The sequence below is a fragment of the Hydrogenophaga flava NBRC 102514 genome (genome assembly GCF_001571145.1).
Lineage (GTDB): Bacteria > Pseudomonadota > Gammaproteobacteria > Burkholderiales > Burkholderiaceae_C > Hydrogenophaga > Hydrogenophaga flava.
Genome location: NZ_BCTF01000036.1, coordinates 1 through 49,232, shown reverse-complemented (window position 1 = coordinate 49,232; position 49,232 = coordinate 1). Strand labels below are relative to the sequence as shown.

General features: G+C 65.5%; 47 protein-coding genes and 2 pseudogenes. 31 read left to right on the top strand and 18 right to left on the bottom strand.

The annotated features are described in order from the left end of the window. From HFL01S_RS22835 to HFL01S_RS22820, 5 genes are all read right to left on the bottom strand, one after another. A partial coding sequence (locus tag HFL01S_RS22835) for a recombinase family protein (RefSeq protein ID WP_169802369.1) occupies positions 1 to 1,025 on the bottom strand: 1,025 nt, incomplete at its 3' end. Then, positions 1,025 to 1,420, bottom strand: a complete 396-nt coding sequence (locus tag HFL01S_RS22830; RefSeq protein ID WP_066263204.1) for a DUF2924 domain-containing protein — start codon at positions 1,418 to 1,420, stop codon at positions 1,025 to 1,027. The genes HFL01S_RS22830 and HFL01S_RS22835, both read right to left, overlap by 1 nt. After that, positions 1,417 to 1,770 carry a DUF3489 domain-containing protein gene (locus tag HFL01S_RS22825; RefSeq protein ID WP_066263203.1) on the bottom strand — a complete coding sequence of 118 codons (354 nt, stop codon included), beginning with the start codon at positions 1,768 to 1,770 and terminating at the stop codon, positions 1,417 to 1,419. Before HFL01S_RS22825 ends, HFL01S_RS22830 begins: the two co-directional genes overlap by 4 nt. A gap of 152 nt (positions 1,771 to 1,922) precedes the next feature. Further along, entirely contained in the window at positions 1,923 to 2,135 is a 213-nt protein-coding gene (locus tag HFL01S_RS25255; RefSeq protein ID WP_133157146.1) for a hypothetical protein, read from the bottom strand. Positions 2,136 to 2,184: 49 nt separating this feature from the next. Further along, a complete protein-coding gene (locus HFL01S_RS22820; RefSeq protein WP_066263199.1) occupies positions 2,185 to 2,517 on the bottom strand; it encodes a helix-turn-helix domain-containing protein in 333 nt (110 codons plus the stop codon). Positions 2,518 to 2,633: 116 nt separating this feature from the next. On the opposite strand from HFL01S_RS22820, the gene HFL01S_RS22815 reads away from it, so the two are divergent. The 4 genes from HFL01S_RS22815 to HFL01S_RS22800 all read left to right on the top strand — a co-directional run bounded on the left by HFL01S_RS22815 (position 2,634) and on the right by HFL01S_RS22800 (position 5,955). Further along, the gene (locus HFL01S_RS22815) at positions 2,634 to 3,605 is read left to right on the top strand and encodes a restriction endonuclease (protein WP_066263196.1); all 972 of its coding nucleotides are present in this window, start codon (positions 2,634 to 2,636) and stop codon (positions 3,603 to 3,605) included. 2 nt (positions 3,606 to 3,607) lie between these two features. Continuing rightward, a complete protein-coding gene (locus HFL01S_RS22810; protein ID WP_066263194.1) occupies positions 3,608 to 4,246 on the top strand; it encodes an NUDIX hydrolase in 639 nt (212 codons plus the stop codon). 26 nt (positions 4,247 to 4,272) lie between these two features. Continuing rightward, complete coding sequence (locus tag HFL01S_RS22805; RefSeq protein WP_066263191.1) at positions 4,273 to 4,581, top strand: hypothetical protein; 309 nt, start codon at positions 4,273 to 4,275, stop codon at positions 4,579 to 4,581. 345 nt (positions 4,582 to 4,926) lie between these two features. Further along, complete coding sequence (locus HFL01S_RS22800; protein ID WP_066263189.1) at positions 4,927 to 5,955, top strand: hypothetical protein; 1,029 nt, start codon at positions 4,927 to 4,929, stop codon at positions 5,953 to 5,955. 163 nt (positions 5,956 to 6,118) lie between these two features. On the opposite strand, the gene HFL01S_RS22795 is transcribed toward HFL01S_RS22800, so the two are convergent. Next, positions 6,119 to 6,736 (bottom strand): NUDIX hydrolase, encoded by a 618-nt coding sequence (locus HFL01S_RS22795; protein WP_245644904.1) that lies wholly within the window; start codon positions 6,734 to 6,736, stop codon positions 6,119 to 6,121. 102 nt (positions 6,737 to 6,838) lie between these two features. Between HFL01S_RS22795 and HFL01S_RS22790 the strand changes: the two genes are divergently transcribed. Next, a complete protein-coding gene (locus HFL01S_RS22790) occupies positions 6,839 to 7,774 on the top strand; it encodes a metallophosphoesterase (RefSeq protein ID WP_066263184.1) in 936 nt (311 codons plus the stop codon). A gap of 143 nt (positions 7,775 to 7,917) precedes the next feature. Then, positions 7,918 to 8,118: pseudogene (locus HFL01S_RS24900) on the top strand (integrase core domain-containing protein); the annotation flags it as partial. A gap of 366 nt (positions 8,119 to 8,484) precedes the next feature. Here HFL01S_RS24900 and HFL01S_RS22785 read toward each other — a convergent pair. Both HFL01S_RS22785 and HFL01S_RS22780 read right to left on the bottom strand, forming a co-directional pair. After that, the gene (locus tag HFL01S_RS22785) at positions 8,485 to 8,979 is read right to left on the bottom strand and encodes an Lrp/AsnC family transcriptional regulator (RefSeq protein ID WP_066263181.1); all 495 of its coding nucleotides are present in this window, start codon (positions 8,977 to 8,979) and stop codon (positions 8,485 to 8,487) included. A 78-nt stretch (positions 8,980 to 9,057) separates the two neighbouring features. Beyond that, positions 9,058 to 10,461, bottom strand: coding sequence for an aspartate aminotransferase family protein (locus tag HFL01S_RS22780; RefSeq protein WP_066263215.1), 1,404 nt, complete (start codon positions 10,459 to 10,461; stop codon positions 9,058 to 9,060). A 357-nt stretch (positions 10,462 to 10,818) separates the two neighbouring features. Between HFL01S_RS22780 and HFL01S_RS22775 the strand changes: the two genes are divergently transcribed. The 5 genes from HFL01S_RS22775 (at position 10,819) to HFL01S_RS22755 (ending at position 15,941) form a co-directional block, all read left to right on the top strand. After that, positions 10,819 to 11,484, top strand: coding sequence for a haloacid dehalogenase type II (locus HFL01S_RS22775; protein WP_066263180.1), 666 nt, complete (start codon positions 10,819 to 10,821; stop codon positions 11,482 to 11,484). Continuing rightward, positions 11,484 to 12,590, top strand: coding sequence for a phosphotransferase (locus tag HFL01S_RS22770; RefSeq protein ID WP_157539052.1), 1,107 nt, complete (start codon positions 11,484 to 11,486; stop codon positions 12,588 to 12,590). Before HFL01S_RS22775 ends, HFL01S_RS22770 begins: the two co-directional genes overlap by 1 nt. Beyond that, on the top strand, positions 12,587 to 13,945 hold the full coding sequence (locus tag HFL01S_RS22765; protein WP_066263178.1) for an aspartate aminotransferase family protein: 1,359 nt from the start codon (positions 12,587 to 12,589) through the stop codon (positions 13,943 to 13,945). The genes HFL01S_RS22770 and HFL01S_RS22765 overlap by 4 nt, the downstream gene beginning before the upstream one ends. Before the next feature lie 15 nt (positions 13,946 to 13,960). After that, positions 13,961 to 14,461: an Lrp/AsnC family transcriptional regulator gene (locus HFL01S_RS22760; RefSeq protein WP_066263176.1), complete on the top strand. Its 501-nt coding sequence runs from the start codon at positions 13,961 to 13,963 to the stop codon at positions 14,459 to 14,461. Positions 14,462 to 14,615: 154 nt separating this feature from the next. Further along, positions 14,616 to 15,941, top strand: a complete 1,326-nt coding sequence (locus tag HFL01S_RS22755; RefSeq protein WP_066263174.1) for an NAD(P)/FAD-dependent oxidoreductase — start codon at positions 14,616 to 14,618, stop codon at positions 15,939 to 15,941. Here the strand turns inward: HFL01S_RS22755 and HFL01S_RS22750 are convergent, their stop codons facing one another. Both HFL01S_RS22750 and HFL01S_RS22745 read right to left on the bottom strand, forming a co-directional pair. Next, positions 15,942 to 16,349 (bottom strand): pyridoxal-phosphate dependent enzyme, encoded by a 408-nt coding sequence (locus tag HFL01S_RS22750; protein ID WP_245644903.1) that lies wholly within the window; start codon positions 16,347 to 16,349, stop codon positions 15,942 to 15,944. A 452-nt stretch (positions 16,350 to 16,801) separates the two neighbouring features. Next, complete coding sequence (locus HFL01S_RS22745; RefSeq protein WP_066263173.1) at positions 16,802 to 17,758, bottom strand: LysR family transcriptional regulator; 957 nt, start codon at positions 17,756 to 17,758, stop codon at positions 16,802 to 16,804. A 122-nt stretch (positions 17,759 to 17,880) separates the two neighbouring features. On the opposite strand from HFL01S_RS22745, the gene HFL01S_RS22740 reads away from it, so the two are divergent. The 3 genes from HFL01S_RS22740 (at position 17,881) to HFL01S_RS22730 (ending at position 20,721) form a co-directional block, all read left to right on the top strand. Continuing rightward, a complete protein-coding gene (locus HFL01S_RS22740) occupies positions 17,881 to 18,876 on the top strand; it encodes a Bug family tripartite tricarboxylate transporter substrate binding protein (protein WP_084383583.1) in 996 nt (331 codons plus the stop codon). 9 nt (positions 18,877 to 18,885) lie between these two features. Beyond that, positions 18,886 to 20,394 (top strand): carboxylesterase/lipase family protein, encoded by a 1,509-nt coding sequence (locus HFL01S_RS22735; RefSeq protein ID WP_281179951.1) that lies wholly within the window; start codon positions 18,886 to 18,888, stop codon positions 20,392 to 20,394. A gap of 114 nt (positions 20,395 to 20,508) precedes the next feature. Continuing rightward, the gene (locus HFL01S_RS22730) at positions 20,509 to 20,721 is read left to right on the top strand and encodes a hypothetical protein (protein WP_066263168.1); all 213 of its coding nucleotides are present in this window, start codon (positions 20,509 to 20,511) and stop codon (positions 20,719 to 20,721) included. A 143-nt stretch (positions 20,722 to 20,864) separates the two neighbouring features. Here the strand turns inward: HFL01S_RS22730 and HFL01S_RS22725 are convergent, their stop codons facing one another. The 8 genes from HFL01S_RS22725 to HFL01S_RS22690 all read right to left on the bottom strand — a co-directional run bounded on the left by HFL01S_RS22725 (position 20,865) and on the right by HFL01S_RS22690 (position 28,336). Continuing rightward, the gene (locus HFL01S_RS22725; protein ID WP_245644902.1) at positions 20,865 to 21,842 is read right to left on the bottom strand and encodes a threonine ammonia-lyase; all 978 of its coding nucleotides are present in this window, start codon (positions 21,840 to 21,842) and stop codon (positions 20,865 to 20,867) included. Next, positions 21,839 to 22,831: an ornithine cyclodeaminase family protein gene (locus HFL01S_RS22720; protein WP_066263165.1), complete on the bottom strand. Its 993-nt coding sequence runs from the start codon at positions 22,829 to 22,831 to the stop codon at positions 21,839 to 21,841. The genes HFL01S_RS22725 and HFL01S_RS22720 overlap by 4 nt, the downstream gene beginning before the upstream one ends. 17 nt (positions 22,832 to 22,848) lie before the next feature. Beyond that, complete coding sequence (locus HFL01S_RS22715) at positions 22,849 to 23,775, bottom strand: 2-hydroxyacid dehydrogenase (protein ID WP_066263163.1); 927 nt, start codon at positions 23,773 to 23,775, stop codon at positions 22,849 to 22,851. A gap of 6 nt (positions 23,776 to 23,781) precedes the next feature. Beyond that, entirely contained in the window at positions 23,782 to 24,510 is a 729-nt protein-coding gene (locus HFL01S_RS22710) for a cupin domain-containing protein (protein WP_245644901.1), read from the bottom strand. 63 nt (positions 24,511 to 24,573) lie between these two features. After that, a complete protein-coding gene (locus HFL01S_RS22705) occupies positions 24,574 to 25,719 on the bottom strand; it encodes an NAD(P)/FAD-dependent oxidoreductase (protein ID WP_066263160.1) in 1,146 nt (381 codons plus the stop codon). After that, positions 25,716 to 27,092, bottom strand: coding sequence for an FAD/NAD(P)-dependent oxidoreductase (locus HFL01S_RS22700; RefSeq protein ID WP_066263158.1), 1,377 nt, complete (start codon positions 27,090 to 27,092; stop codon positions 25,716 to 25,718). The genes HFL01S_RS22705 and HFL01S_RS22700 overlap by 4 nt, the downstream gene beginning before the upstream one ends. Next, positions 27,074 to 27,382, bottom strand: coding sequence for a (2Fe-2S)-binding protein (locus HFL01S_RS22695; RefSeq protein ID WP_066263155.1), 309 nt, complete (start codon positions 27,380 to 27,382; stop codon positions 27,074 to 27,076). Before HFL01S_RS22695 ends, HFL01S_RS22700 begins: the two co-directional genes overlap by 19 nt. A 57-nt stretch (positions 27,383 to 27,439) precedes the next feature. After that, on the bottom strand, positions 27,440 to 28,336 hold the full coding sequence (locus HFL01S_RS22690) for a GNAT family N-acetyltransferase (protein ID WP_066263150.1): 897 nt from the start codon (positions 28,334 to 28,336) through the stop codon (positions 27,440 to 27,442). 264 nt (positions 28,337 to 28,600) lie between these two features. Between HFL01S_RS22690 and HFL01S_RS22685 the strand changes: the two genes are divergently transcribed. From HFL01S_RS22685 to HFL01S_RS24885, 17 genes and pseudogenes are all read left to right on the top strand, one after another. After that, on the top strand, positions 28,601 to 30,085 hold the full coding sequence (locus HFL01S_RS22685) for an aldehyde dehydrogenase family protein (RefSeq protein WP_066263148.1): 1,485 nt from the start codon (positions 28,601 to 28,603) through the stop codon (positions 30,083 to 30,085). 208 nt (positions 30,086 to 30,293) lie between these two features. After that, the gene (locus HFL01S_RS22680) at positions 30,294 to 30,959 is read left to right on the top strand and encodes a haloacid dehalogenase type II (RefSeq protein WP_066263145.1); all 666 of its coding nucleotides are present in this window, start codon (positions 30,294 to 30,296) and stop codon (positions 30,957 to 30,959) included. A gap of 34 nt (positions 30,960 to 30,993) precedes the next feature. After that, the gene (locus HFL01S_RS22675; RefSeq protein ID WP_066263143.1) at positions 30,994 to 32,286 is read left to right on the top strand and encodes an NAD(P)/FAD-dependent oxidoreductase; all 1,293 of its coding nucleotides are present in this window, start codon (positions 30,994 to 30,996) and stop codon (positions 32,284 to 32,286) included. 78 nt (positions 32,287 to 32,364) lie between these two features. Further along, entirely contained in the window at positions 32,365 to 33,987 is a 1,623-nt protein-coding gene (locus HFL01S_RS22670; RefSeq protein WP_066263141.1) for an ABC transporter substrate-binding protein, read from the top strand. A 16-nt stretch (positions 33,988 to 34,003) separates the two neighbouring features. After that, entirely contained in the window at positions 34,004 to 34,960 is a 957-nt protein-coding gene (locus tag HFL01S_RS22665) for an ABC transporter permease (RefSeq protein WP_066263138.1), read from the top strand. A gap of 11 nt (positions 34,961 to 34,971) precedes the next feature. Further along, positions 34,972 to 35,847 (top strand): ABC transporter permease, encoded by an 876-nt coding sequence (locus HFL01S_RS22660; RefSeq protein WP_245644899.1) that lies wholly within the window; start codon positions 34,972 to 34,974, stop codon positions 35,845 to 35,847. 1 nt (position 35,848) lies between these two features. Further along, entirely contained in the window at positions 35,849 to 37,477 is a 1,629-nt protein-coding gene (locus HFL01S_RS22655; protein ID WP_066263134.1) for an ABC transporter ATP-binding protein, read from the top strand. Between the two features lie 42 nt (positions 37,478 to 37,519). Continuing rightward, on the top strand, positions 37,520 to 38,986 hold the full coding sequence (locus tag HFL01S_RS22650) for an NAD-dependent succinate-semialdehyde dehydrogenase (RefSeq protein ID WP_066263132.1): 1,467 nt from the start codon (positions 37,520 to 37,522) through the stop codon (positions 38,984 to 38,986). Positions 38,987 to 39,174: 188 nt separating this feature from the next. Then, positions 39,175 to 40,137 (top strand): porin, encoded by a 963-nt coding sequence (locus HFL01S_RS22645; RefSeq protein ID WP_066263129.1) that lies wholly within the window; start codon positions 39,175 to 39,177, stop codon positions 40,135 to 40,137. Positions 40,138 to 40,184: 47 nt separating this feature from the next. Continuing rightward, positions 40,185 to 41,417: an amidohydrolase gene (locus HFL01S_RS22640; protein WP_066263127.1), complete on the top strand. Its 1,233-nt coding sequence runs from the start codon at positions 40,185 to 40,187 to the stop codon at positions 41,415 to 41,417. Between the two features lie 118 nt (positions 41,418 to 41,535). Continuing rightward, a complete protein-coding gene (locus tag HFL01S_RS22635; protein ID WP_066263207.1) occupies positions 41,536 to 42,642 on the top strand; it encodes an ABC transporter substrate-binding protein in 1,107 nt (368 codons plus the stop codon). Between the two features lie 3 nt (positions 42,643 to 42,645). Further along, positions 42,646 to 43,752, top strand: coding sequence for an ABC transporter substrate-binding protein (locus tag HFL01S_RS22630; RefSeq protein WP_066263125.1), 1,107 nt, complete (start codon positions 42,646 to 42,648; stop codon positions 43,750 to 43,752). Then, complete coding sequence (locus tag HFL01S_RS22625; RefSeq protein ID WP_066263122.1) at positions 43,749 to 44,816, top strand: FecCD family ABC transporter permease; 1,068 nt, start codon at positions 43,749 to 43,751, stop codon at positions 44,814 to 44,816. Before HFL01S_RS22630 ends, HFL01S_RS22625 begins: the two co-directional genes overlap by 4 nt. After that, complete coding sequence (locus tag HFL01S_RS22620; RefSeq protein ID WP_066263120.1) at positions 44,809 to 45,591, top strand: ABC transporter ATP-binding protein; 783 nt, start codon at positions 44,809 to 44,811, stop codon at positions 45,589 to 45,591. The genes HFL01S_RS22625 and HFL01S_RS22620 overlap by 8 nt, the downstream gene beginning before the upstream one ends. A gap of 414 nt (positions 45,592 to 46,005) precedes the next feature. Further along, complete coding sequence (locus tag HFL01S_RS22615) at positions 46,006 to 46,329, top strand: helix-turn-helix domain-containing protein (RefSeq protein WP_066263118.1); 324 nt, start codon at positions 46,006 to 46,008, stop codon at positions 46,327 to 46,329. Further along, positions 46,326 to 47,705, top strand: a complete 1,380-nt coding sequence (locus tag HFL01S_RS25250) for a HipA domain-containing protein (RefSeq protein WP_157539049.1) — start codon at positions 46,326 to 46,328, stop codon at positions 47,703 to 47,705. Before HFL01S_RS22615 ends, HFL01S_RS25250 begins: the two co-directional genes overlap by 4 nt. Positions 47,706 to 48,398: 693 nt before the next feature. Then, positions 48,399 to 49,232: pseudogene (locus HFL01S_RS24885) on the top strand (IS3 family transposase); the annotation flags it as partial.

Genomic DNA, 49,232 nt, shown 5'->3' with positions numbered 1-49,232 from the left:
AGAGTCCCGGGATCGTCCGCCGGTGTTACGTAGTAGCGGTAGCGCTTGTTGCCCTTGCGCGCATGCGAAGGGATCAGGCGTCGACCTGTCTCGTCAAAGAGTTTCCCGCTCAGCAGACTCGGATGCGCCGCATGGGCCTGGCTCTTGTGCCCATTGCGCTGGGCTTCGAGCTTGGCCTGCACGGCGTCCCACAGACTTTTCTCGATCAGCGGCGGGTGTTGCCCAGGATGCATCTCTCCCTTGTGCACCATCTGACCGATGTAGACCGGGTTGCTCAGGATGCGGTACAGGTGCCCGCGGCTGAACGGCTTGTTGCCTCCGAAGCCCGGCCGCTTGTGTTCCCGTTCGGGCGTGAGCCAGCCGCGCTTTTGCAGTTCTTCACCCAGCTCGGTCACGCTCCCGAGCTTCAAGTACAGCTCGTAGATCTCCCGCACCCGGGGCGCCTGTTCCACATCGGCTTCCAGTGTCCGGCCCTTGGCCCGGTAGCCCACGGGTGGAATACCACCCATCCACAATCCCTTGCGCTTGGAGGCGGCGATCTTGTCCCGGATGCGTTCACCGGTCACCTCGCGCTCGAACTGTGCGAACGACAGCAGCACGTTCAAGGTCAGCCGGCCCATCGAGGTCGTGGTGTTGAACTGCTGGGTGACCGACACAAAGGAAACCCCCTTGGCATCGAACAGATCCACCAGCTTGGCGAAGTCGGCCAGGGACCGGGTCAGGCGGTCTACCTTGTAGACCACGATCACATTGACCTTGCCCGCTTCGATGTCCTGGATCAGCCGGCGCAGGGCCGGGCGCTCCACGTTGCCGCCCGAGAAACCACCGTCGTCGTAGGCCGTGGGGATCAGGCTCCAGCCCAGACCCTTCTGGCTGAGCACGAAGGCCTCGCAGGCCTCGCGCTGTGCGTGCAGCGAATTGAAGTCCTGCTCCAGCCCTTCCTCGGAGGACTTGCGCGTGTAGATCGCACAAGACAGTGCTGGCAAGGCCAGAGCGCCGGAAGAGACAGTCGGTTTCGTGGCCATCAGCGCCGCACCCCGAAGAACACCGGCCCGGACCAGTGGGTGCCCGTGATGGCCTTGGCCACCGCACTCAGGCTCTTGTAGGTCTGGCCCTGGTGGGCAAAGCCCTGGGGCAGGACCAGCACCTCGTGGGTGACACCCTGCCATTCCCGCAGCAGACGGGTGCCCGGTGCCAGCACCGGAGCAGAGGCGGTGCTGCGCAGGACACGTTTGAGGCGCGCCGCGCCCTTGGGGCCACACCAGTCGTTGTCCAGCATCTGGTCCTGCGCGTGCCAGGACAGGACACGGCGTATCAGGTTCACCTGCACATGGGCCGGTGGCTCCCGATCGAACAGGGACCGCCAGCGCTCGACCAGTGTGGCCCGGTCCGCCTGAAGGATCTGCTCCACCACGCTCATGCTGCCGCCGCCTCCACGATCCGGTAGAGATGAACACCATCGACCCGCTGGCATTGCACATCCAGACCCAGGCGCTTGCGCAGCGAACCGCTGAGCATGCCGCGCACAGTGTGGGACTGCCAGCCCGTGAGCGCCATCATCTGCTCCATGCTGGCACCCGCGGCACTGCGCAGCATGGTGATCAGCTGGGACTGTTTGGTGGTGGTGACTTCAGGGGCCTGGGCGGGTGCTGTCTTGGCCCTTTTGACCGCGGGCTTGGTGGCGGCGGCTGCCTTGGTACGAGTGCCTGACGCGGCACGGGCCTGCTTGGCCGAGGAAGATTTGGAAGAGGGGGACGGTTTGCGTTTCATTGAATGCTCCAGTGCCAACAGCGGCACGGAGCAAGTAACGCTCTGTCTTCACGACGGATCAACTGATGCAGCGCAGTAGCCGTGGTGTGTGGTCGTGATTCACATCCCGTGCTTGCCTTGCAAGTCGCTCTGCGGCAAGTGGTGCGGGCCGATCAGGCGGCAGAACGGCCCTGAGTCCATGACGAAGCCGAATTCGCAGGCCCTGAGAGGCGCCACTGATCGATGGAGGTGAACTCCAGCTTGCACTGCACACAGCGGTACGCTCCGCTGGGAGTCATGGCACCGCTGGCGTCGCGCGCGATCACCGGACGGTAGGCGGTGGCTCCACAACGGTGGCAGGCGTTCGCTGGGGTCTTGTTGTCCATGGCTGCATTGTGCTGGCCAGCGCACAGATGGGAACAACAAAAGAGGGGATCAATCCATCTCGGCGTGAAGTTCTGCCGCCAGATTCAGCACCTGTTTTCTGCGCTTTGCATCCAGCCGGGTGTACTGAATCAGCAACTCGGCCAGCTTGTCGTCTTCGCAATAGAAGTAGGCCGCCGGCGCATTGAGCACCTGTCCCAGGTTCTGGGCGGTGGCAAAGGGCGGTTCGTGAATGCCGGTCTCGTAGCGGCTGATGCGGGCGCTGCTGGAACTCTCGTCCAGTCCGATCATGACGCCCAGCTTGTCCTGCGGTACCCCTGCGCGATTGCGGGCGGCGCGCAGGCGCCGACCGAATAGCGTTGAAGTGGGGGATTGCCGAGGCATTCATCGATATTCGTAGAACGCTCTGTACATTTATCTACGTTATTCGTAGACTAAAAAGTGATCTCAGGGAGGACGCTGGCTGTTCGGCAATGGGATCGCGTCAAGAAGACAATCCCATGAACCAGAACATCGATACCGAGAAGCTGCCCGAAGTCGTGCGGTTCATCCCCCGCATCCTCGCCGCCCTGCGCGAGATGAACGGCGTGGCTAAGGCCGGTGCCGTCAAGTCTGCTGTGGTGCAGGCCATTGATGAAGCCGGTGAGAAGGTCAACGACCAGATGCTGGCCAGCGGCGTACCCAAGTACCAGAACGACATCTACTGGGCGCGCATGTACCTGGTCAATGCGGGTCTGCTGGAGCCGACCAAGACGGCAGGGCACGGGATCTGGAAACTCACCACCGAAGGCTGGGAGTCCCCCCTGGACATGGCCACCGCGGCGGCGATCTACTTCAAGACCGCGAGCAAGGCCAGCAAGAACAAGGACGAGGCGGACCTGCCCGCGCCCAGCGGTGACGACCTGCAGCAGGACCTGGAGGGCACGGTCAACTGGCAGGTGCAGCTCAAGGACATCCTCTGGTCGCTCTCGGACAAGGGGTTCGAGCACCTGTGCGCGGCCATCATGACCGCCAACGGTCTGGACCAGACCAAGGTGACCGGTCAGTCCAACGACAAGGGTGTGGATGGCATCGGACTGATGTACCTGGACGACGCCGGTCTGTTGTCGATCCGTGTGGCCTGGCAGTGCAAGCGCTACACCGGCAACTCCACCGTCAAATCCGAAGAGATCCGCAACTTCCGCGGCTCGCTGGACCACACAACCGATCATGGGATCTTCTTCACCACCTCGACCTTCACGGCCGAGGCCATGAAAGAGAGCGAGGCCCTGGGCAAGACCCCCATCCGCCTGGTTCCGCTGGACCAGCTCATCCAGATGCTCTGGAAACTAAAACTGGGTGTGACCAGCGATCCTGAACCGGTCGTGGACGCAGCGTTCTTCGAGCAGTACAAAAAGACTTGGCCCAGTGCTCCTACGCTGCAATTGCCGTTGACTGCCTCGGCACAGTCGTCCAATGATGTGCTGTGTTGATCATGAAGAGCCTTCACCCCCGCAAAAATGACGCCGGCCGCCTTGTGGAACTCAAGGCCCCCAGCGCGCCCACGAGCCTGGAGAGCTGGGCGGATCCACTTGAGCGGGCCACGGTCATCCCGGACGGGCCGATGCCAGCCAGGCTGAATGGCATCGACGTGGTCTCCTGGATAGGCGCGCCCACCGACACCGCCGCATGGGCGACCCTCGCGACCCAGCAGAGCGAGGACTTCACCGAGCCAGCGATGACGACCGCACCCGGCAAGTTCGCCGCTTCGGGCGTGGTGATCCTCGAGAGCGATGGTCGGGTCTGGGTGGTCTCGCCCAGCAACCAACATGGGGGTTATGTGAACACCTTCCCCAAGGGCAAGCTGGACTCCGGAATGGGCCTGCGAGCCAATGCCCTGAAGGAAGGATTCGAGGAATCAGGCCTGCAGGTGGTGCTGACCGGGTTCCTGTGCGACTCGGTGCGCAGCACCTCCGTGACCCGCTACTACACCGCCAGGCGGGTAGGAGGCCACCCGGCCGACATGTGCTGGGAGAGCCAGGCGGTGCATCTGGTGCCACGGAACCTGCTGAGCAGCTTCGTCACCCACCCGAACGATCAGGGTGTTCTGCAGGCCTTGGCAGCGTTGGGCTGAGGACCCAGGATCAAGGAGCCAGAAGCATGTGGATTTTTCTGCCGAAGAGTTTCATCAGCGTGGTCCAGAAACCCGGAGACACAGACACGCTCACGGTTCGGGCCCGCATCAAGGGCGACATCGAATCGGTGTTCCCACAGGCAAAGGTCGATGTGAACCAGGGGACGGACTACAAGTACCGGGCGAGGGTGCCCCGAGAAGCCGTGGCCCAGGTGCTGCACGACCAGGTGATGAACCTGGACTGGAGCAACTTCAAAGGAGCCGTGAAGGCCAAGAAGCGGCACGACGCCTACATGAACGTCTGGTCGGCGATGTATGCGGTGCAAGACCGCTGAAAGCCAATACGTTGGTGATCCCGGCGACTGCGATGTGTGCGGTCGACCGCTGAGGGATGAACAGTTTTTCTGCGACGCGCAGTTGCCGGCACACGGTGGCCGGTGGGGCGTTCTTTGCAAAACCTGCACGGTGACCGAAGGCATTCGAGCAGCGTGGGGCAGGGCGCAGTTCTACGAGCGGGAGACAACCAGTTCTAGCGGTCCATCCGCTTCTTCACAACCGGCTGAAGTGCTATGGCGCTGCGTGGCCGGGCAGCCTCCGGCCGACGTTTCCTGATTGTCTTGACTTGTGTTTTGTCGTCGGCAAACTGTGCCGCCACACACCGCTCATCAAGAAGAACAGATATGCATCACAACTGGTTCAGCCGCCTGACCGGCTTCAACGAAGAGGCCTACGCCACCACGCAGGCGCAGCTGGAAGTTCAGGGCAACACTCTGCGCTCCAAAGTAAATGGCCGCAGCTTTGGCATCGGTCGGTTTGAGATGGTTTCGCTGGCCGAACTGCGGCAGAGGGTGGCTCAGGATCAGGTGAAAGCGGCACCGACACAGGTGAGCATCGTCACCGGCGACGTGAGGCAGATGCACCAGATGCCGCAGTACGCGGGGGCGCTGTTCCAGGTGGCCAGCCAGTTCAACGCGCTGGAGATGGTGGGACCCAGCGTCACCCCGGAAGACGGTGTGACTCGTTACGAGCACGACCGCACGCAGGGGCCAGCCTGCGCCATCGCCGCAGGCGCAGCCACGATCTACCGCAACTACTTCGTGCCGGTGGGTGAGCAGATCGGGCAGAACGCCGAGCACCAGCTCGACGGGCTGGCGGATCTTGGAGCCGCACTCAGTGCCAAGCTGGGTTGCCCAGTTTCCGATCTCTGGCACATGCAGAACGGATACGCGCTGGCGAGCAGGTCGGGGCTGGACAAGATTGCTGAGCTGTTGCTGAAGATGGATGACGCCGCCAGAAGTGAATTGGCCGGGCATCTGAGGATCGGCTTGCACCAAGACGTGGAGGTGACCGATGGACCGACCTCAACGGAGCAACTGGTTAGCCAGGCGTTCTGCTCAGCGCTTCCCGTGGCCTACGGCAGGGTCGCGCAGCCGCACTGGCAAGGCTTCGCCCAGCTCGTGCTGGATGCGGCCTACGAAGCCACCGTGTGGGCAGCCGTGCTCAACAGCCGCCAGGGCGGTTCGAACACCGTGCTGCTGACCATGCTGGGAGGCGGTGCATTCGGAAACGCAACGGAGTGGATTCACACCGCCATCGAACGCGCGCTCAAGAAGGCGCAGGGCCACGGCTTGGATGTGCGGCTGGTGAGTTATGGGCCTCCGTCGGCGCAGATGAGGGAACTGGTGAGCGTCGAAGCGGCCGGCCTGTAGTCCAGAACTTTCCGGTTTCCGTGGGGGAACGTCAGTCGCGCTGGGCCCTCACCTCCGATACGTTGCTGTGTCGGAGCGTTCTTCGCCGCGGTAGTGGCCACTGAAGACATCGTTCGTGTAGTAGCGCTAGTGAAGACCTGGAGTCCACGACCGACCTTGCAGCTCAGAACGTGAATCCCTCCCGAGCCTTGAAGAGCTGCGCTGGCCGTTGCGGACCACGCTCGTACTCGTCCAGTTCCACCAGGTCTGTTGAACCCTTGAGTCGACGCCGGAACACGCTCTTGTCCAGGTCACGGCCGAGGATGGCTTCACAGACCTTCTGCAGTTGGGTCAGGGTGAACTTCTCGGGCAACAGGTGCAGTGGCAGCACGTCGTCTCCCACCCGCGAGCGCAGAGCTCGCAATGCGGCCTGCAGCTGTTCCTCATGGTCGAAGGCCAGACGGTGACGGGGACTGGAGGCACTGACCCACTGGACAGCTTCGACCTTGTTGCGCACGATTGCATTGATCTTGTCCTTGGGTAGCAAGGCATAGAACAGAGTGGCAATGGACCAGCCTCGGGGATCACGGGTGGGGCCACTGAAGGTGGACACCTCGGCCACATGCGGCAGCTCTACGCTCACCTTGTGGGCCAGTACACGTCGAGCGGCAGCCATCAGCGAGTCGTCCAGGTGCGGCTTGAGGACGCCACTGGGCAGTGCCCAGTGGCGGGCATACGGATCTTCGGCCCGTTTGACCAGCAGCACCTTCAAGCCGTCGTCGTCCACACAGAACAGGGCCACGTCCACACCAACCAGAGGAAAAAGCTCTCGCACGACGACCATAGTTGCAGAGTGTCAATATGTGGTTATCATATTGGCATTGTGCCACTAAGGGTTGACGATATGGCGTATGACATCGTGGGAGATATTCATGGGCAGGCGGACAAGCTGGAGGCGCTGCTCGAGACCATGGGCTACCAGCGCAAGGCAGGTGCTTACCGCCATCCGTCGAGAACGGCCATCTTTGTGGGCGACTTTATTGACCGAGGCCCGCGCCAAGTGGACAGCTGTCGCCTGGTCCGCGAGATGGTGGACGCTGGCAGCGCACAGGCGGTGATGGGCAACCACGAATTCAACGCGGTAGCTTGGTTCATGCAGGATCCAGAAGGCGAAAGCGCAGAGCACTATCTGCGGCCGCGCCACGGCGAGAAGGGAATGAAGAACCGCCACCAGCACCAGGCCTTCCTGGCCGAAGTAGAGGGCACTCCCATGCATCAGGAGCTGATCGCCTGGTTTCTGACCTTGCCCCTTTGGCTGGAGCTGCCTGAACTACGAGTTGTGCACGCCTGCTGGCACGACGGGCTGATGTCCTCGCTGGCGCCACTGCTGGGGCCTGGTCGCACTCTGATGCCTGAGCTGATGGTCAGGGCGAGTCGTCAGGGTGACCCAGTGTTCGAGGCTGTGGAAACCCTGACCAAGGGCATCGAAGTGCCACTGCCCGATGGGCACTTCTTCCACGACAAGGACGGGCACGAGAGGCGCAACGTCCGCATCCGCTGGTGGGAAGAGGGCAGCGACACCTACCGTGATCTGGCGATCATGCCGGAGCCTGAGCGACAGAAGTTACCGGACCTGCCGCTGAGCGCGAAGGCCAAGCCTGTCTACGACAAAAGCAAGCCTGTGTTCTACGGCCACTACTGGATGCACGGAGACCCGGTGTTACAGGGCAGCCACTTTGCATGCGTGGACTACAGCGCCGGCAAGGGAGGGCCGCTGGTGGCTTACCGGTGGGAGGGAGAGGAGGAGCTTGATCCACGCCGATTCGTAGGGGCGGCCTAGGCAAGAACACGGCGCTGTTGCAGACGCTCCTTTCCTGCTGTTGATCTGCTAATTGCACTGCACTTGTCACTGCAGGAGGCAAGGAGATATGAGCGTCTGCAAGTGGAAAAAAACCAGCAGCTCACGGGTGTCTAGGAAGCCCGGGTCGATTCAACGCCACATGGTTCATGTCGTTGGACGACGCACGAGGCAAAATCAAAGCTTGGCGGCAGTACTACAACGAGAGTCGTCCCCACTCATCGCTGGACTGGACCACGCCCGCCGAATTCGCCCGTCGTTGCAGGCAGCTGCCCGCAACGACGATCTCAGAGGAGCCGGAAATCTCCACTTCTGAGCGGTACTGAATCGGGTACAGGGTCACAGCATGTCCACGGACCCGCTTACGCTGGGCCCAACGATGGCTCAAGACGTTGCTTGAAGTTCCACCAGTGATTGCGCTTGACCAACGGGTGGGCGCGGCGGGGGTAAACCAGCGGCGTGAGCTGGTAAAGCGGCTGACAGTCCAGCCCGGCGACATGGTAGCCACGCGGCCGCGGCGAGATCGCAAGGTCAAGTGCGCCGCCTTGCAAGCTGGCAAGCATGCATCCTTCATCAGCGCTCGACATGTCCAGGCGGCGGCGAGGTTGGCAGGTCAGCAGGCCAAATCGCGCGAAGGGGAAGTGCGAGAGCTGTCCGGGCTGTGTTGCCGGTTGGGATCGCCCAGACTTCGTTCAGCGCTGGTGCGGAAACAGCTTCTCGATCGGGCAGTGCGTCTTGATGAAGGGCGACTTGATCACGATGTAGCTGAAGTACTTCGCGATGCCGATGTTGCGCTCCAGCAGCTCTTCGATCACTTCCTGGTAATGGTTGACGCCGCGGGTGAGAAAGCGCAGCAGGTAGTCGTAGCCGCCGCTGACCAGGTGGCATTCCAGCACCTCGTCCACCTCGCGGATGGCCGCCTCGAAGCGCGCGAAGTCTTCGCGGCGGTGGTCGGCCAGCGTGACCTCGGTGAACACCGTGAGCGTGTCGCCCAGTTTTTCCAGCCGCAGGTGGGCGCCGTAACCCGCGATGTAGCCCGCCTGTTCCAGCCGCTTGACCCGGATGAGGCAGGGGCTGGGCGACAGGCCCACCGCGTCGGCCAGATCTACGTTGGTCATGCGCCCGTTTTTCTGCAACTGGGCCAGGATGCGCAGGTCGAGTCGGTCGATCTTGGTGGCGTCGTTCATCACGGTGTCCTGTGGACTGTTGGAGTGCAGGCATTCTGCAGCGTGACAGCGGCCTGCGGAACTGTGGAATACCAGTGCTCAGCCTTTCAGAGCCGCGCGCACATCGGGCTCCGTCAGCACGTCGTCGAGCGTCTTCTTCAGGCGTTCGAACATCTGGCTGAAGTCCGACTCGGTGAAGGTGAGTGCTGGCGCGAAGCCCAGGCAGTTGTCGCTGAACGCACGGAAGATGATGCCGTTCCTGTAGGCGGTGGCCGCCATGCGGTTGGGCAGGTCCAGCGCGGCATCGAAGCCGGCTTTGGTGGCCTTGTTGCTCACCAGCTCCAGCGCACCCAGCAGGCCGCGGTGGCGCGAGTCGCCCACCAGCGGGTGGGCCAGCAGGTCGTCCAGGCCCTGCGCGAACACCGGGGCCACGCGCTGGCCGTTGGCCAGCACACCGCCTTCTTCGTACAGGCGCAGCACCTCCAGCGCCACGGCCGCGCTCACCGGGTGAGCCGAGTAGGTGGCGCCGTGGCCGATGGGGGCGCCCTTGGGCGCGCCGTCGGCAATCGCCGCATAGACCTGGTCGCTCATCAGCGTGGCGCCCATGGGCACGTAGCCGGATGTGAGGCCCTTGGCCACGGTCATCAGGTCGGGCTCCACGCCTTCGGCGTCGCAGGCGAACATGGGACCGGTGCGGCCGAAGCCGGTGATGACCTCGTCCACCACGAACAGGATGTCGAGTGCGCGGGCGGCCTCGCGCATGGCCTTGAGCCAGCCCTTGGGCGGCACGATCACGCCGCCCGAACCCTGGATGGGTTCGCAGAAGAAGGCGGCCACATTTTCAGCGCCAAGTTCGGCCACCTTGGCCTTGAGAGCCGCCACCGAGGCGTCGATGATGGCCTGGCTGTCGGCCGGATTGGCGGCGCGGTAGGGGTTGGGCGAGGGGATGTAGTGCTGTGTGGGCAGCGGCAGGTCGAAGCCCCGGTGGAACACCGGCAGTGCCGTCAGGCCCGCGCCGGTGGACGAGGAGCCGTGGTAACCACGCTCCAGCGCAATGAAGTGCTTCTTGGCCGGTTTGCCGATGGCGTTGTGGTACTGCACGATGAAGCGCACCGCCGCGTCCACCGACTCCGAGCCGCCCAGCGTGAGGTACACGTGCGGCAGCGACGCGGGCGAGATCTGCACCAGCTTGGCGGCCAGGCGAATGGCGGGCTCGCTGCTGAAATGGAAGTACCCGGTGGCGTAGGGCAGCTTGCGCATCTGTTCGGCGGCGGCCTGCACCACGCTTTCCTGGCCATAGCCCACATTCACGCACCACAGGCCGGCAAACGCGTCGAGCAGTTGCTGGCCCTTGCCGTCGGTCAGCCAGATGCCCTGGGCGCCGGTGAGGATGTTGGGACCACGCTCTTCATGCACACGCCAGGGCGCAACGGGGTGGATGAGGTGGGCACGGTCCAGCGCATCCAGTGTGGCGATCTGGGGGAGGGCTTCGGAGTGGGTCATGGCGGCATCCATTGGTGACAGGAGGACAAGGACACGAGGGGCGGTGCGACCGGCACTGCAGCACCTCTTCATGGGCTCAAGGTTAGGGGGATTGCCCGGCAAGGTGGTGCTGCTTTGAGGGGCTTGCGCGCAGCAGCGTGCGGTTATTGGAGGCCAGACAGCACATCGTTTGGATGCGACCGTCCGGGCGCGTTGGTGTGTCGTTCGAGCGGCGGCGAGCGCCCGAACCGCGCTGGCAAAAAATGCCAGGCCCCCAGCGGATTGACAACGAATCTGCGTGCAGGCCGCTGCGATTTGGCATCTCCTGAACAGGGTGCAAACCTAGACTTGTTCCGTCTCAACGCAGCGGATCAACCCATGACCTTCCAACCCAAATTCATCAGTTTCGATTGCTACGGCACCCTCATCAACTTCGAGATGGGGCCGACGGCCAAGGTCCTGTTCAAGGACCGTGTGCCGGTCGAGCGCATGCCGGCGTTTCTGGACAGCTTCAGGGCCTATCGCCTCGACGAGGTGCTGGGCGACTGGAAGCCGTTTTTCAACGTGCTGGAGAACGCCATTCAACGCACCTGCAAGAAACACGGCATCGAATGCCTGGACGCTGATGCGGTCGCTTTGTACGCTGCCGTGCCCACCTTTCAGCCGCATCCGAACGTGGTCGAGGTGCTGGAAGCCATCGCGCCGCATGTGCCGCTGGTGATCCTGTCGAACTCGATGGTGGATCTCATTCCCCACAGCGTCGCGCACCTCAAGGCCCCTTTCTACAAGGTCTACACCGCTGAAGAGGCGCGCGCCTACAAGCCGCGCATGCAGACCTTCGAATACATGTTCGACCAGCTCGGTTGCGGACCCGAACAGATGATGCATGTCTCGTCGAGCTTCCGGTACGACCTGATGACAGCGTCCGACCTGGGCTTCATGGCCAAGGCCTTCATCGACCGCGGTCACGAGCCCACGTCGACCGAATACGGCGTGAGCCGCCTGAGCGACGTGCGCCAACTGCCAGCGCTGCTGGGCCTCTGATGTTCGGCCCCGACGCACACCGTGGACCGCCCGAGGCGGTGCCACCGGAAGGACCGGACGAGGCCGCGGAGCTGAGCACCGCGGCGCCGAGCCTGGCGCCGGCCGAGGCGCAGGCGCTGGTGGCGCGCCTCTACGGCATCGACGGCAGCACCATCCAGCCGCTGGCGGGCGAGCGCGACCAGAACTGCGCGGTGGAGACGGTCGATGGCACGCGCTACGTGTTCAAGATCAGCAACGCCTCCGAGCCGGTGCCGCTGGTCGATTTCCAGATCGCCGCGCTGGAGCACATCGCCAGAACATCGCCCAGCCAACCCGTCCCGCGCGTGGTGCGCACGCTGGACGGCCGCACGCGTGACACCGTGGAGCTCGCCGACGGCGCCCGCACTTCGGTGCGCATGCTCACCTACCTGGAAGGCACCCAGATCCGCGAGACGCCGCGCACCGCCGCGCAGCGCGTGGCGATGGGCCGGGGACTGGCCGAATTGAACCTCGCCCTGCAAGGCTTCACGCACCCTGCGGCCAAGCACGAGCTGCTGTGGAACGTGTCGGCCGCGCACCGCCTGACGGTGCAACTGGACAGCCTGCCTGAAGGGCCACGGCGCACACTGGCGCGGTCGTTCATGGCGCGCTTCACCGAGCATGTGCTGCCCCGCCTGAGATCGCTGCGGGCGCAGGTGATCCACAACGACTACCACCTCTACAACGTGCTGGTCGCGCCCGATGACCAGGCGCGCATCACCGGCATCATCGATTTCGGCGACATGCTTCATGCGCCACTGGTCGGCGAGGTGGCCACCGCTGCCGCCTTCCACATGACTGGCAGCGCCGACCCGTTCGAAGGGCCGTCGCAGTTCGTCGGCGCCTACCAGGCCGTGCTGCCGCTGACCGCGCCGGAGCAGGAGATCGTTGGCGACCTCATGGCGACGCGCCACCTCATCACCGCCCTGATCTCGGAGTGGCGCGCGCTGCGCTACCCCGAAAACCGGGCGTACATCATGCGCCACAACCCCGCAGCCTGGGAGGCGCTGTCGCAGATGGCGGACCTCCCCCGCCACGAAGTGCGCGACCGTTTACTGACCCCAACACGCAAAGGAACCTCCTCATGAAAACCACCGCCGACTTCAACATGGTCAACGCCTACATTCCCGGGCGCGCCAATGTCGAGCCCGCCACCGAGGCCATGATTGCGCGGCGCAATGCGCTGCTCGGCCCGGCCTACCGGCTGATGTACGAACACCCGCTGCACATCGTGCGCGGCGAAGGCGCGTGGCTGATCGACCCGCAAGGCCGCCGCTACCTGGACGCCTACAACAACGTCACCTCGCTCGGGCACTGCCACCCCGCGGTGGCCGACGCCATCTGCCGCCAGGTGCAGACGCTCGCGACCAACACGCGTTACCTGCACGACACCATCCTGGAACTGGCCGAGCGCCTGCTCGCCAGCGTGCCCGGCACCGACCTGGCCCACCTGATGCTGACCTGCACCGGCAGCGAGGCCAACGACCTGGCCTACCGCATTGCCAAGGTGCGCACGAAGGGCACCGGCGTGATCGTCACCGACACCGCCTACCACGGCATCACCGACGCCGTGTCGCAGTTCTCGCCATCGCTGGGCCCGACGGTTGATCTCGGCCCGCACGTTCGCCTTGTGGCGGCGCCGCGCCAGTACCACGCCGAGGGCGCCGACCTGGGCGAGCGCTTCACGCGCGATGTGGAGGCGGCCATCGCCGACCTGCAGCGCCACGGCATCAAGCCGGCGGCCCTGATCGTCGATTCGCTCTTCACCAGCGACGGCATCCTGCCCGAGCCTGCGGGCTTCCTGAAGGGTGCGGTCGAAGCGATCAAACGTGCCGGCGGCCTGTTCATCGCCGACGAGGTGCAGCCCGGCTTTGGCCGCACCGGCGGGCACATGTGGGGCTTCCAGCGTCACGGCCTGGTTCCCGACATCGTCACCCTGGGCAAGCCCATGGGCAACGGCCAGCCCATCGCCGGCCTGCTGGCGACCGCCGACGCCCTGGCGGAGTTCGGCGAGTACTCGCGCTACTTCAACACCTTCGCCGGCAACACGGTCTCGTGCGCGGCGGCCCTCGCGGTGCTGGAGACCATTGAGCGGGAACAGCTGATGTCGCACGCCGCCAAGGTCGGCCAGCTGCTGCTCGACGGCATCGCCGGGCTCGCCGCCAAGCACGAGGCCATTGGCGACGTGCGCGGGGCGGGGCTTTTCGTCGGCGTCGAGTTCGTGTCAGACCGCAAGACACGGGTGGCAGATCGTGGCCTCACCAGTCGGGTCGTCAACCTGATGCGCGACAAGGGCGTGCTGCTCAGCGCCTGCGCCCAGGGCCACAACGTGCTCAAGATCCGGCCGCCGCTGGTGCTGTCGGCTGAGCAGGCCGGCATGGTGATCGATGTGCTGGACCAATCGCTCACCGAGGCGAAGACCACATCGTCGCGGTCGGCCTGACGATACGATGGCGCCATGAAATCAGTGGTTTCGTTCGACCGGTTTGACCTCAAGATCCTGGTGCGCCTTCAGCGCGAGGGCCGCTGCTCGAACGTGGATCTGGCGGAGGCCGTGGGCCTCAGTCCCAGCCCGTGCTTGCTGCGCACGAAGCGTATGCAAGAGGTCGGGCTGATCCGCAGCTATGGCGCCGACATCGCACTGGAAAAACTGGGTGACCACGTCATCGTGTTCTCCGAGGTCACCCTCGGCAGCCACACGCCCCACGACTTCCGCAAGTTCGAGCAAGCCGCCGCCAAGCACGAGGAAATCGTCGAGTGCTACAACGTCAGCGGCGGCTACGACTACCTGCTGAAGATCGTGGCGCCGGGCGTCGGCTATTTCCAGGCGCTGATGGACCAGATGCTGGAAGACGACATGGGCATCGAACGTTTCGCCAGCCGGATCGTGCTGCGTCAGCCGCTGAACCGGCGCGAATACCCACTGGGCATCATCGCGAACCGCAAGCGCTGGGAATAAGGCTCGGGAGCGACCACACCACGGCAGGATCTGCTGGCAGGTCCCCACACAATCGCAGGCTGCTTTGCGCACGCCCCTCAATACGGCATGGGCGCGAGGGGCATGGGGCCTAGACTTTTGGTGATCCATCCCTGAGCGACGAATGAGATCCACCATGTCCCCTCCGCTGCAACACATCCAGACCTCGACCACGCTGCCGGCCTCTGCCGACGTCGTGGTGATCGGCGGCGGCATCATCGGTGTCTTCACCGCCTACTACCTGGCACAGCGCGGCGTGTCGGTCGCCCTGGTCGAGAAGGGCAGGATCGGCGCTGAACAGTCCAGCCGCAACTGGGGCTGGTGCCGCCAGCAAAACCGCGACGCCCGCGAGCTGCCCATGGCGAGCAAAAGCCTCGACCTGTGGGAACAGTTTGCCGCCGAGAGCGGTGAAGACACGGGGTTTCATCGCTGCGGGCTCTTGTACCTGAGCAATGACGAGGCCGAGATATCGCGTTGGGCCAGCTGGGGCGAATTTGCCAAGACCGCCGGCGTGACCACCCACATGCTGAGCGCCCGTGAGGCCGCCGAGCGCGGGCGGGCGACCGGCCGCGCCTGGAAAGGCGGCGTGTTCTCACCCACCGATGGCACGGCCGACCCCGGCAAGGCCGCGCCCGCGGTGGCGGCCGCGCTCATCAAGCTCGGTGGCAGCGTCCACCAGAACTGCGCGGCCCGCGGCATTGAGCTTTCGGGCGGGCGCGTCAGCGGCGTCATCACGGAAGCCGGCGTCATCAAGACAAAAACGGCCGTGCTGGCCGGCGGCGCCTGGGCGTCTTCGTTCTGCCGCCAGCTGGGCATCCGGTTCCCGCAGGCGACGGTTCGGCAATCCCTCCTGAGCGTGTCGCCGGTGGAACAAGGCTTGCCGGATGTCCTGTTCAGCGCCGACGTGTCCGTGACGCGCCGCAGCGACGGGCGCTACGCACTGGCCATCAGCGGCAGTGGGCATGTGGACCCGAGCCTGCAGCTGTTGCGCTTCTCGCCTCAGTTTCTGCCGATGTTCGCCAAGCGCTGGCGCAACATCCGCCCGGGTGGCCTGGAAGGCATTCGCGGCGGCCATGAAACGCTGGCGCGTTGGCGGCTCGACGCGCCGACGCCCATGGAGCGGGTGCGCATCCTCGATCCGAGGCCCGATGCGTCCATGCTCCGGAAGATCCACCACCGCGCCGTCGAACTGCTGCCCCAGCTTCGCGACGCCCCGATCACCCACACCTGGGCCGGTTACATCGACAGCACACCCGACGGCGTGCCCGGCATCGGTGAGGTGCCGGGGGTGCCGGGTTTCATCCTGGCCGCGGGCTTTTCCGGTCATGGCTTTGGCATCGGCCCTGGCGCCGGCCATCTGATCGCGGACCTGGCCAGCGGCGCCCCACCGATCTTTGATCCCGCACCCTTCCGGCCGGAACGGTTCAGCGCTTCGGCGTGGGGCAAGGTGGCGGATTTCTAGTCAACCACCCGCATAGACCTCGGCCAGGTCGCACAAGTCCCAGTTGCCGCCGGTCAGCACCACACAGACTTTTTCGTCGGGCCTGAGCTTCACGCTGCCGGCCAGCAGGGCGCCGATGCCGATGGAGGCGGCAGGCTCGGCGATCAGCTTCGCATCTTTGACCAGCGCGCGCATGCCCGCGATGATGTGTTCGTCCTCGACCAGAACGATCTCGTCCACGTACTTTTCAATGATGGGATAGGGGTTCTGCCCCGGCACGCTGATGCGCAAACCGTCCGCAATGGTGTTCTTGAGCGGCACCGAGAGGCAGGTTTCCTTGATGGCGGTAGCGATGCCGGAGATGAGGCCGCCGCCACTCATGGGGATGATGACCGTGTCCAGATAGGTCAGGCCTAGGTGACGTGCCACCGCTATTGTCCAGTCGCTGTGAACAGCGCAGCTGAGGCGCAACTCGCGCAGCGGGCCACCGAGGTTGCCGGCCTGAAATCCGGCGTCGCACCGTGGCCGGCATGCGCCCCCGAGGACTTCGCGTTCATGCTTCGCAAGCGGCCCGGCGCCTATCTCTGGCTCGGTTAGGGCGGCGGCGAACGCCCGCTTCACCACCCTTGCACGACTTCAACGACGACGCGCTGCCGCACGGCGTGAGCTGGTTCTGTGCGGTGGACGAGATGGCGCTTGCCGCGTGACGCGACCCACACCGTGTCGACGGCGCACGGACGACTGCGGGTGATGGCCCACAGGCGCTCACACGCTGCGTCAGGTAATGCTCTTGCACCGGGTCAGCCCGATGGGGCTGTAGCGAATCCAGATGCCTGGCAACTCGCACGGTGCCCCGTCTGTTTGACCCATCTGCACTTGCTCTAAATGCCTGCCAAAACGTCAAGCTCCGAGGTCGCGATCGTCTCCGCCCATTCAATGAGGCGGCGCAAGCCTGCCCTGGGCGTGGCATCCGAGTTCCACTGAAGTCGGTAGGCCCTGTTCGCGGGCCAGCCGATCGAACTCAGTTGAGTGATCGCGCCTTGCTTGCGGTATCCATCCGCCACATAACCAGGAAGAAGTGCGACGCCGATGCCACTGATCACGGCGGTGAGGGCGAGTGAGGCTTGGGCGTACGCAGGCCCCTCTGCGAGAAGGCCTGGCTCGACCTCCCTGTCGAGGTTTGCCAGGCGCAACCAGGCCTCCCATGCGTTGGCCATGCTCGTTCTGATCAACGGCACTGACTTCAGCAGGTCTGGCAAGCCTTGTGGCGAGAAGGTGGTCCCCTCGACCAGATATTTCGCAAGGTCAGGCCGACACAACAAGGCTGGCGATGCGTAGGGCCGATAGACCAAGGAGAGAAGGCATACGGACGACATCCCCGTCGGATGGGTCTCGCAGAGTTCGATCGCGGCATCCGATTGCGCGGATTGCGCGCCCTGAGCGTCCGAGCGATCAATCAGGTTGAGTCTGACCTCTGGGTTCTGGCGCACGAACTCACCGATTCGAGGCATCAGCCACAAGTTCGCAAAGGAGGACGGAGCGGACACGGTCAGCGTGGAGTGCTTGTCACTCTTGTCGGTGATGCGGCGGGTTGCTCGGTGGAGCTGTTGGAGTGCCGCCAGGGTTTCTTCCCAGTACAAGCGGCCGACGGGAGTCAGTTCCAGGCGTCCGTGCTCTCGGTCGAACAATGTCACCCCGAGCTGTCGTTCCAGGTTGAGGATCTGATTGCTGACGGCGCTTTGTGTCAGATTGAGCTCTTTCGCCGCACGCGTAAAGCTGCCCGAGCGTGCACTCGCGTCCAGGCATCGGAGGGCGGTGGTCGTGGGCAGGAACTGCATCCATGAATTTTATGCGTGCAGTCATTCAATATTCCCGTTTGTCCGCGGGCGCTGGCCTCCCTAAACTGCCCTGCATGCGATCGGTCGGACACAGGCCGGTTGTTCAATAAACAGGAGACTCCGTGTACCAGTTCAAGCCTTCAACATCCCTTTGTCTTGCCGCCGCGACCTGTGCAGCCGCGCTGGTTGCTCCTCTTGGCGCCCATGCGCAAGCCGCGTATCCGAACAGGGCTGTGGAGCTCATTGCGCAGCAGCCGCCGGGGAGCCAATCCGAGAAAATCAGCCGCATCTGGGCAGAATGCGCAGCCCGTGAGCTGGGCCAGCCGGTCGTCGTCATCAACAAGCCGGGTGCGAACGGCGTCGTGGCGACCAACTTCCTGAAGAACCAGCCCGCCGACGGCTACACCATCATGACCGTCGGCATGTCGCAGATGACGATCACGCCGTACGTCTACAAGAAACTTCCCTACGACGTGGAGAAGGACTTCGACGGCGTTGCGGTGCTGAGCACGTCACCGCTGATGTTGGTCGCGAGCACGCAGAGCGGGATCAAGAAGCTGTCTGACATTTCGGCCTATGCCGCCAAGCAGCCCGGCGGCGTGAACTTCGGCTCCCCGGGCAAGGGCAGCCCTGCACATCTGCTGACGGCGGCAGTGGCGCATCACCTCAAAGCCGAAGGAACGCATGTGCCATTCGTTGGCGAGTCGGCCGGCGCCATTGCGCTGACGGGTGGCCAGATCGACATCATGACACTCACCTCCGGAACGGCAGGTCCGCTCATCAAGGATGGTCGAATCGTGGCGCTTTCGGTCTACACCGAGGCGCGAGAGAAGGCATTTGCGGATGTTCCGACCATCGTGGAGTTGACTGGCAGCAAGGACTTGGCGCGCCCGGGGTGGCTTGCTCTGGTCGTCAAGGCAGGAACACCGCCCGCAGTTTTGAAGCGCTTGAGCGAAGTTACAACGAATTGCGTTCGATCCGACGCTGGGTACCGCAAGAACCTCGAAACGGTGCATGTATCGCCCATCGAGTCAACGCCTGCAGACGTGAAGGCCTGGACGGATCGCTATTCAGCTGTGTTTCGCCCGATCATCACGCGGCTCGGGCTGGCCGAGTAAGAGCCGTCGGTGGTCGCTTCCGCAAGATCGGGGCCGTGCCTGGCTATCGACGGGCTCGGGTCCATACGTGGTCGGTTCGAGGACGGGCTCATGGTGTTCCGTGGGGTGCCCTACGCGGCCACTCCCTATGGGACCCAGCGCTTCGCTGCCCCGCAGGCGCGAGGTCCATGGGATGGGGAATTGCAGGCTCTCCAGTTTGGACCGGCATCGCCTCAAGCCCCTCGGCGCGCCGGCGAAGCGTTCTTCGGTGGTGATGACTGCCTGACACTGAACGTGTGGGCGCCGTCCGATCCACCCCAAGGCGCCGGTTGGCCGGTGATGATCTGGATTCCCGGTGGCGCTTTCATGCGAGGCTATGCGGGCGACCCGGTTTACGACGGGGCCGCCTTCGCACGGCACGGAATCGTGTTCGTTTCGCTGAACTACCGAGTGGGCATCGACGGCTTCATGCATTTGCCAGGGACGCCGGCCAATCGCGGACTTCTTGACCAGGTGTGTGCATTGCGGTGGGTGCAGAAGCACATCCATCGCTTTGGTGGCGATCCGCGGCGTGTGACGATTGCTGGTGGCTCAGCCGGCGCAGGCTCCGTGGCTTGCCTGATCGGGATGCCAGACACCAAGGGCTTGTTCGGCCGCGCCATCCTGCAGAGCCCCAGCACCAGCACGCAAACGATCGAAGAGGCCGAACTTGCGAGTCGAGCGATCGCACGACTGCTGGGCGTTGCGCCAACAGTCGAGGCGATGAAGACGGTTCCCATCGAGAGGTGCATCGCCGCCGTCAACAGGTTGGCTGGCGATCCGGCACTTCGGCAGACCCTTGGAATGAGTGCACGGCAATACTTCCCGCTGCGTCCTGTGGTCGACGCAGAGGTGTTGACTCACGCGCCGATCGATGCATTGTCTGGGAGGCAGGGGGGCTCGGACCTCGCGAAGGTCGACATCCTTGTCGGATCCAACCTTGAGGAGATGCGGCTGTATCTGCTTCCCAATGGAACGCTGGACCAGGCAGAAGGCGATCTCCCGAGGCGGTTTGCCGACGCAGTGGGGTGGTCGAGCCGACTTGAGTTGCACTACCAGCGAAAGTACGCCAATTGCCGACCCGGCGAGCTGCTCTGTGCCATGCAATCGGACTACTTCTACAGAGAGCCTGCACGGCTCATCGCCCATCACGCAGCTGAAGCAGGTTGCGACGCGTATCTCTATGAGTTCGAGTGGCAGTCGTGCCTTCACGGAGGCAGGCTGGGCGCGGCGCACGGATTGGAAATCCCGTTTGTGTTCGATCAGATCGACACGCCAGCAGGTCGCGAGATCACTGGTCCGGGTGCGCCGTTGTCCTTGGCCGCCGCGATGCACACAGCATGGGTCCGGTTTGTCGTTGACGGCCTTCCCGGATGGCCGACCAACAACGGAGAAGGCCGAACGATGATGCGGTTTGCTGAACAGTCGGCATTGGGTATGGACGACTACAGGCTCCCTCCCAGGGCCATGTCTCAGGCGAGGGTCGGCTCAGGGTCGTGATCTCGACCAGCTTGGTGACAAGGCGGATCGACAGCTCGCAGGCAAGGTCGAAGTGGAGGGCGGCCTACGCTGGCGCTTCTTTGCGGTGGTGACCTGCACCACACCTTCCTGGCCATGGAAGAGGTTCACGCACCACAGGTCGGCGAAGGCGTCCAGCAGTTCGTGGCCTTATCGTCCGTGAGCCAGTCACCGCGCGCCGGTCAGCAGCGGATCGCGTGCTGCGTGCTGGCGCCACGCCGCGACGGGGTGGGCGAGGTGTACATGGTCGAGAGCGACAAGTTCAGCAAGGTGTTTGGTGCTCATTGGGTTTCCCATGTGTCATCGTGACGGAGAGATTGAGCGCGCTGCGCCACAGCGTGATGCGGGCTTCAGGGTGCGAGGCCACGCTTCATATCGTTTTGGAGTGGGACTTGGCAGATGATGCTTTGGTCACACTGCCGTCCTCTCGCATGAACCGCAAACTTGCGCGATCACTCTTCGCGTTGATAGACGTCGGCCAGGTCGCACAGGTCCCAGTTGCCACCGGTCAGCACCACACAGACCTTTTCGTCGGGCCTGAGCTTCACGCTGCCGGCCAGCATGGCGCCGATGCCGATGGAGGCGGCGGGCTCGGCGATCAGCTTGGCATCCTTGGCCAGCGCGCGCATGCCCGCGATGATGTGTTCGTCCTCGACGAGGATGATTTCGTCGACATACCTTTCGATGATGGGGTAGGGGTTCTGCCCTGGCACGCTGATGCGCAAACCGTCCGCAATGGTGTTCTTGAGCGGCAGCGAAGTGCGTTCCTTGTTGATGCGGCTGTGGAAGTACTTGGGGGTCAGGGCGGGTTCGGCGCCGATGACACGCACCGAGGACCGGGTTTCCTTGATGGCGGTGGCGATGCCGGAGATGAGGCCGCCGCCGCCCATGGGGATGATGACCGTGTCCACATCGGCCAGGTCTTCCAGGATTTCAAGGCCGATGGTGCCCTGGCCGGCCATGACCAGCGGGTCCTCAAAGGCGTGCACCACCGCGTAGTGGTGCTCTGCGGCGATCTCGTACCCCCGCTTCCATCGGGCGGCGGTGTCGCCATCGAACAGCACCACTTCCGCGCCCAGCGCCTGGGTGTTCTGAATCTTGATCTTGGGCGTGGTCACGGGCACCACCAGCACCGCCTTGACGCCCAGCATCCGGGCGGCATAGGCCAGCCCCTGGGCATGGTTGCCCGACGAGGTGGCGATGATGCCGTTGGCAATGGCTTCTTTGGGGAGTGACAGCGACTTGTTCAGCGCGCCCCGGATCTTGAAGGCGCCGGTGATCTGCAGGGTCTCGGGCTTCAGATACAGCTGGCAACCGACGCTGGCCTCGATCTTCTCTGCGCGCAGCAGCGGCGTGTGCCGGATGAGGGGCCTCAGCCGATCACGGGCCTGGTGGATGTCCTGCAGGGTGGGGTGTTCGAGCATGCTCATGGAATGAACTCAAAGGTGGTGCCGGTGTGGCTGGCGATGGCGTTTCGGTAGATCCTGGCCGCGGTGGTGTTGTCCTGGATGGCCATGCCCGTGGAGTCGAAGATCGTGATCTCTTGGTCGGTCTCGCGCCCCGGCTTTTGGCCCAGCAGGATCTCGCCGATCTCTGCGTGGATGTTGTCCTGGGTGATGATGTTCTGGTTCAGCGGGTGCCAGGTCTCGCCCTTTTCGATGCACTGCGCGATCGAGTCGTTGACGATCTTGGCGTTGCGAAAAATCTCTGGTTCCAGTTCCTGCTTGCCATACGTGTCCGTGCCCATGGCCACGATGTGCGTGCCGGGCTGTATCCAGGCGGCTTGCACCAGCGCGCCTTTGCCGCGGGTGGTGGTGATCAGGATGTCTGCCTGTTCCACCGCGGCTTGCATGGAGCGGGCCATCACCACCGGAATGCCAAACTCGTGTTCGATGTCGGCCTTGTAGCGGGCGAGGTTCTCGGGGTGGTGGTCCCAGGCGTGGATTTCTTCGATCTTCATCACCTCGCGGATGGCCCGGATCTGCATGCGGGCCTGGTTGCCGGTGCCGATGGAGGTGATCTTCCGGGCGTTCTGGCGGGCCAGCACCTTGACCGACACGGCACCCGCGGCACCGGTGCGCAGGCCGGTGATCAGGCTGCCGTCCATGACGCAGACCAGGGCGCAGGTGCGGGCGTCGAACAGCAAAATGGTGCCCATGCCGCTGGGCACGCCGTGCTCCGCCAGGTTGTTGGGAAAGCCACCGGACGAGGCCTTCATGGAAATCATTTCATTGGCTTCGCAATAGCCCAGCTTGAAGTCGATCTCGCCCCGAGGCGGTGGCAGGTGGATGCAGGTGTAGGGCGGCTGATTCACCTGGCCGCTGTTGAAGGCCTTGTAGGCCTCTTCCACCGTCCCGATGACTTCGTTCATGCGGATCAGGCGGCCCACGTTCTCTTTGTTCAACAACAGTGTCTTCATGGTGGTCGGTTGGGGTTTCAGTAACCGCGCGTGCGGTCGACCAGCCCGATCATGGGCAGGCCTTGTTGGTGCCGCCGCAGGTTGTCGAGGACCGCATCGGCTGCGGTTTCGGGCTGCGTCATGCTGGCGATGTGGGGCGTGAGGGTCACCTGGGAGTGCGTCCAGAACGCATGCCCTGGCGGCAGCGGCTCCGGTTCGCACACGTCCAGCACAGCGCGGGAGAGCTGGCCTGCTTCGAGGGCCTTCAGCAGATCGTCCTGCACCAGGTGCGCGCCCCTGCCCACGTTGATCAGGCAGGCACCCCGCGGCAACTGGTCGAACAGCGATTGGCACAGAATGCCGCAGGTGCTGTCGGTCAGGGGCAGCAGGCAGATCAGGATGTCGGTGCGTTCCAGAAAGGCCTGCAAGCCATCGGGGCCGGCATGGCATTCGGCGCCTTCGATGGTTTGCGGCGACCGGCTCCAGCCCGCACAGGGAAAGCCGAAGCTGCCCAGGCGCTCCAGCACGGCGCGGCCCAGCACACCCAGGCCCAGCACACCGACGCGTCGCGACGAGGCGGGAAACACGCGATGGGTCTGCCAGCGGCCTTCCTGCTGCTGTTGGCGGTAGGTGTGCCAGTCGCGGTGCAGGGACAACACGGCCAGGGTCACGTACTCGACCATGCCGTTGACGATGCCGGACTCGACCATGCGCACCACCGGCAGCGTCTCGGGGATCGCGGAAAAATCGAACTGGTCGATGCCAGCCCCAACGGAGAACAGCACCTCCAGATTTGGAAACCGGGTGGCCAGGTCCTGCGGGGGCTCCCACGCGGCGAGGTAGCGCACGTCATGCGTGTCTCCGGTGTCGGGCCAGATGCGAAAACGCAGTTCCGGCAGTTTTTGCGCGAACCGCTCAGCCCACAGGGCGCCGCGCACGGGGTCGGATTTGTAGAGAAAGCTCATGGGCCATCACTTCGGGCGGTAGATCACGTAGACCTTGGTCACCGGCTCGCGGCTGTCCCAGGTGCAGCTGGCACCTTGCTCGACGAGGAAGATGTCACCTTCGGCGAAGGTACCGCTGCGGCCGGTTTCATCCACGAAGTCCACGCTGCCTTCGAGCAGGTACATCAGTTCGTAGTGGCGGTAGAACAAGGGACGGCGCGCGTAGGGCGTGGAGTCCCAGGTGCCGCACATGAATTCGCCGTCGGCGCTGGTGTAGTCGGTGAAGTTCCGGCAAGAGGGCACTGGCGTGGTCAACAGGTCGAGCGATGGCGTGCCCGAAGGCTTGAGCTCTGGCCCTTGCTGGATCTGCACGATGGCGCCGGTGCCCGGCTGGCTGTGGTGGTAGCGCGTGAAGATCAGCGACACCGGCCCTTGCGCCGACCAGGTGAATGCCGCGCCGTGCTGGATCACCGCGCTCTGGCCCGGCGCCAGTGTCAGCGTGGCACCCGGCTGCGACAGGGTCAGGCTGCCCTCGGTGACGAGGATGAATTCATCCGCCGGCAGGGATGGCACCGAGCCCTGGCCGGCGTCGAGCGCGATCACGCCCGCGGTCACGGGGCCGCCCGGCGCCCAGTCCAGGACGCGGCGGCTGGACAGGAAGCGGTCCTCTGCGGCCGGCGCGCTCACTGCGATGCCCTGGCTCTGGTCGCGTGCGAACTGGCGCAGATCCACAAAGGAAGGGGGGTTGGCCAGCATGGCCGCTGCTTGCTGCAAATTCGACATGGTTTGTTCGCGATGTGATGAAGATGAATAGAAAGGCTAGGCCGCTTGCGTGGCCTGCTGGGCAAAACGCCCGATGTGGTAGCACTCGATGGGGGTGGTCGTGGCGCCGGTGTGGATCAGCTCGGCCATCACGTCGCCCACGCCTGGGCCCAGCTGGAAGCCTTCGCCGGAGAAGCCAAAGGCGTAGTACAGGCCGGGCACGCGAGCGCTCGGCCCCATGGCCGGCCGGCTGTCTTGCATGTAGCCCTCGATCCCGCTCCAGACGCGGATGATGTGGAGGTGCTTGAGTGCTGGGATCACACGCGGCGCCTGCGCCAGCTTGATCAGCGTTCTGCGCGGGTTCACGCAAGCGCGCCGGTTCTCCATGTCCACCGGTTCATGGCCGCCGCCGCCGATGACGATGTTGCCGCGCGCCACCTGACGGAAGTAGGCGCTTTGCTCGGGCACGTCCGTCAACGCGCCCATGGTCGGCCCGATGGCGTAAGGCACCGGTTCGGTGACGCACATCTGCGGTGCTTTGACGATCATCGGCACCGGCTCGCCGAAGCTGGCGCTGATGCGGTCGCCCCAGGCGCCGGCGGTGATGAGGGCCACGGGCGCACGGAAGATGCGGCCATCGGCAGCGGTCACGCGGAACTCTGCGCCGTCCTTTTCAACCGCCACGATCTCGGTGTTTTCGAACACCTGCGCACCTTCGCGCGCTGCAGCCCGGCCGATGATCGGTGCCGCCAGACGGGGGTTCGCATGGCCGTCGTTGGGGGCATAACAACCCGAAGTGACTTCCGGCCCCAGGTAGGGAAAGCGTTCGCGCAGCGCTTGCTTGCTCAGCATCTGCATGCCAATGCCGAAGTCCTTCGCATCCTGCGCGTACTGTGCAATGCGTTCTTCGTGGGCCGACGTGAAGCCGAGGCGCAGGTGGCCGTTCAGCAAGAGCTCGACGTCCGCACCGAACAACTCCTTGAACTTCAGCCAGGTCTCGCGCGCGCGGTTGGACAGTGGCAGTTGTTCAAGGGGGCGGCCCATACGGCGCGTATTGCCGAAGTTGACGCCGCTGGCCTGCTGGCCGATCAATCCCCGCTCCAGCAGGATGACCGACATCCCGCGCTGACGCAAAAAGAAGGCCGCAGAGGCGCCCATGATGCCGCCACCGACGATGACCACATCTGCTTTGTTCGCACTCATTCCACGGCCTCCCGCACCGCCATCGACAGCGGCTTGACCGGCGCCTGGCCGCGCAGCCGTCCGACCTGGTCCACCGGCACACCGGCAGCATGCGCAATCACCTCCGCCCCGGCGTGTCCGCAATAGCGGCCCTGGCAGCGGCCCATGCCGACACGGCTCAGGGCCTTGGCCCGGTTCGCTTCCTGCGCGCCCATGTCGCACACCACGCGGCGCAGTTCGCCAGCAGTGATCGCTTCGCAGCGGCAGACGATGGCTTCGTCCGGCAACTGCGCGGCCTGCTGCACCGGCCACGGGAAGGCCTGCGCCAGGCCCTGGCGGAAGCGCTCCATGCCGGCCTGCTCGGCGCGCAGCCGCTGCAGCTCGTCCTGCGACGCGTCCAGACCAAAATCCTTGAGCACGGCCAGGGCGGCCAGCCGGCCTGCGATTTCGGCGGCGTCCGCGCCCAGCACGCGCGCGCCGTCGCCGGCCAGGTAGACACCGGGTGTCGAGGTGCGGCCGTCTTCACCGACCTCGGGCAGCCACTGCCGCGTCTCGGCGTCGAAGCGGAAGGCGCAGCGCGCCAGGTCGGCGAGCTGGGTTTCGGGGCGCAGGTGGTAACCCATGGCGACCGCGTCGCACTCGAAACGGTGCGTCGTTCCGCCCGCATCGCGGACCACCACACCCTGCACGCCGTCGTCCGGCGAGCCGGTGATTTCCACAGGTGTGACGCCGGCGAGCACCGGCACACCCGCGCGGCGGATGCGCGCCACCAGGGCCAGGCCCTTGAACAGCACGCCGGGCCGCGCCAGCAGCTTGGGCAGGGCGGCGATGCGCCGCGCGAAGGGCGAAGTGTCGAGCACGGCGGCCACCTCGGCGCCGGCCTTGATGTACTGCGCCGCTACCAGGTAGAGCAGGGGGCCGGTGCCCATGAACACGACGCGCCGGCCGATGGCACAGGCCTGTGCCTTCAGGGCGATCTGCGCGGCGCCCAGGCTGTAGGTGCCGGCCAGTTGCCAGCCCTTGACCGGCATCAGGCGGTCGGTGGCGCCGGAACAGATCACCAGCGCGTCGTAGGGCAGGGCCGATGAGGCCTCGTCCCTGACGACGTGCAACTTCTTATCGAAAACATTCCAGGCCAGGGCCTCGGGCCGGTAGTCGACCTGTGCGCGCAGCGCGTCGAAGCTGGTGTGCAGCGCCTCCGCGCGACCGGCTTCGGTGCCGTAGAGCTGGGCGTAGGGGCGGGTGAAGTTCTCCGGCTGGCGGCGGTAGATCTGGCCACCGTCGCGCCGGTTCTCGTCGATGACGGTGGGGTGCAGGCCGGCGGCCACCAGGGTCTGGGCGCAGCGCACGCCGGCAGGGCCGGCGCCGACAATGATCACGCGGGGTTGGGCCATGTCGCCTCCGGTTGGTGGGTCAGGATGTGCAGGCCTTCTTCCACGGCGGTGGTGCAGGCGCGCAGGCGTTCGCCACTGGCGGTCCACACCCAGCAGTCCTGGCAAGCGCCCATCAGGCAGAAGCCGGCGCGCCGGCCATCGCCGAATTCGGATTCGCGCAGGTGCCGCGTGTGGCTCAGCAGCGCGACCATCAGGGTGTCGCCGGCCAGCGCGGCGACCATCTGTCCGTCGATCACGATGCGCACGCGGGCGCGGCCTTTCTCTGCCAGACGGACGAATCGTTGGCTCATGTCATGTCTCCTGGTGGCCTGCCTCAGGTCAGGCAGGGCATTGGGGTCGGCGGTCGTTCAGCAGAGCGCCTGCGTCACGATGGCAAACAGCCGTGGCGCGCCCTCGGGGTGCCGCAGCGGCGCGCCGCGAACCATGGTAGTGGCGGCGTCCACGCGCAGCAGACCGAAGCTCTCCAGCCACTCGGCCAGACCGGAGTCGAAGTCGATGTCGATGCGCGTGAAGCGCCCGGCGTTGGTGCCTGCGAGGTGGGCGATCAAGGCCTTGGCGCTCTCCGCGTCGGGGGCCACCACCGGGCCGATCACATGGCCCCGACCGAAGCGGCGCAGGATGGCAAAGCCCTGCTGCGTGCCGTCGTGGTCCAGCACCACGCAGGCCTCGGCCTGGGCCAGCAGGCTGTCGATCAGCTCGGGGCGCGGCATGCCCCGGGCATCGGCATCGAGCTTGTGCAAGGCCTGTGCCTCGTTCTGGCCCACCGGCCGCAGCCGCCAGCCGTCGGGCAGAGCGATAAGCGGCGCTGGTTGCGCCACACCCTGGTGCTGGCGGACTTCACCAATGCGCACGAATCCCAGCCGCTCATAGAGGCCGCGGCCCTCCGCCGTGGCCTGCAGCAGCACGGAGTGCCCGTCCAGCCCATCGAGCAGGGTGGTGAGCAGGCGGTTGCCGATGCGGCGTCCCTGGCAGGCGGGCGCGACGATGATCAGGCCCACGGTTGCGGCCTTTGTGCCCCAGCGCCAGCGCAGAGCGGTGGCGATGATCTTGCCGTCGCGTTCGGCCACCAGCCCTTCGGAGAGCGCAAACACCTGCTCCCAGTCGGTGAGGCGGTGGGGCCAGCGCAGCTCCGCGGAGAGCGCGTGGGCGTGCGGCAGATCGTCCTCGGTCATGGGGCGGATCAGCACGCCATCCTCGGCCGGGCCGGCGCCCTCCAGGGTAGGAAAGGGGTTCTTCATCAGCATGGGAGTCAACCTTCGGGTCAGTGATTTGGGCGATATCTTGGACGACATCGTGCCGCTTCGCCAGTGCGAAAAGGGGGTCTGGAGCAATTCGCAAGCTTGCGCTGTGAGGCTTCCGGTTTTTGCAATTCGCTGCTGCGAGCGGCCCACGAATGGCGACAAATGCTGGGGCTTACTGCCTAGCATCGACGACAGGTTTCGCCGGTGTGCGCTTCTGTCTGTGGAGGGTGTTCCCGGTGTTTGTTTTCCCCATTCTTCATATGCCCCATGCAGATCTTTGACCCCCATGCCGTCGCCGTCCAGAGCGCCCACTTCATCGGTGGACGTGTGGTGCCCGACACCGCGCAGCTGAACGTGCTGCGCCCCTCCGACGGCCAGGTGCACGCCGGCCTGCCGCTGGCCGATGCCAGCACCGTGGACGCCGCCGTGCAGAACGCCTGGCAGGCCTGGCGCCACAGCGACTGGGCGCGCCGGGCGCCGCGCGAGCGGGCCCGGGTGCTGCGCCGCTGGGCCGACCTGATCGAGGCCGATGTGCAGCGCCTGTCGGTGCTGGAGGCCGTGTGCTCCACCCGCCCGGTGCGCGATGCTGCGGCATGGGATGTGCCCTTCACCGCCGAGGGCTTGCGCTTCTTTTCTGAATACGCCGACAAGCTGGGCGGCGAAGTGGCCGCCACGCGACACGACCACCTTGGCATGGTGGTGGCCGAGCCCTATGGCGTGATCGGTGCGATCACGCCGTGGAATTTCCCGCTGGTCATGGTGTCGTGGAAGGTCGGTGCCGCGCTGGCGGCCGGCAATGCGGTGGTGCTCAAGCCGTCGGAGATGACGCCTTTTTCGGTCATCCGTCTGGCCGAGCTGGCCATCGAGGCCGGTGTACCTGCCGGCATCTTCAACATCGTGCAGGGCGATGGCCGCACGACGGGCGACGCGCTCACGCGGCACCCGCTGATCAGCAAGATGACCTTCACCGGTTCCACGCGCACCGGCGCTGCCATCATGGCCAGCTGCGCCCTGCAGGGGCCCAAGCCGGTGACGCTGGAACTGGGCGGCAAGAGCCCGCAGCTGGTGTTCGACGACGTGCCCGACGTGGACCGCGTGGCGGGCATCGTGGCCCGCGCCATTACGGGCAACGCGGGCCAGGTGTGTGTGGCGGGTTCGCGCCTGATCGTGCAGCGCGGCATCGCCGAAGAACTGATCGATGGGATCGCGCAGCGCTTTGCCGCGCTGCGGCCCGGCGCCACCTGGGACGACCAGGCGACGCTGCCGCCAATCATCTCGGCCCAGCAGGCCGCGCGCATGCTGGACATCGTCGGGCGGGCGCAAGGCGAAGGCGCTCAGCTGCGCTGTGGTGGTGGCCTGTTCGACGGCGGCCCGGGCGGGGCGTATTTCCAGCCCACGCTGATCGATGGGGTGACGGCCAGCAATCCAGCGGTGCAGGAAGAAATCTTCGGCCCCGTGCTGACCGTGCAGACCTTCGACACCGAAGAAGAGGGCCTGGTCCTGGCTTCGCACGAACACTACGGGCTGGCCGCGGGCGTGTACACGGCCGACATCGGCCGCGCCATGCGCGCCATGCGCGGCCTGTCGACCGGCACGGTGTGGATCAACCGCTATGGCCGCAGCGACGACTTCGTGATCCCCACCGGGGGTTACCACCAGTCGGGCATCGGCAAGGACCTGGGGCGTCAGGCGGTGGAGGCCAATCTGCGCTTCAAAAGCGTGCTGATGGACTTTGCTGCGACGCACCAATGAAGGGTGTCCGCACCCATGAAGTGCCAACCACACGAGATGCTGAGCAGCCCCATGAAATGCGCAACTTTGTCGCGTCGGACCACCCCATTTCCCAACGCAGCTTGCGTTTCTGAATGCTCCAATCACTCCGTCATCACCCTGTCGCAGACAGCCTGTTGAGAATGCGACCCGCGACGGTCGGCAACCGATTTTTCAAGGAACCGAGACAATGATCTTTCGCCCCAAGTACATCACTTTCGACTGCTACGGCACGCTCACCCGTTTCCGCATGGGCGAGCTGACGCGCGAGCTCTTTGCCGACCGCATCCGTCCCGAGCAGATGGAACAGTTCATCGCCGATTTCACCGCCTACCGCTTCGACGAGGTGCTGGGCGCCTGGCAGCCGTACGACGTGGTGCTCAAGAACGCGGTGCGCCGCCTGTGCAAGAAGTGGAAGATCCAGTACTTCGACACCGACGGCCAGACCTACTACGACGCCGTGCCCACCTGGGACCCGCACGCCGACGTGCCGGCCGGGCTGGCCAAGGTGGCCAAGGAGATTCCGCTGGTCATCATCTCCAACGCCATGGACTGCCAGATCCAGAAGAACGTTGCGATGCTGGGCGCGCCGTTCCACCGTGTTTACACGGCGCAGCAGGCCCAGGCCTACAAGCCGCGTCTGCAGGCCTTCGAGTACATGCTCGACTCGCTGGGCTGCAACCCTGAAGACGTGCTGCATGTGTCGTCGAGCTTGCGCTACGACCTGATGTCGGCCGACGACATCGGCATCAGGCACAAGGTGTTTGTGAACCGGGGCCACGGCCCGGGTTGCCCGGCGTACAACTACACCGAGATCCAGGACATTGGCGGCCTGCCCGGCGTGGTTGGTCTTTGATTCCCTTGCGCGCAACCCAACGCCCCACTGCATCATGAAGCTCGACTCCTACTGGAACGACTCGCTGCTGGCGGCCCCTGTGACCTCGGCGCATGCCTTGCCTGCACAGGTCGACGTGGCCATCGTCGGCGGCGGCTTCACGGGGCTATCTGCCGCCCTCCAGCTGGCGAGGCGTGGCGCCTCGGTGGCGGTGTTCGAAGCCGGCGCCACGGTGGCGCCTGAGGCGTCGGGCCGCAACGGTGGCCATGTGAACAACGGCTTGGCAGTGGATTACGCCGAGGTGGCCGCCAAGGTGGGCGTCGAGAAGGCGCGCGCCTGGTACCACGCCTACAACGGCGCCGTCGATGCGGTCGAGCAACTGGTGCAGCAGGAGGGCATCGACTGCGACTTCCTGCGTCACGGCAAACTCAAGCTGGCCACCAAGACCTACCAGGTGGATGCGCTGCATCGCAGCGCCGAGCGGCTGGTGGCCGACGGTGTGGACCCGGATGTGCGGGTGCTGGACGCCGACGAGGTGCGTTCGGAGGTGCAGAGCGAGCGCTTCGTGGGCGGTCTGCTCTACCCGCGCAGCGCGCAGATGCACATGGGGCGCTTCGCCCAGGGCCTGGCTCAGGCGGCACTGCGCCAGGGTGCCCAGATCCACACCGGCACCCGGGTCAACCGCGTGGAGCGGGTGCAGGGACAGGTGCACCGACTGCACACCGAGCGCGGAGTGGTGCGGGCCAACCAGGTGCTGCTGGCCACCGGGGCTTCGCGCCACGGCGGCTACGGCAGCTTCGGCTGGCTGCGTCGGCGCATCGTGCCCATCGGCAGCTTCATCGTGGTGACCGAGCCCTTGGGCGCCGAGCGGGCACGCGCCTTGCTCGCCCATCGGCGCACCTACACCACCATCGCCAACATCCACCACTACTTCCGCCTCACCCAGGACCACCGGCTGGTGTTCGGCGGCCGCGCGCGCTTTGCCATCTCCAACCCCACCTCCGACGCCGCCAGTGGCGAAGTGCTGCGCCAAGGTCTGGCCGAGACTTTTCCCCAGCTGGGCCCCGTCCGGCTGGACTATTGCTGGGGCGGGCTGGTGGATGTGACGCAGGACCGCCTTCCCCATGCGGGCGAGCACGACGGCTTGTTCTATTCGCTGGGCTACAGCGGCCACGGCACGCAGATGTCGGTGCTGATGGGCCAGCGCATGGCCGAGGTGATGGCCGGCAACGAAAACGCCAACCCCTGGAGGGGACGCTCCTGGCCGGCCATTCCCGGCCACATCGGCCCCCCCTGGTTCCTGCCCGCCGTGGGCCTGTACTTCCGGTTGAAGGACCGGCTGGCCTGACGCTGAAACGGCCTTCGGGCCCGAACGATTTCCCTGAACCCCACCCGGCAACCGCCACTTTTCAAACGAGGAGCAACCATGAGCAATAACCAGAAACAGTTTCGGGAACTTGTCGGTCCCGAAGAGAGCATCCGCATGATGGACTCGCTGCGTCGTGGCGCTTCGCGCCGCGACGTGCTGGCCATGCTGGCGGCTGGAGGCATGCAGGCCACGCTGGCGGGCAGCATCGCGTCGCTGGCCACCACGGCCCATGCGCAGACGCCGAAAAAGGGAGGCCGCATCAAGGTGGCCAGCTTGTCCTCGGGCGTGAACGACACGCTGGACCCGGCTCGTCAGTCCGGCCACATCGACTATTGCCGTGGCTTCATGTTCTACAACGGCCTGACCGTGCTGGACGGCAGCCTGACGCCGCAACCGCAGCTGGCCGAGGAGTTCAGCACCAAAGACGCCCAGACCTGGGTGTTCAAGCTGCGCAAGGGCGTGAGCTTCCACAATGGCAAGCCGCTGACGCCGGCCGACGTGGTGTTCTCCATGATGCGGCACAAAGACCCGGCGACCGGATCGCGGGCCAAGGTGTTGGCCGACCAATTCGAGTCGGTGACCGCCACCGGCCCCAACGAGGTGACCTTCCGCCTGACCGCGCCGAACGCCGACCTGCCCGTGATCCTGGGCACCTACCATTTCCACATTGTTCCGGACGGCACCACCAACTTCGCTGCCGGCATCGGCACTGGCCCCTTCAAGCTCAAGGAGTTCAAGCCGGGCGAGCGTTCGATCGCGGTCCGCAATGACAGCTACTGGAAGCCCAACCGGCCCTATCTGGACGAAATCGAGCTCGTGGGCATTTCCGACGAGTCAGCGCGCGTCAATGCGCTGCTGTCCGGCCAGCTGGACCTGGTGGCGGCTGTGTCGCCGCGCTCGCTCAACCGTGTGCTGGACAGTGGCTCCCACACGATCTTCGAGACCAAGGCCACTAACTACACCAACCTCATCATGCGGCGCGACGGCGGCCCGGGGACCAACCCCGACTTCGTGCTGGCCATGAAACACCTGTTCAACCGCGAGCAGCTGCTCAAGAACATCCAGGCCGGCCGCGGGATGGTGGCCAACGACCAGCCGATCGCCCCGAACAACCGCTTCTTCTTCAAGGGCCTGCCGCAGCGGCCCTACGACCCCGAGAAGGCCAAGTGGCACCTGCAGAAAGCCAACCTGGGCAGCACCCCTATCCCGGTGGTGGCCTCCCCGGCCGCGACCAACTCGGTCGAAACGGCGCTGGTCATGCAGTACGCCGCCAAGCAGATCGGTCTGAACCTGGACGTGCGCCGCATGCCAGCCGACGGCTACTGGTCTTCGCACTGGATGAAGCACCCGGTGGGCTTCGGCAACATCAACTCCCGTCCCAGTGCCGATCTGGCCCTGACCCTGTTCTTCAAGTCTGATGCACCGTGGAACGAGGCGGGCTGGAAGAACGAGAAGTTCGACCAGCTGCTGGTGGCCGCGCGTGGTGAGACCGACCTGGCCAAGCGCACCCAGATGTACGCCGACATGCAGGTGATGATCCACCAGGATGGGGGCATCGGCATCCCGTGCTTCAACTCCAGCCTGGATGGCCACACCAAGAAGCTCAAAGGCCTGTCGCCGATCCCGATTGGCGGGATGATGGGCACCTCGTTCGCCGAGCACGTGTGGCTCGACGCCTGAAGCGGACAACAAGGCCATGAACGGCATCTTGTTCAAACTGGTCGCGCAGCGCATCGGGCTGGCGCTGCTGTCGCTGCTGGCGGTGTCGGTGGTGGTGTTTGCCATCACCTCCGTGCTGCCGGGCGATGCGGCGCAGGAAATGCTGGGTCAGGAGGCCACACCCGAGGTGCTGGCCGAACTGCGCACCCAGATGGGCCTGGACCGGCCGGCGCACGAGCGCTACCTGCGCTGGCTTGGCGGGCTTGCCCAGGGCGACCTGGGTCTCTCGGCTGCAGCCCGGGTGCCGGTGGTGGACCTCATCGCCAGCCGACTGCCCAATTCGCTGCTGCTGGCGGCGGTGACTGCGCTGTTCTCGGTTCCGATCGCGCTGACGTTGGGTATCTCGGCGGCGGTGTGGCGCGGCTCCTGGTTCGACCGTGCCATGTCTACCGCCGCCGTCACCGTGGTCTCGGTGCCCGAGTTCCTGGTGGCCACCCTGGCGGTGCTGGTGTTCGCGGTGCAGCTGCGCTGGCTGCCGGCGCTGTCTTACGCCAGCGACATCGAGTCCCTGGGCCAGATGCTGCGCGCCTTTGCCATGCCGGTGGTGACGCTGACCTGCGTGATCGTGGCGCAGATGATGCGCATGACGCGCGCCGCGGTGATCGACCAGCTGGAGGCACCCTACATCGAGATGGTGCGCCTCAAGGGCGCCTCGCCGATGCGCACCGTGCTCGCGCACGCGCTGCCCAACGCCGTGGGGCCGATCGCCAACGCGGTGGCGCTGAGCCTGTCGTACCTGCTGGGCGGCGTGATCATCGTCGAGACCATCTTCAACTACCCCGGCATCGCCAAGCTGATGGTGGAAGGCGTGGCCCAGCGCGACATTCCGCTGGTGCAGGCCTGCACCATGCTGTTCTGCGCCGGTTACCTGTTCCTGGTCACGCTCGCTGACGTGTGCGGCATCGTGGCCAACCCCCGTCTGAGGCACGCATGAAGGACTTCGCCATGAGCAACGCCATTCAGGGCGGCGGCCAGAACAGACCGGCCCGGCCCCGCTGGTACCGGCGCCTGGCCCACTTCGGACCCACCGGCTGGATCGGTCTGGCCGTTGTGCTGTTCTGGGCCGGCGCCGCGGCCTTCGGGCCGTCGCTGCTGTCGCAAACCGGCGCCGCCGATGGCGGCGACGTGTTCGCACCCATCAGCGCCGCGCACTGGCTGGGCACCGACTACCTTGGGCGCGACATGCTGGCGCGGGTCATCGAAGGTGCCCGCTACACCGTGGGCGTGGCCTTCGTGGCCACGGTGCTGGCCAGCGGCACAGGCACGCTGCTGGCCCTGCTGGCGGCGGCCACCGGGCGCTGGACCGACAGCGTGCTCAGCCGCGTGCTGGACACGCTGACCGCAATCCCCAGCAAGATGTTCGCGCTGCTGATGGTGGCCAGCTTCGGTTCGTCGGTGGCCATGCTCATCGTCATGGCGGGCATCATCTACACGCCGGGCTCCTACCGGATTGCGCGCTCGCTGGCCGTCAACATCAACGCGATGGACTACGTGACCGTGGCCCGTACGCGCGGCGAAGGCACGTTTTACGTGATGCTGAACGAGATCCTGCCCAACATCACCGGCCCCATGCTGGCCGATTTCGGGTTGCGCTTCGTCTACGTGGTGCTGCTGCTGGCCAGCATGAGCTTCCTGGGGCTGGGCATCCAGCCGCCGGAGGCCGACTGGGGCTCGCTGGTGCGCGAGAACATCGAGGCACTGCCCGACGCTGGGGCCGCGGTTATCGCGCCCTCCATCGCCATCGCCAGCCTGACGATCGCCGTCAATCTGGTCATCGACAATCTGCCGGGCCGTGCGGCCCGCGAACGGGGAGGGCGCTGACATGGGCTCACTGGTCGTTGTAGACAAACTCACCATCCGGGCCGGCGATGCCACACTGGTCGATGCGCTGAGCTTCACCATCCGCCCCGGCGAGGTGCTGGCGCTGATCGGCGAGTCGGGTTCCGGCAAGACCACCACCGCGCTGGCGCTGATGGGGCATGCGCGCCGCGGCTGCCAGATCAGCGGCGGCAGCGTGCGCATCGGCGAGACGGACGTGCTCTCGCTGGGCGCGGGCGCGCTGCGGGCGTTGCGGGGCCGCACGGTCTCCTACATCGCGCAGAGCGCGGCCGCGTCGTTCGACCCGTCCCGCACCATCATGGACCAGGTGATTGAGCCCACGCGCATCCACGGCACGCTCTCGCGCCACGATGCGGAAGTCAAGGCCGTGCAGCTGTTCCGCGAGCTGGCCCTGCCCAACCCCGAGACCATCGGTCAGCGTTACCCGCACCAGGTCTCTGGCGGTCAGCTGCAGCGCCTGATGGCCGCGATGGCGCTCATCACGGACCCCGATCTGGTGATCCTGGACGAGCCCACCACAGCGCTGGACGTGACCACGCAGATCGAGGTGCTGCGCGCCTTCCGCCGCGTGGTGCGCGAGCGCAACGCGACGGCGGTGTACGTGAGCCACGACCTCGCGGTGGTGGCCCAGATGGCGGACCACATCCTGGTGCTGCGAAACGGCCTGGCGCAGGAGCTCAACACCACCGGGCGCATCCTGTCCGAACCCGCGCACGAGTACACCCGCAGCCTGCTGGCGGCCGCGCGCCCCGCGCCCCTGGCCACCGACCTGCACAAGGGCGAACTTCTGCTGGAGGTCAACCAGCTGTCGGCCGGTTACGGCGCGCTCAACGCCCAGGGTCAGCCCGCATCCCTGATCCTGGAAGACATCAACTTCAAGCTCTACAAGGGCCAGGCCATCGGGGTCATTGGCGAGTCGGGTTCGGGCAAGACCACGCTGGCCCGCGCTGTGGCCGGTCTGATCGCACCCTGCCGCGGCAACATCCTGTTCAAAGGCCGCGCGCTCAGACCCGTGGTGCGCCAGCGCAGCAAGGAAGAGCTGCGGCAGATCCAGATCGTGTTCCAGATGGCCGACACGGCGCTCAACCCGTCCCAGACCATCGAACGCATCATCGCGCGGCCCCTGCAGTTCTACAAGGGTCTCAAGGGCCCGGCGCTGGACAAGCGCATCCACGAGCTGCTGGACCTGGTGCGGCTGCCGCGTGGCGTGGCGCAGCGCCTGCCGGGCGGGCTGTCGGGTGGGCAGAAGCAGCGCGTCAACTTGGCCCGCGCCCTGGCCGCCGAGCCCGAGCTGATCCTCTGCGACGAGGTGACCTCGGCCCTGGACACCGTGGTGGGTGCGGCGGTGCTGGAACTGATGGCCGACCTGCGGCGCGAGCTGGGCGTGTCCTACCTGTTCATCAGCCACGACCTGCACACCGTGAAATCGGTGTGCGACGAGATCATCGTCATGCAGCACGGCCGCAAGCTCGACCAGGTGGCGCGGGCCGACTTCGACCACGGTCCCCACCACCCGTACTACGAACTGCTGGAGGCGTCGGTGCCCGAGATGCGCCAGGGCTGGCTGGACGAGCGCGATGCCGCCATGTCTGCGGCGGCCGTGGCGGCCTGAACCGCCGGCCTTGTCTCTTTCCTCCTTTCTTCTTTCACTGTCATGTCTCTGACCCTTCAACGCGCGGACCTGGTCCGCAGCGCCAACTTCATCGCCGGCCAGTGGTCTTCTACCGCGGCCACACTGGACGTCACCGATCCCGCCACCGGCGAGCTGATCACCCGCGTGCCCGACTCGGGCGCGGCCGAGGCCGCCGCGGCGCTGGACGCCGCCCACCAGGCGTTTGCCAGCTGGAAGAAGGTGCCGGCCAAGCAGCGGGCCGCGATCATCAAGCGCTGGAACGACCTGGTCATGGCGCAACAGGACGACCTGGGCAAGCTCATCTCGCGCGAGCAGGGCAAGCCACTGGCCGAGGGCAAGGGCGAAGTCGCCTACGCCGCCAGCTACATCGAGTGGTTCGGCGAAGAAGCCACGCGGCTGAACGGCGAGGTCATTCCCGCGCACGTCAGCGGCCGCAAGGTGTTCGTGCTGAAGGAGGCCATCGGCGTGGTGGCCGCCATCACGCCGTGGAACTTTCCGGCCGCAATGATCGCCCGCAAGATCGCGCCCGCGCTGGCCGCCGGGTGCACCGTGGTCTGCAAGCCCGCCGAGGACACCCCGTTGACCTCGCTGGCCCTGGTGCATCTGGCGAACGAGGCCGGGGTGCCCCCGGGCGTGCTGAACATCGTCACCGCCTCGCGCGAGAAGACGCCGGAGGTGGTGGACCTGTGGCTGGACGACAGCCGTGTGCGCAAGATCACCTTCACCGGCTCCACCGCGGTCGGCAAGCACCTGGCGCGGCGCAGCGCGGACACGCTCAAGAAGTTGTCGCTGGAGCTCGGCGGCAACGCGCCCTTTATCGTCTTCGAGGACGCCGATCTGGACGCCGCGGTGGACGGTGTGATGGCGGCGAAGTTCCGCAACGGCGGGCAGACCTGCGTCAGCCCCAACCGGCTGTTCGTGCACCGCAAGGTGCAGGAGCAGTTCGCCCAGAAGCTATGCGCCCGCGTGGAGGCCCTCAAGGTCGGTCCGGCCAGCGACCCGGCGTCGCAGATCGGCCCCATGATCAACGCCCGCGCAGTGGACAAGATCGAGCGCCATGTGCAGGACGCCGTGGCACAAGGCGCGCAGCTGCTCATTGGCGGCAAGCGCCTGACGGCGCTGGGTCCGAACTACTACGCGCCCACCGTGCTCATGGGGGTCAGTCCGCACATGGCCTGCTCGTGCGAAGAAACCTTCGGCCCGGTCGCGGCGATGGCGGTGTTCGACGACGAGGCGACCGTGGTGGCGCAGGCCAACGACACGCCTTTCGGTCTGGCCGCGTACTTCTACAGCCAGGACGTGCGGCGCATCTGGCGCGTGGCCGAGGCGCTGGAAACCGGCATCGTCGGCATCAACGAAGGTGCGCTCGCGTCGGAGGCAGCGCCCTTCGGCGGCGTGAAGGAATCGGGCTTCGGCCGCGAGGGTTCCACGCATGGTCTGGACGACTACACGCACATCAAGTACCTGTGCCAGGGGCAGCTGGACTGAATTTCCCGGGGGCCGAAAGGCCCTCGGTTTTTTCTGCCGAAGAATGTTTTTTTGCGGGCCTCACAAACACCAGCTGTGCTGTTGCAGGCCCCCAGTTTGAAACGGGAAATTTGTTCGACGGTGCTTCAATGACCCGGCCCCGAAGGATGTTCCCGAGGGGTGATCAAAAGCTACAACCTGAGGAACAAATGAAACTCTCCACCAACCTTCGCCACCTTCTTCCAACGGCGCTCGTGCTGGCCAGTGGCGCAGCCATCGCCCAGTCGGGTGTCACCATCAGCGGCAGCCTCGACGTCGGCGTGTTCCGCGACAAGGCATCGATGACCAACCTCGGCACCATCAAGCGCAGCCACCTCCAGTTCGATGGCACAGAAGACCTCGGCGGTGGTTTGACGGCTACCTTCAAGCTGCGCCAGCGCCTGGACGTGGACACGGGCGCACTCGAAGGGGCGGGCACCAAGCCTGCCTGGCACGGCGAGACCACCGTCGGCCTCAAGGGTGGGTTCGGCGCCCTGCGCCTGGGCCGCGCGGTCGATGCGATCCAGAGCAACGACTGGGCTTTTGACGCCTGGGACAACTTCAGCCGCATCGCATCCCCGGCCTGGGACCTGTGGCACTGGAACTACTCGGCCGATCCGGCCGGCGGTGGCTCCGGCCGCGTGGCCAACGCCGTGTTCTACGACTCCGCCAAGTTCGCCAACTTCTCTGCGCACCTGAGCTACTCGCCCGAGAAGCCGGCTGACGCCGTCGGCACCACGCGCGCCGGTGCGCTGGTCTACAACGACGGCCGCACGCGCGCCATGCTGGGTGCCGGCAAGAACAGCGCTGGTGCCAAGGAAACCTCGCTGGGCCTGCGCAGCCGCTTCGCCGACCTGACGCTGATGGGCATGTACAACGTCAGCGAGTCGGCTGCCGGCTCCGAAGCCAAGGTGACGACGCTGGGCGCCACGTATGCGCTGGGTGCCACGACGCTGAAGGCCGGTTGGGGCAGCGCCGATGTGGACGGTGTCAAGAAGCAGCGTGTGGTGTCCGTCGGTGCGAACTACGCGCTGTCCAAGCGCACCAGCGTCTACGTTGACGTGGCGTCCAAGCGCTACATCACCGACGGCACCAAGCAGGTCTATGGCGTGGGCCTGACCCACAACTTCTGAGCCTGTCTCGGCGCGCAGCGGGTTCTCCAACACAAACGGGTAGCACCATGTCCCTCTTGCCAAACCATGCCTCCCCGGTCGGGGACCTGCTGCCGGACCTGGTCGCGCTGCGGCGCGACCTGCACGCCCACCCCGAACTGGCCTACGAGGAGCGCCGCACCGCCGGCATCGTGGCACAGGCCCTGCGCCTGCTGGGCCTGGAGGTGAGCGAAGGCGTGGGGGGCACCGGCGTGGTCGGAACCCTGCGCTGTGGCGAGCCGGGCGCTGCGCGGGCCGATGGCCCGCGTGTGCGCAGCGTCGGCCTGCGCGCCGACATGGATGCCCTGCCGTTGGTGGAGCTCGGGCAGCGGCCCCACGCCAGCCAGCATGCGGGCAAACACCATGGCTGTGGCCATGACGGGCACACCGCGATGCTCATCGGCGCGGCCCGGCAGCTGGTCCGCACGCACCGGTCCCTGGGGCTGACCGGGACCGTGCATTTCATCTTCCAGCCCGCCGAAGAAGGGCAGGCTGGCGCAGCCCGCATGATCGATGAGGGGCTGTTCGAGCGCTTCCCCTGCGACAGCGTCTATGCCCTGCACAACTGGCCCGACCTGCCCCTAGGCCATGCACAGACGCGACCTGGCCCCATCATGGCGGCGGCCGACCGCTTCGACATCACGGTGCGCGGCAAGGGCGGTCACGCCGCGCAACCGCACCACACACCCGATGCGCTGCTGGCGGCCAGCCAACTGGTGGTGCAGCTCAACACCATCGTGTCCCGGCGCATCGATCCGAACGAGTCGGCCGTGCTCTCGGTCACCCGCATCGAGGGCGGCCACAGCCACAACGTGCTGCCTGCCGAGGTGAGCATCACCGGCACGGTGCGCAGTTTCGATGCCGACACCCAGGACCGCATCGAGGCCGCGCTGCGCGACGCCGCACAGGGCATGGCGCTGGCGAGCGGCACGGTGGTGGAGGTGGACTACCGGCGCTACTACCCCGCCACGGTCAACACCGCAGCCGAAGCCGCCGTGGCGCTGGAAGCGGCGCAGGCCGCGGGCTTGCTGGCCGGGATGGCACCGCGCGCGGCGTTCACCTCGGAAGACTTCGCCTTCATGTTGCAGCGCCGGCCGGGGGCCTACCTCTGGCTGGGGCAGGGCAGAGAGGGGCTGGCGGCCGGGGACTCGTTCGCGCTGCACCACCCCTGCTACGACTTCAACGACGACGCCTTGCCCCTGGGGGTGCGCTGGTTCTGCGAGGTGGTGGCGCGGGCGCTCGCGCATGAGGCGCGGCCCTGATTCACGGACTCCAGGAAGCGTCCCAATCAATTCATTTGCAAATGCAAATAAGAGTGGTTCGCATGTAAAATCACCTCTTTTTGCCGGCATCGCCCGGCCTGTGAAAAGAGGTGTGTTCATGCAGTGGGTTTCATCCATCCGCAAGTGGTCTGTCGTGGGAGCGCTGGTGGCCGCGTGGCTGCCGTCCGCCCACGCCGCCCCCGAGGTGGTCAAGGACGTACTGGGCCGATCGGTCCGCGTCGACCTGCCCGCCAAGCGCGTGCTGCTGGGTTTCTATTTCGAGGACTACATGGCCATCGGCGGCGAAAAGGCCTTCGACAAGGTGGTCGGGCTCTCCCGCGAGGCGTGGGAGGGCTGGCGGCCGGCCAACTGGGCGCTGTTCGCCGCCCACCGGCCCTCGCTCAAGGAACTGCCCGATGTGGGCGAGGTCGAGGCGCAGACCTTCTCCGTCGAGAAGGCGCTCGTGCTCAAGCCCGATGTGGTGGTGTTGGCCGAATGGCAATACAAGGGCCTGGGCCCAGATGTGAAACGGCTGGAAGACGCCGGGGTGCCCGTGGTGGTGGTGGACTACAACATGGAGCTGCCGGCCAACCACTACGCCAGCACCCTGTTGCTGGGCAGGATCGCTGGCGACCAGAAGCGCGCGCAGAAGATCGCGGACGAATACAAGACCGCCATTGATCAGGTGCAGTCGCGCATCGCAGCCGCCAAGCTGCCCAAACCGCGCTTCTATGTCGAGTTTGGCAACAAGGGGCCGGCCGAGTACAGCTTCAGCTACGGCAAGGGTATGTGGGGTCCGTTGGGTGCGCTGGCCGGGGGTGAGAACATCGCCGCTCCTTTCGTCGAGTGGTACGGACCGATGAACCCGGAGAAGGTGTTGGCCGCCCAGCCTGAGGTGGTGTTCATCGCCGGCACCGAGTCCACCAGGAACACGGCCTCCATGCTCATGGGGCAGGGCGTGGCGCCAGAACAATCGGTGCAGCGCCTGCAAGGCTTCGCCCAGCGTCCCGGCTGGAGCGCCCTGCCAGCGGTGAGAGACAAGCGCGTGTATGGGATCTACCAGGGGGCCTCGCGTTCGGTGCTGGACTACACCATGGTGCAGTTCATGGCCAAGGCCCTGTACCCCAGCCTGTTCAAAGACATCGATCCCCAGGCCAACTACCTGAACTTCTACAAGCGCTACCTGCCGGTGCAGGCCAAGGGCAGCTTCGCACAAGGGATGTAAAAGATGCCGTACCGCCTGTTGAAGCAGCTGCTCCTGTCCACGGCCTTGGCGCTGGGCGCCGTCGGTGCCGCCTGGGCCACGCCCACCACCATCGAAGACGTGCTGGGCCGCAAGGTCACGCTCGAACTGCCCGCCAAGCGCGTGCTGCTGGGCTTCTACATTGAGGACTACTTTGCCGTGGGCGGCGACAAGGCCTTTGACCGTCTGGTCGGCCTGTCGCTGGGCTGGTTCGTCAAGTCGCGGCCCGCGGTGTGGGAACAGTACGTCGCCGCCCGGCCCACGCTGCGCGACGTGGTCGACGTGGGCAGCGTGCAGTTCCAGACCTTTTCGCTGGAAAAGGCCCTGGCCACCAAGCCGGACGTGATGGTGCTGGCCGACTGGCAGTTCAAGGCCCTGGCCTCGGAGATTCCCCGGCTGGAAGCCGCCGGCATTCCAGTGGTGGTGGTGGACTACAACGCGCAGACCCTGGAGCGCCACCTGGCCAGCACCAAGGTACTTGGACAGGTCACTGGCGAGACGGCGCGCGCGCAGCACATTGCCGACGAATACCGCCAGGTGGTGGAGACGATCCAGCAGCGCATCGCCAAGGCCAAGGCACCGCGGCCGCGGGTGTACATCGAACTGGGCGACAAGGGACCGGCCGAACTCAGCTACACCTACGGCAAGAACATGTGGGGCGCCATGGTCGATCTGGCCGGTGGCGACAACATCGCTGCGCCGTTCGTCAAGGACTGGGGGCCGATCAACCCTGAGCAGTTGCTGGTCTCGAAACCGCAGGTGGTGTTCATCGCGGGCTATGAAAGCGTCAGCCAGCCCGAGGCCATGAAGATCGGCTTTGGCGTGCCGGCGGGCGAAGCGCGCCAGCGCCTGAGGGGCTTTGCCCAGCGCAGCGGCTGGAGCGGCCTGCCCGCGATGCAGGATGGCCGCCTGCACGGTCTCTACCACGGCGCCACCCGCAGCATCCTGGATGCGGCGCTGCTGCAGTACCTGGCCAAGGCCATGTACCCGGCGCTGTTCACCGACATCGATCCGGAGGCCACCTACCGAGACTTTTACCGCCGCCACCTGCCCATCCAGCCTCAGGGCAGCTTCATGCTGCGCGCGCAATGACCGCCACCACCGTGGCACCGGTCTCGGGGGCCGAGCTGCTGCAACGACAGCGCCGCCGCGAGGCCCGCCGCTGGCGCTTCCTGGCACTGTTCGCCGGGCTGATCCTGTGCAGCCTCACGCTCGATGTGGCCACCGGGCCCTCGCTGCTGGGGGTGCGCGAGGTGCTGGCCACGCTGCTTGCGCCCGCCGCGGCCGACCCGATGACGCGCGCCATCGTGATGGACATGCGCCTGCCCATTGCCCTGATGGCGCTGGTGGTGGGCGCGGCGCTCGGGCTCGGCGGTGTGCAGATGCAGACCTTGCTGGACAACCCGCTGGCCAGCCCCTACACGCTCGGCCTGGCGGCGGCAGCGGGCTTTGGCGCCGCGCTTGCGCTGGTCAGCGGCGGCCTGGGCCTGCCGCCGCTGCTGGCCATCCCGGCTGGCGCCTTCGTCTTCTGCATGCTGGCCGCCAGCTTGCTCTTCGGACTGGCGCTGATGCGCCACGTGGGCAGCCAGACCCTCATCCTGGCCGGCATTGCGCTGCTGTTCCTGTTCCAGTCCCTGCTGTCGCTGGTGCAGTTCCTGTCCTCGCCGGAGCTGAACCAGCAGATCCTCTTCTGGCTGTTCGGCAGCCTCCAGCGCACCACCTGGCCCATGCTGTGGATCACCGTGGGCGTGACCCTGGTCTGCGGCGTGCTGCTGCACCGCGACGCCTGGCAGCTGACCTGCCTGCGCCTGGGCGAGGCGCGCGCGCGCAGCCTGGGCGTGAACGTGGTGCGGCTGCGCCTGAAGACCCTGGCCCTGGTGGCGCTGATGACCGCCACCGCCATCAGCTTCGTGGGCATCATCGGCTTCATCGGCCTGGTCGCACCCCACATCGCGCGCATGCTGGTGGGCGAGGACCAGCGGTTTCTCATTCCGCTGTCGGCGCTGTGCGGCGCCCTGATGCTGTCGTCCGCGTCGGTGGTGTCCAAGTCCATCGTGCCCGGGGCGCTGTTTCCCATCGGCATCGTCACGGCGCTGATCGGTGTGCCGTTCTTCATCTGGCTCGTGCTGAGCCGAAGGGGCCGCGGCCGTGCTTGAGCTGGACGATCTGACACTGCGCCTGGGCGGGCTGACCCTGGCCGAGGGCCTGAAGCTCACCCTGCAGCCGGGGCAGCTGCACGCCATCATCGGACCCAATGGGACCGGCAAGACCAGCCTGCTGCGGGCGCTGTTCGGCGAGCTGCCGCTGGCCCAGGGGCAGGTGCGCCTGGACGGGCGACCGATGGTACCCCGCACCCTGGTCGCCTGGCGCCAGGCCATCGGCTACATGCCGCAGAACACCCAGCTGGAGCTGGACCTCAGCGTGCTGGAGGTGGTGGTGCTCGGCCGGCTGCAGCGCCTGTCGATGCGCCTCTCGGACGACGACCTCGCGGCGGCCCTGGGTGCGCTGCAGGCGCTCGATCTCGCCCATCTGGCCGACCGCGCCATGCACACGCTCAGCGGTGGCCAGCGCCAGATGGTGCTGTTTGCCCAGGTGCTGCTGCGCCAGCCCCGCTTGATGCTGCTGGACGAGCCCGTCAGCGCGCTGGACCTGAAGCACCAGATGCAGCTCATGGAGCACCTGCAGGCACAGACCGTCCAACAGGACTGGATCAGCGTGGCGGTGCTGCACGACCTGAATCTGGCGGCGCAGTTTGCAGACCAGCTGATCGTGCTGGGGGAAGGGCGCCTGCTGGCCTTCGGTCCGCCGGCGCAGGTGCTGTCGGCCGAACTGATCCAGCGCCTGTACCAGGTGCCGGTGGATGTGCGGCACGACCTCGACGGGCAACCCTTTGTTCGCACGCTGCGGGCAGAGGCGCGGTTTCGCCAGTGAAGAGGGCTCCTCGTCTTCATGCAAACCTCGGTGGCCCGGCGCAGCTCCGCGGCCGCTGCCCGATTTTTCAGCAATGGGCCGCCCGGCCAGCAAAGACGCGGGTTTGACATATCCGCGCACGAGATATCCACAGGCTTCTCCAAGGTGGATGGGGACAAGCCCTATGTGGGTTGCTCAAGTCCGGGTGCCAATCTGATGCAAACACTCAGATCTGTCCCACAACCTCAATTTCTGACCGGCGCAGAAATTCGAGGGGACTTCAAACAGGTCCACCGCGGATCGTTCAAATTCGATCGCTTGTCAGGCTTGAGCGCTCTGATCTGATCCTGCGCTCGTTGGCAGAAAACCAACAGCCGCCTCTTGCAGGGTGTCGTGACAGTCGAATCGAGGCAGTTCCATCACTGAGGACCTGCCATGACGAAACCAGTTTCTTTGTCCCACGAACGCGTGCTCAAGCGTCTGGGCGCCAACATCTCCATGGCCCGGCGGCGGCGCCACTGGAGTCAGCGGGCGATGGCCGAACAGATCGGCGCATCGGTCAGCACCGTGAGGCGCCTGGAGGCGGGCGATGCGGGTGTTGCCATCCAGCACCTGCTCGGCGCCTTGGCGGCTTTCGGAATGATCGACCGGTTCAATGCCCTGCTGGACACCCCACAAGACACCATCGGCCTGCAGGTGCAAGACGCCGCATTGCCCGAGCGCATCCGGGGCCGCGCAGAAGGCGAGGCCGTCGAATGAGTGCAACCACCACGACTCCAACAGCCGGCGGTGCGATTCGGCCGGCAAGGCCAGTCCCTACGCTCGCCTACGGCCCGCGCAGCGATGAGATCCTGGACATCACGATGGGGAAGTCCGAGCAGCCTCTGGGCGTGCTGCACCATGTCCAGGACGGACCCACCGAGTGTTCTGAGTTCACTTTTGATCGGCGGTGGCTGGGCCGCGAACTGCTCTTCAGCCCGTCACCCGATCTGCGCTGCCACCCTCACGGCCAGTGGAGAGCCCGTCCCCTGGGTCAGGGAAGCCCCTTCTTTGCGGCATTGGCCGACACGCAACCCGACGGGTTTGCACAAGCCCTCCTTGAAAGGTCCCTGGGTGAGGCCACCCTCACAACCCATCCCCTCGCAGGTCTGGAGTCCCGGGCCTTGGCGTCCCTGTGCGCGACCCACGACCTCTGCCGGCTCGGTGCACTGCGGATCAGGCCCAGGAACCCGGCACTGACCGTGTCCGGCAGGCGCTTCGACCTGCCGTTCACCGCAGACCTGGACACCATGGCCGAGGCAGTAGCGGCCTTCGAGCGCGGGGAAGCCCACGAGCGCCAGATCCGGCTCCTGCTCTCCAGTGCCACCGCCCTGGGCGGTTCCCGTCCCAAGGTCTGCTTTGTTCAGAACGCACAAAAGCAGAATGGGGGAACGCTGGCGGTGGCCCGGCTGCCCAGCGTGGCCGATCACTTCCCGGTGGCCAAAGCGGAAATGCTCCTAGGACAGCTGGCCCGGGAAGCGGGTATCCGGGTGGTGGACATGGCGCTGAAGAACCTGTGCAGCGCGACGGTACTGATCACCCAGCGATTGGATCGGGACGCTGATGGCGGTCGAAAGCCCTACCTGTCCGCCCGAAGCCTGTTGCTCGCGGAAGAGGGCGAAGAACCGGACTGGCTCGAACTGCTGGCGGTCATGAGGACCTACAGCAAAGTTTTTGGGGCAGATGCCCGCCAGCTGTGGCTGCGCTTGGTGTTCATGAGACTGATCAACGCCCGTGTGTCGCTGGGAAAGTTCGGCTTTGTGTACCGGTCTTTTGCTCGCTGGGAGCTGGCACCCGCCACCGCACTGCGACCGGCCATGGAGCCCGAATGCCAACCGGCCCAGTCCCACATCCCGGGGCCGGGCCTGCGATGGGATGTGGATCAGCTGCTCAAGCAATCGGTGGCATTCGGGATATCTCAGAACGAGGCAAGCACGCTCCTCAAGAGGATGGTCGAGGTCATCAGCCGGTGGAAGGTGAAGGCAGAGCAGTATCCGGTGCGCATGACGAACACCGACATCGCATCACTTGAAGCTGCCATGGAGAACGCGCAGCTTCGGAAGGCCCGGGAGTTGGTGGGCGGCCGGCGGCCATGAGCTCCAAGCCGAAGGAGGCCGGGCCTGGCATGTCGGGCAGGAGGGTGGGGGCTTGCAGGGTCCGAAGGCGGAATCCCTTTTTCGCGCGCGCGGGCGTGCGCGCGTATTTATTCTTTAATGGGTGTCCGGCCAAATGAACCCAGCGCTCACCAGAAATTTCTGAGCAAGAGAAAGAGCGGCCAAAACGATTGCAGGCGCGATACAGGTTCGCTGCGGACTGCGTCCACCGCCAGTAAGACAAGGCTCCCACGCAAGTGGGGGCCTTTTGTCTTTCTGGGCTCAGTGTTTTCGCGGGGTTTGGGGCGGTGGTTTTTTCTCTGTGGTTTCTCTGACAGAGGCTTTTCTGGCTTTCACGGTAGGCCATTCTCAAACGAGGGATTTCAGCGGTGAGGCTTTTGTCAAAGTTGCACGCCAGCTCAATCAGTGCAGGGATTTGATCGGTATGCTGCTGAGTGATCTCCCCAGACCATGTGAGATACATGGCGAGTAGCTTTGTTGAGTGGGGGTGGGTAGTCCGGTCCCCAGCGATTGCCTTCGGTCGCAGACAGAAGCTGGATTCACAGTGCCAAGCGCTAAGCTGCCATCCTCTCTCAGCAGCGCGGCAGCATCAATGGCTGGACTGCCCCTGGTCCGGTAGACAACCCCTGCCTATCCTTTGAGCATAGGAGGGCGTGCGATGAGCACCCATAGGTTTCACCGGAATTCAAGGAAGAGGCAGTCAAGCAGGTCGTCGAGCGCGGCTACACCGTGCCCGATGTGGCAGCGCGTTTGGGTGTATCAGCGCACAGTCTGTACAAGTGGGTCAAAGCCATTGCGCCAGACAAGTCCGAGCAGCACTCCAAGGAGTTGCTGGAGGCCAAGAGCGAAATTCTCCGGCTGCGAGCCCAGATGCGCCGTATCGAAGAGGAGCGCGACCTGTTAAAAAAAGCCGCGCGGTACTTTGCCAGGGAGCCCGAGTGAAGTACCGCTTCATGAACGAGCATCGCCATGAATATCCGCTGGCGCTGATGTGCAGGGTGTTACAGGTGGCCCGCGCCGGTTTCTATGCCTGGCTGCAGTGTCCGCTATCCGAGCGGGCCAAGGACGACGCCAGGCTGCTGGAGCTCATTCGGCACTCCTACGCGGCCAGCCATGGTGTTTATGGCGCTCGGCGTGTCTTTGGCGACCTTCGTGAAGCGGGCGAGAACTGTGGCCTGCATCGTGTGGAACGGCTCATGCAGCGCCACAAAATCAAGGCCGTGCGTGGCTACAAGAAGCCGCGCTCGATTGCAGGAAGACCCTCCATCATTGCCCCCAACCATTTGCAGCGCGAATTCACGGTGGACGCACCCAACAAGGTCTGGGTCACGGACATCACCTACATCCGCACCTGGCAAGGCTGGCTGTATCTGGCGGTGGTGTTGGATCTCTACGCTCGCAAGGTGGTGGGTTGGTCCATGAAGCCCTCGTTGAGCAGGGAACTCGCGCTGGACGCTGTGCTGATGGCCGTGTGGCGTCGAAAGCCCGAACAACGGGTCATTGTTCACT

What these genes read in the sequence shown, in the direction of transcription:
- HFL01S_RS22830 (WP_066263204.1), bottom strand. Translation starts at nt 1,420, where the DNA reads ATGAGCGTGGTGGAGCAGATCCTTCAGGCGGACCGGGCCACACTGGTC.
- HFL01S_RS22825 (WP_066263203.1), bottom strand. Translation starts at nt 1,770, where the DNA reads ATGAAACGCAAACCGTCCCCCTCTTCCAAATCTTCCTCGGCCAAGCAG.
- HFL01S_RS25255 (WP_133157146.1), bottom strand. Translation starts at nt 2,135, where the DNA reads ATGGACAACAAGACCCCAGCGAACGCCTGCCACCGTTGTGGAGCCACC.
- HFL01S_RS22820 (WP_066263199.1), bottom strand. Translation starts at nt 2,517, where the DNA reads ATGCCTCGGCAATCCCCCACTTCAACGCTATTCGGTCGGCGCCTGCGC.
- HFL01S_RS22815 (WP_066263196.1), top strand. Translation starts at nt 2,634, where the DNA reads ATGAACCAGAACATCGATACCGAGAAGCTGCCCGAAGTCGTGCGGTTC.
- HFL01S_RS22810 (WP_066263194.1), top strand. Translation starts at nt 3,608, where the DNA reads ATGAAGAGCCTTCACCCCCGCAAAAATGACGCCGGCCGCCTTGTGGAA.
- HFL01S_RS22805 (WP_066263191.1), top strand. Translation starts at nt 4,273, where the DNA reads ATGTGGATTTTTCTGCCGAAGAGTTTCATCAGCGTGGTCCAGAAACCC.
- HFL01S_RS22800 (WP_066263189.1), top strand. Translation starts at nt 4,927, where the DNA reads ATGCATCACAACTGGTTCAGCCGCCTGACCGGCTTCAACGAAGAGGCC.
- HFL01S_RS22790 (WP_066263184.1), top strand. Translation starts at nt 6,839, where the DNA reads ATGGCGTATGACATCGTGGGAGATATTCATGGGCAGGCGGACAAGCTG.
- HFL01S_RS22785 (WP_066263181.1), bottom strand. Translation starts at nt 8,979, where the DNA reads ATGAACGACGCCACCAAGATCGACCGACTCGACCTGCGCATCCTGGCC.
- HFL01S_RS22780 (WP_066263215.1), bottom strand. Translation starts at nt 10,461, where the DNA reads ATGACCCACTCCGAAGCCCTCCCCCAGATCGCCACACTGGATGCGCTG.
- HFL01S_RS22775 (WP_066263180.1), top strand. Translation starts at nt 10,819, where the DNA reads ATGACCTTCCAACCCAAATTCATCAGTTTCGATTGCTACGGCACCCTC.
- HFL01S_RS22770 (WP_157539052.1), top strand. Translation starts at nt 11,484, where the DNA reads ATGTTCGGCCCCGACGCACACCGTGGACCGCCCGAGGCGGTGCCACCG.
- HFL01S_RS22765 (WP_066263178.1), top strand. Translation starts at nt 12,587, where the DNA reads ATGAAAACCACCGCCGACTTCAACATGGTCAACGCCTACATTCCCGGG.
- HFL01S_RS22760 (WP_066263176.1), top strand. Translation starts at nt 13,961, where the DNA reads ATGAAATCAGTGGTTTCGTTCGACCGGTTTGACCTCAAGATCCTGGTG.
- HFL01S_RS22755 (WP_066263174.1), top strand. Translation starts at nt 14,616, where the DNA reads ATGTCCCCTCCGCTGCAACACATCCAGACCTCGACCACGCTGCCGGCC.
- HFL01S_RS22745 (WP_066263173.1), bottom strand. Translation starts at nt 17,758, where the DNA reads ATGCAGTTCCTGCCCACGACCACCGCCCTCCGATGCCTGGACGCGAGT.
- HFL01S_RS22730 (WP_066263168.1), top strand. Translation starts at nt 20,509, where the DNA reads ATGGAAGAGGTTCACGCACCACAGGTCGGCGAAGGCGTCCAGCAGTTC.
- HFL01S_RS22725 (WP_245644902.1), bottom strand. Translation starts at nt 21,842, where the DNA reads ATGAGCATGCTCGAACACCCCACCCTGCAGGACATCCACCAGGCCCGT.
- HFL01S_RS22720 (WP_066263165.1), bottom strand. Translation starts at nt 22,831, where the DNA reads ATGAAGACACTGTTGTTGAACAAAGAGAACGTGGGCCGCCTGATCCGC.
- HFL01S_RS22715 (WP_066263163.1), bottom strand. Translation starts at nt 23,775, where the DNA reads ATGAGCTTTCTCTACAAATCCGACCCCGTGCGCGGCGCCCTGTGGGCT.
- HFL01S_RS22710 (WP_245644901.1), bottom strand. Translation starts at nt 24,510, where the DNA reads ATGCTGGCCAACCCCCCTTCCTTTGTGGATCTGCGCCAGTTCGCACGC.
- HFL01S_RS22705 (WP_066263160.1), bottom strand. Translation starts at nt 25,719, where the DNA reads ATGAGTGCGAACAAAGCAGATGTGGTCATCGTCGGTGGCGGCATCATG.
- HFL01S_RS22700 (WP_066263158.1), bottom strand. Translation starts at nt 27,092, where the DNA reads ATGGCCCAACCCCGCGTGATCATTGTCGGCGCCGGCCCTGCCGGCGTG.
- HFL01S_RS22695 (WP_066263155.1), bottom strand. Translation starts at nt 27,382, where the DNA reads ATGAGCCAACGATTCGTCCGTCTGGCAGAGAAAGGCCGCGCCCGCGTG.
- HFL01S_RS22690 (WP_066263150.1), bottom strand. Translation starts at nt 28,336, where the DNA reads ATGCTGATGAAGAACCCCTTTCCTACCCTGGAGGGCGCCGGCCCGGCC.
- HFL01S_RS22685 (WP_066263148.1), top strand. Translation starts at nt 28,601, where the DNA reads ATGCAGATCTTTGACCCCCATGCCGTCGCCGTCCAGAGCGCCCACTTC.
- HFL01S_RS22680 (WP_066263145.1), top strand. Translation starts at nt 30,294, where the DNA reads ATGATCTTTCGCCCCAAGTACATCACTTTCGACTGCTACGGCACGCTC.
- HFL01S_RS22675 (WP_066263143.1), top strand. Translation starts at nt 30,994, where the DNA reads ATGAAGCTCGACTCCTACTGGAACGACTCGCTGCTGGCGGCCCCTGTG.
- HFL01S_RS22670 (WP_066263141.1), top strand. Translation starts at nt 32,365, where the DNA reads ATGAGCAATAACCAGAAACAGTTTCGGGAACTTGTCGGTCCCGAAGAG.
- HFL01S_RS22665 (WP_066263138.1), top strand. Translation starts at nt 34,004, where the DNA reads ATGAACGGCATCTTGTTCAAACTGGTCGCGCAGCGCATCGGGCTGGCG.
- HFL01S_RS22660 (WP_245644899.1), top strand. Translation starts at nt 34,972, where the DNA reads ATGAGCAACGCCATTCAGGGCGGCGGCCAGAACAGACCGGCCCGGCCC.
- HFL01S_RS22655 (WP_066263134.1), top strand. Translation starts at nt 35,849, where the DNA reads ATGGGCTCACTGGTCGTTGTAGACAAACTCACCATCCGGGCCGGCGAT.
- HFL01S_RS22650 (WP_066263132.1), top strand. Translation starts at nt 37,520, where the DNA reads ATGTCTCTGACCCTTCAACGCGCGGACCTGGTCCGCAGCGCCAACTTC.
- HFL01S_RS22645 (WP_066263129.1), top strand. Translation starts at nt 39,175, where the DNA reads ATGAAACTCTCCACCAACCTTCGCCACCTTCTTCCAACGGCGCTCGTG.
- HFL01S_RS22640 (WP_066263127.1), top strand. Translation starts at nt 40,185, where the DNA reads ATGTCCCTCTTGCCAAACCATGCCTCCCCGGTCGGGGACCTGCTGCCG.
- HFL01S_RS22635 (WP_066263207.1), top strand. Translation starts at nt 41,536, where the DNA reads ATGCAGTGGGTTTCATCCATCCGCAAGTGGTCTGTCGTGGGAGCGCTG.
- HFL01S_RS22630 (WP_066263125.1), top strand. Translation starts at nt 42,646, where the DNA reads ATGCCGTACCGCCTGTTGAAGCAGCTGCTCCTGTCCACGGCCTTGGCG.
- HFL01S_RS22625 (WP_066263122.1), top strand. Translation starts at nt 43,749, where the DNA reads ATGACCGCCACCACCGTGGCACCGGTCTCGGGGGCCGAGCTGCTGCAA.
- HFL01S_RS22615 (WP_066263118.1), top strand. Translation starts at nt 46,006, where the DNA reads ATGACGAAACCAGTTTCTTTGTCCCACGAACGCGTGCTCAAGCGTCTG.
- HFL01S_RS25250 (WP_157539049.1), top strand. Translation starts at nt 46,326, where the DNA reads ATGAGTGCAACCACCACGACTCCAACAGCCGGCGGTGCGATTCGGCCG.